This is a genomic window from Agromyces sp. ISL-38, from assembly GCF_018613935.1.
GTDB lineage: Bacteria > Actinomycetota > Actinomycetes > Actinomycetales > Microbacteriaceae > Agromyces.
Genome location: NZ_JAGGPF010000015.1, coordinates 1 through 53,655, shown reverse-complemented (window position 1 = coordinate 53,655; position 53,655 = coordinate 1). Strand labels below are relative to the sequence as shown.

Genomic DNA, 53,655 nt, shown 5'->3' with positions numbered 1-53,655 from the left:
GGCGAACGCCTGCGACACCTCCTGCAGGACGGGTGCCTCGGCCCGGCACGGCGCGCAGCCCGCGTACCAGAAGTTCACGACCTGCACGTCGCCCTCGGCGTCGGCGGAGTCGTAGCGATCGCCCTCGACCGTCTCGCCCGAGAACTCGATGCGCTCACCGCGCTGCGCCTCGTCGAATTCCGAGACGGTGCCGTCGCCCGCGATGTAGTTCTTGCCGCTGCCCTCGCGGTACTGCTCGGCGAGCGGATCGCTCGTGCAGCCGGTCAGCAGGAGAGCGGATGCCACGGCGAGCGCCGCACAACGAGGCGCGAGGTACCGCCGGCCGAGACGGCCGTCGGCGCTGGCGTCGCGGCGAAGGCCAGAAATGGCCTTCGCTCCAAGCTCCAGCGCGCGCATCACACCGCCCCCACGTCGGTCGCCTGCGCCGCAAGACCCGCCGCCGGATCGCGGTAGCCGACCTCGACGAACCCGTCGTCGCGACGCTCGAACGTCGTGATGCTCGAGAGGGCGCAGCGACGCCGGCGCGGGTCGTGCGAGAGCGACCTGCCTGAGACGCGGCGGTGCACCATCCAGATCGGCAGCTGGTGGCTCACGATCACGACATCGCCGTGATCGACCGAGTTCCAGGCGTCGTCCATCGCGCGCAGCATGCGGGTCACGATCTGGCGGAACGGCTCACCCCAGCTCGGCTGCAGCGGATTCACGAGGAAGGCCCATGTGCGCACATCGCGGAGGGCGCCGTCGGGGCCGCTCATGCGCTTGCCCTCGAACCGGTTCTCGGGCTCGATGACACGGTCGTCGAGCGAGGCCTCGAGGGAGAACACCCGAGCGATGGGCTCCGCGGACTGCTGGGTGCGCTGCAACGGGGAGGAGATGAGGGCGCTCACCGGCCGGGAGCGGCCGACGAGGTCGTCGGCGGCGGCTTGCGCCATCTCGTGGCCGAGGGTGGAGAGTCCGTAGCCCGGCAGACGACCGTAGAGCACGCCCTGGGGGTTGAAGACCTCGCCATGGCGCACGAGATGGATCTGCTCGGCCGGCACGATCTCCAGTCTACGGAGCGGTTCCCTATGAAATCGCCGAGCGCCCGGTGGTCGAGCAGCGCCGGGCGGGCGTGGAAATCGCCGCAGGTAGGATGGTCGATCGTGAACACCCGCACCCTCGTCAAGAACCTCGCCGCGCTCCCCGACGGCCCCGTCACCGTGTCCGGATGGGTCGAGACGGTGCGTGATCAGAAGAAGGTGCAGTTCGTCATCCTCCGCGACGAGTCGGGTGCAGTGCAGCTCGTGAACCCCGCGACGCGTGAGCTCGAAGAGGGGGCGGATGCCGCGGCATCCGCTCGGCTCGCGACGACCGAGTCGATCTCGGCGCTCGCGCACGGCACCTTCCTCACCGTGTCGGGCGAGCTGAAGCACGACGAGCGCGTCAAGCTCGGCGGCCTCGAGGTGAAGATCGGCTCACTCGAGGTGGTCGCCGAGGCGAACCCCGAGACGCCGATTGCGGCCGACTCAAGCCTCGACAAGCGCATGGACTGGCGCTTCCTTGACCTGCGCCACCCGAAGCAGCACCTCATCTTCCGCATCCAGACGACGTTCGAGCACGCGCTGCGGCAGTACTGGGTCGACAACGACTTCATCGAGATCCACACCCCGAAGCTCATGGCGAGCGCGAGCGAGTCGCGCGCCGAGCTCTTCGAGGTCGACTACTTCGAGGGCAAGGCCTACCTCGCACAGAGCCCGCAGTTCTTCAAGCAGATGGCGCAGCCGGCCGGCTTCGGCAAGGTGTTCGAGATCGGCCCGGCATTCCGTGCCGACCCGTCGTTCACGTCTCGGCACGCGACCGAGTTCACGTCGATCGACGCCGAGATGAGCTGGGTCGACTCCCACGAAGACGTCATGCGCATGCACGAGGAGCTTCTCGTCGCCGCGTTCACGGCGGTGAAGGAGAAGCACGGCGCTGAGATCCTCGAGCTCTTCGGCATCGAGCTCGAGGTGCCGACGACGCCGTTCCCGCGCATCCCGCTCGCCGAGGCGAAGCAGATCGTCGCCGACCGCGGCTACATCATCCCGCGCGACGACGCGGACATCGACCCCGAGGGCGAGCGCCAGATCTCCGCCTACGTGCGCGAGGCCTACGGTCACGACTTCGTGTTCCTCACGGACTGGGACATCAGCCTGCGGCCGTTCTACCACATGCGCCACCCCGAGCGCCCGACCCTCACGAACTCGTACGACCTCATCTACAACGGCGTCGAGATCTCGACCGGAGCGCAGCGCGAGCACCGCATCGACGTGCTCGTCGGGCAGGCGAAGGAGAAGGGGCTCGACCCCGAAGAGCTCGAGTTCTACCTCGACTTCTTCCGCTACGGCGTGCCCCCGCACGGCGGGTTCGGAATGGGCCTCGCCCGCGTGCTGATGCTCATGCTCGAGGAACACTCGATCCGCGAGACGACCTACCTGTTCCGGGGCCCCACGCGCCTGCTGCCGTAGCCGGCTCGGTCGTACCACTACGGTCGGCGATCGAGCCGCCACGCCCGCGTCGCTCGCACTCCACGCCGATCGGCGCCGGGGCATGGCGGGCAGTCCTCCCCATGTCGAAGCGCCAGGGACACGGCTAGTCTCGACAAGTCAGCCATGATTTTGGGGGAGCCAATGGGACTCGACGTGATGCTCGACAGGGAGCGACTCCGCACGGCGAAAGCTGGGCTGAAGGCGTCGATCGATGAGTTCTCGGATGCCGCGGACATCAACGACGACCTCGAAGACGCGATCGGCCGCCCAGACGAGCGGGGCGAGCTCCGCGACAAGGTCGGCGACTTCGAGTCCGCCTGGGACGGCAAACGCGAGAAGCTCACCGAGAACCTGCAGAACATCCTCGACCAGTTGACGTCGATCATCGACGGCTGGGACAAGTGGGACACCGAGACCGCGGCCCAGCTGGAAGACAGCTCCGCGAGTACGAACACTGCCACGACGACCACGACGGGGCCGCGCTGATGCGATCCCCCGATGGAAATCACGAGCTCCGTCGCCTCGAGGGCAATCCCGACGACATCGACGACCGAGGCCGGGCGTGGGTCGCCCTCGGCACGCAGATGGAGAAGACCGCCGACGAGCTCACGGCGATCGGCGATTCATCGGTGCACAAGAGCAAGGGCACCGACAAGCTGGCCGAACTGGCCACCGAGACGGCCGGTGACCTCAAAGCGGCATCAGTGCGCTACTCCGACACCGGCGAGGTGCTGAAGAGCTATGCGATCGCACTCCAGACCGCGCAGAACTGGATCCACCCTCGGATCGATGACATCGAGAGCGCCGAGAACACCTACCAGAACGCTCTGGACGCGAAGGCGGAGGCGCAGTCCGGCGTCGACGACCTGGACCGCACCTGGGTCTGGGAAGAGGAGCCGACCGATGCGCAACGGAGCTCGGCAGGAGAAGCCCTCTCCGACGCGTCGACGGCGCTGAACAGCGCCGAGGGCACGCGCGACGACCTGTGGGAGAGATTCGACACGGTCTTCGAGACATGGTCGGACGCGTATGACGACGCGGTCAACGGAATCCAGAAGGCGATGGACACCGCCGGCAACAACGACGGCTTCTGGGAGTTCGTCGATGACGTGCTCGCCGTCGTGGGGTACGTCCTGCTCGTGCTCAGTATCATCGCCCTCATCATCGGGGCCCCGCTCACGGGCCTGCTCGGCCTCATCATCCTGGGGCTCACCGTGCTGGCACTCGGCCTGACACTCCTCAAATTCGCGTACGGCAAGGCGACGTTGAGCGATGTCGCCTGGGCGGCGGTGGGCCTGCTGCCGTTCGGCATCGGCAAGCTCCTCTCCCGCGGTGCACCCGTGCTCGCGGCCGTGATCCGCAGCGGCCGCGGCATCGCCACGACGGCGATCCGGGCCGGGCTCCCGCGGGTCAGCCTGCTGCGCCCGACAACCTGGGTCACGCCCGTGCGATCCCTCTTCGCTCCGCTTACCGCGCGGCTCGCGCTGCCGAACCCGGGCATGTTCGTGAACCCCCTCAAGTCCATCACCATGGGCGGCACCGAGGCCGTTCAGGTCCAGAACTTCCTCACGACCATGCGAACGTCGCCCTGGGCGTCGAATCCCGCCGTGCAGCAGTTCATCTCAACGACGACCGGTGCCCTGCCCGGAGCCGGCCAACGCCTGCTCAACACGGGCTTGTGGGGCGGTTTCACGGGAGGCGACGTGGCGGGCGTGTTGGGCGTGCAGCCACCGATCCCAGGACTTCGCGACATACAGTTGAGTCCGTGAGTCATCAAGGAGCAGCGCGTGACCCACGTCGGCGAGGCCCCCACGTTCTGATCCTGCGGACCTTCGCGGGGGCCCAGCTGATCCCGACGGTCATCTTCATCGCGTTCCTCATCGGATCGTTGTTGCTCTCCGGCTCGCAGGCACTGCCCGACGACCGCCCCCGATACGACGTGATCGTACCGTTCCCGATCTTCGTCGTACCCGAATGGGTCTCCGTCTTCCTCGGCGTGGTCGCCGCCGCCCTCGTGGTGCCCCTGCTGGTGACGACGAAGATCGTGCAGGCGCCGCAGCTGAACGCGGCGTTCGCGTACTCGATCGGCGCGACCGTCGCGAATCTCTACTTCGCGTTCACGTTTCCCGCGTCATCCGGCATGATCGCGAAGCCGTCCGATCCGATGGTCTACCTGGGCGCGCACTGGATCGGAGCTGCGCTCGCCGCCGCCTGCGTCGTCGTCGTGGCGGCCCGCGCCATCCCATTCAGCGTGAGGTATGACCGGCTCCGCAGGGCGGGCCTCATCTCAGACATGTTCGTCCCGTTGCGCGACGACGAACCCGGCCGATTCGAGATCCAGGTTCCCGCAGGATGGACCAGGAGCGATGTGGCAGGCCGACCGGACACCTGGCGGTATCGCCCGTCCGCCTCCGACCCGCGCGTCCCCGCGATGGACATCACCCTCACATCGCACCGGACGCATCGTGGTGATGCCTCCACGCGGGAGCGCAGGACCGAGCGCGCGGAAGATCAGTCCCGCACCCTCACGTACGGCATCGCTGCACCCGGCGACCCTCGTCATGGTCTCGTCTTCACGACCGTCATCGCCGGCGGCGACCGAGCGTCCGTCGAGGCATGCGTCAGCCTCTCCGACAGGATCATGGAGTCATTCAGATGGATCTGACCCAACGTGCGACCGGGGCCCCAACGGGCTTCCACATCATGATGCCGCCGGGGTGGACTCGCTTCATCGTCGACGACGAGGGCAAGCGGCAGCTCGTCGCCCGGATGTCCGCACGCCTGAAGAACGCCGGCCGCCCCGACCTGGACGCGCAGGCGCGCACGCTCATCGAGGTGCAGTGGCGGCGCCTGCTCTCGATCAGGGCGTCAGCCGTGTACCTTCCCGGCGAGCGCGACGACGAGGTCCTGACGCCCATGTCCATCGCCATGAAGCAATTCGTCAGCCCACCCGACGTGACGTTCGAGTCGGCGATGCGCTCCCTCGCAGGCCGGCGGGTCGATGTGGTGACGGCGCCGTGGGGGCCGATCTTCCGCTGGCAGTCCACCGAACGGGGAACGGGCGAGCTCGCCGAGGTGCAGTCGAGGCAGATCGGCTACGGCTTCCCCCTGCCCGGCGAGCACCCCCGCCGTGGGCTCCTGTTCTTCACCAGCATCCCGGCGCTCGCCGACACGGATGCCACGATGCTCGGCGCGCTCGCGGAACTGTCCGACTCGATCATGGAGACCTTCCGGTGGCGTTGACACTCGAATACACGATCGACCTCGACCACCGCGTCTGGATCCCGATCCCGCTCTCCTTCCCCTGGAACGGCTACCAGAACGACGAGCACTGGGCCGCCGACCTCGCCGGCTCCCTGCTCGACGGCTTCGACGCGGGCGCTGAGGTCGAGCAGCAATTGCAACGCACCGCATTGGCACTCGCACGCGTCACCGGGCCGCTCCCCGGCGCGATCGAGCGGTTCTGGCACTTTCCCGAATTTGGCGGACTCGAGCGCCTCGTGCACCTCTACATCTCAGAGGTACCCGAGGCACGCGAGAAAGCCGATCTGGGCAACCTTGCCCGCGCAGGCATCGGCGGCTTCGTTCAAGTGCTTGCGCCGCTCGACGGGACGTCGTTCGCCCGGGCTGCGCGGGCCGTGGTGATCACCGCAACGGGAGAAGACGAGCCTCTGTACGTCGAGCGGTACATCGGCCTCGCCGGAGGACTCGTCTTCATCCTCGAGCTCATCGAATCGAACGCCTTCGCCGTCGAAGAGCTCGAAGCTCCGCTGGAGTCGCTCTTCCGGTCGATCCGGCTGCAGGAGCGGGCCTGAGCCCAGCGGCGCGCCGTGAGCTCGAATCGTGCGACGTCGCCTGGCCGGGTCAGACGTCGCCGTCAGGCCGCTCGGTCGCTGCCAGATCACGGAGCGCCGGCCCTTCGATGAGGCGACCGGATGCCTCGAAGCGCGAGCCGTGCAACGGGCAGTCCCACGTCGCCTCGGCGTCGTTCCAGCACAGCACACCGCCGAGGTGGGTGCACACCGCCCGCACAGCGCGCGTGGTGCCGTCGACGGTCGAGACGCCGACTCGTACGACCTCATCTACAACGGCGTCGAGATCTCGACCGGAGCGCAGCGCGAGCACCGCATCGACGTGCTCGTCGGGCAGGCGAAGGAGAAGGGGCTCGACCCCGAAGAGCTCGAGTTCTACCTCGACTTCTTCCGCTACGGCGTGCCCCCGCACGGCGGGTTCGGAATGGGCCTCGCCCGCGTGCTGATGCTCATGCTCGAGGAACACTCGATCCGCGAGACGACCTACCTGTTCCGGGGCCCCACGCGCCTGCTGCCGTAGCCGGTCGTTCGACAGCGGGTCGCGGCTCGGGCAGACTGCGAACGTGGAAGCCCTGCTCCTCTCGTTCGCGCTCGTCCTCCTTGCCGCGATCCTCATCTCGGGGTTCGCGCATCGCACGGTGCTCTCGACGACCGTGCTCTTCCTCATCGCCGGGTTCGTGCTCGGCAGCGGCGTGCTCGATGTCGTGGTGCTCTCCCCGACCGACCCGACGGTCACGACCGTCTCGTCGCTCGCCCTCTTCATCGTGCTCTTCACCGACGGACAGGAGGTGGGCCTCCGAGACCTGCGCGCAGCGTGGCGGCTTCCGGGGCGCGCCCTGCTCCTCGGGATGCCGATCACGTTCATCATCAGCGCGGTGCTCGGCGTCTGGCTGCTGGGATTCTCCTGGCCCGAGGCCTTCCTCGTCGCGGCCGTGCTCGCTCCGACGGACCCGGTATTCGCATCGGCGATCGTGGGGCGAGGCGAGATCCCCCATCGCGTGCGGCACCTCCTCGGGGTCGAGTCCGGGCTGAACGACGGGCTCGCGCTGCCCGTGGTGCTCTTCCTCATCGCCGCGGTCGGCGGCCCCGACGCCGAACCGATGGAACTCGCCAAAGAGCTCGGACTCGGCATCCTCGTCGGCGTCGCCGTGCCGATCGTCATCTCCTGGCTCGTGCGGTGGAAGGTCTTCTCCCGCACGCCGCTGTACGCCTCGCTCACCCCGATCGCCGTCGCGCTCATCGTGCTCGGCATCTGCCTCGCCACGCACGCGAACCTCTATCTCGCGGCGTACGCGGCGGGCATCACGATCGCCACGGTCGCCCCCGAGATGCGGGACGCCTTCAAGGAATTCGGCGGCCAGATCTCCGAGCTCGTGAAACTGCTCGCCGTCCTGATGTTCGGCGCGCTCATCTCGCCGGAGATTCTCGCCGACGTACCGTGGACCGGCTACGTCTTCGCCGTGCTCCTTCTCGTCTTCGCCCGGCCCGCCTCGGTGCAACTCTCGCTCCTCGGCAGTGGGCTTCCGTGGGAGGAGCGGCTCACGGCGGCATGGTTCGGCCCGAAGGGCTTCGCCTCCGTGTTGTACGGCCTGCTCGTGCTCGCGAGCGGTGTGCCCGGTGCGGAACTCATGTTCCACGTGATCGTCGTGGCGATCGTGCTGTCGATCGTCGCCCACTCGTCGACCGACGTGCCGATCGCGGCTTGGTTCGCTCGTCGCGAGGCCGAGGATCTGGAGCGGGAGCGGCAACGGGAGGTGTGAGACACACGGGTTTCGAGACGCCGCTCCGCGGCTCCTCAACCCGCGGTCGGCAGACGTAGGCTCGAAGGATGACCGAGATCACGCGCACGGTCCGCATCCACGGCGGCGCGTTCCGCATGGGGTCGAGCGAGTTCTACCCCGACGAGACGCCCGTGCACGAGCGCGCCGTCGAGCCGTTCGAGATCGACGTGCACCCTGTCACGAACGAGCAGTTTGCGGCGTTCATCGACGCGACCGCATACGTCACGGTGGCCGAGCAACCGCTCGATCCCGCCGACTTCCCGGGCGCCGACCCGGCAGCCCTCGTGCCCGGCGGGCTCGTGTTCACGCCGACCGACGGTCCCGTCGATCTCCGCGACTGGCGGCAGTGGTGGCGCTGGGGCGCCGGCGCGAGCTGGCGGCATCCGTTCGGGCCCGGGTCATCCGTCGACGAGAAGCCGACCCACCCCGTCGTGCAGGTGAGCTTCGCGGATGCCTCGGCCTACGCGGCGTGGGCCGGCAAGCGACTGCCGACCGAGGCGGAGTTCGAGTTCGCCGCGCGCGGAGGCCTCGACGGGGCGCGATTCGCGTGGGGCGACGAGGAGCGCCCTGGCGGACGGCTGATGGTGAACCAGTGGCAGGGCACGTTCCCCTACCGCAACACGGGCGCCGAGGGCTGGGTCGGCACCTCGCCCGTGATGACGTTCCCGGCCAACGGATACGGTCTCTTCGATGTCGTCGGCAACGTGTGGGAGTGGACGACCGACTTCTACGCGCCACGGCACGAGGTGGCCGGCCAGGTGGCGGTCGACCCCGAGGCCCGCGAGAACCTGCTCACCGCGGCATCCGCCGAACCGGGGTCGCGAATCCCCCGGCGGGTGCTCAAGGGCGGGTCGCACCTCTGCTCGCCCGAGTACTGCCTGCGCTACCGCCCGGCTGCGCGCTCGCCACAAGCCGACGACACGGCGACGACGCACATCGGGTTCCGCTGCGTGCGCGACGTCGCCTGAAGTGTCAGACCTCGCCGTCGGGTCGCTCGGTCGCGGTCAGGTCACGCCTCGCCGGCCCTTCGATGAGGCGACCGGATGCCTCGAAGCGCGAGCCGTGCAACGGGCAGTCCCACGTGCCCTCGGCGTCGTTCCAGCACACGACGCCGCCGAGATGGGTGCACACCGCACGCACGGCACGCGTCGTGCCGTCGACGGTCGAGACACCGATCGGAACGCCCCCGCGGGAAGCCACGACACCCTGACCCTCCGCGGGCCTCGGCACGGGCGCCCGGTGCAACTCGGCGCGCACCCACCCGGCGACGAGCTCGCGACCGACGGTGGCGTTCTCGGCGATGCCGCGGCCGACGTCGGACGGCCGGGTCACGCGGGTGCCGAGCGTCCTGATCCACGGACGCTGCTCGGGCCAGGGCTGGCCGAGGATCTCCGCCGAGATGCGCAGCGCCGCCGCCGCGCCGTTCGTGAGTCCCCACTTCGCGTACCCGGTTGCGACCCAGACACGGCCGCGGCCCCGCGGCATCCGTCCCGCGAAGGGCACGAGGTTGGCCGACTCGTAGTCCTGCGCCGACCATCGGTAGGTGAGCTCGGCTCCGGGGAAGTATCGCTTCGTCCACTCGAGGAGGTCCTCGACGCGGGCGGCGGCGGAGTCCACCCGGCCCACGGGGTGCTCGTTGCCGCCGACGAGCAGCTGCCGCGGGGCATCCGGCGACTCGGGATCGGCCGCCGTGCGCAACGAACGCGTGCGCCCGTCGACGGAGATGAACAGGCCGGGCGTGGGCGGGTCGTCGACCCGGAACGACGCGAGGTACGAGCGGGAGTGCCGCGTCTTCGCAAAGTACAACCCGCGGTAGAGCACCGGAGCTGCGGTCGTGATGACCACGGCGTCGGTCAGCAGGGCGCCGTTCTCGGTCTCGACGATGGCGGGATCCGATGCCCGCACTCCGGTGACGCGAACGCCCGTAGTGAGCGCGCCGCCGTTCCGCACGAACTCTCGCGCCATCGCGAGGGCGAGCCGGTACGGGTCGAGGGCGAGCTGGCCGGGGAGCGCGACGGCGCCCGCGAACGGGAACGGCACCGGCATCCGCTCGACTCGCTCGACGGGCAGACCGGCCTCGAGCGCCGCCCGGTACACCTCGTCGACCGTGCGCAGCCCCCGCTGCTCCTGCGCAAAGCTGTAGTCCGTCTCGAATTCGAACGGCACGTGCTGCTCGCGGCTGAACTGCTCGATCCAGCGCTGGCCGTCGAGGTTCGCCTCGACGTAGGCCCGCGTCACGCGAGCCGAGTGCGAGCGCCGGATCCGGCTCAGCCGCGTGCCCTGCAGCACGCTTGCCTTGCCCGTGTTGCCACCGGTCGCGAGTGCGGCGACGTCGCGCGCCTCGACGATTGCCACGGAGCGCCCGGCGCGCTGGAGCTCGAGCGCCGTGGTGAGGCCGGTGATGCCCGCGCCGACCACGACGACGTCATACCGATCGCCGGGCGCCGCCCCGCGATCGGGCAGCACGAGCGGCCGACCCTCGAATTCGCCGGTCGCGGTCGCTTTCCAGATCGACGTCATGGCCCCAGTCAACGGGCATGGCGCAGAACCGGCAACGGCTTGACGGAGCGTGCGGCGCCGGGCTACGAGGTCGATCAGCCGCCGAGCAGGGCCGCCCGCAGTCGCGTCGCGTCGACGCGCCAGAAGTCGTGCACCTCGCCGTCGATGAGCAGCACCGGGATCTCCTCGGCGTAGCGCGCGTGCAGTTTCGCGTCGTCGAGGATCGAGCGCTCGTCGAGCACGATGCGCGGCGCGGCATCCGTCGCCGTCGCCGTCTCGATCTCGGCGATCACGCCCTGCACCACCGCTCGCGCGTCGTCGCAGAGGTGGCATCCGGGCTTGCCGATGAGGGTCAGGCGGATGTCTCGTGCGGTCACCCTGCAAGCCTACGCATGCCGCCCGGGTACAGCGAAAAGCGCCAGGCCTGATGCCTGGCGCTCAGCTGAAGGACTACTTCTTGTTGCGGCGCTGGTGGCGCGTCTTGCGGAGCAGCTTGCGGTGCTTCTTCTTTGCCATGCGCTTGCGACGCTTCTTGATGACAGAACCCATCAAAACCTCACAGAAAGATCGAGACGGCCGCGCGTGCCGCAGCCGAAGGCATGAAAGCCTCGCGATAGTCTAGCGGATTCGGGCCGCCGCCCTTTGCCGATGCGTTAGCGTCGAAGGATGCCCCAGCACGACGTCGTCATCCGCACCACCGAGGCCGACGACTGGCAGGCCGTTCGAGCCCTCCGCCTCGAGATGCTGCGCGACTATCCGCTCGCCTACGGCGAGACCCTCGAACACGCACTTCTCGTCGACGAAGCCACGTGGCGACTTCGCAGCGCGCGCGGCACGACCCGCGGCCAGACCGCGATCGTCGCGATCATCGGCGAGCGCTGGGTGGGCTACATGGGCGGGTACATCCCCGATGCCAAGACCGGACCCTCACTCGTCGGCGTCTATGTCGCGCCCGACCACCGCGGCGACGCGGCTGGGGTCTCGCGCCTGCTCCTCGACGCCGTGGAGCAATGGGCCCGCAACTGGGGCGACACGCTGCGGCTCGAGGTGCATGAAGACAACGTTCGCGCCCGGCGGTTCTACGAGAAGCTGGGCTTCACCCTCACCGGCCGCAGCCGTGCGTACGAGCTCGCCCCCGGCGGGCTCGAGCTGGAGATGATCAAGCCGCTGCGCTGAGCGTGGCCGGGCGCTGGGTGCTGGGTCGCTGGCCGCTGGCACTGGGCGAAACGCACCGGGCAGGCCGCGTGGCGACCCCCCGATGCCGCCCCCCGCCGACAGACTGGCGTCATGCACACGTTCGCAGACATCCTGCTCGTCGCCGCCGTCGTGGGCACCGGCGTGGTGGCCGGCGTCTTCTTCGCCTTCTCCGGCTTCGTCATGCAGGGGTTCGACCGTCTCTCCCCCGCCCACGCTGCGCGGGCGATGCGCGAGATCAACATCACCGCGGTACGAGCACCCCTCATGCTCGCGATCTTCGCAACGGCGCTGCTCGTCGCAATCCTGTTGGTGTTCGCGCTCCTCGGCGAGCCCCACGGCGGCACCCAGTGGGCGATCATCGGGGCCGCGCTCTACCTCGTCGGCGTCATCGGCGTGACGGGCGGAGCGAACGTGCCGCGCAACAACCGGCTCGCGGCCGTGGCGGAGACGGATGACGCTGCCCTCGCCGCAGCTTGGCTCGCGTTCCGGCCGGGCTGGGCCGCCTGGAACCACGTGCGCACGCTCAGCTCGACGGCGTCAAGCCTCTGCCTGATCTTCGCGTTCATCACGAGCCACGGAGGGTTCCGCTGAACCGACCTGCGCCCGGCGTCGAATCGGCGGCACTCAGCCGCTGATCAGCGCCGCTTCTTCGGCACGACGACCGCCGTCACCTGGTGCGCGGTGTCGGCGAATGCCTTGCCGATCGCCGATGCGAACGCCCGCTGGTCGTCGTTCAGGGCGATCCCGCCATTGGACTCGACGCCCGCGAGTGCTGCGGCATCCGCTGCGGCATCCAACGACAGGAACGGGATGAGCCAGTCTTCAAGGGTCTCGAGCGGCCCGCGGTCGAGCTTGTAATACCGATGCTGGCCCTCTTCGCGCACCGCCACGAGCCCCGACTCGCGCAGCACCTTCAGGTGCTTCGAAACCGTGGGCTGGCTGGCGCCGAGCGCGGTCACGATGTCGGAGACGCTGATCTCGCCGCCCGACTGCGGCACCCCGCGTTCACGCTCGAGGAGGACCGCGAGGATGTCGCGTCGCGTCGAGTCCGCCACCACGTCGAAGATGTCCGCCATGCCCCAAGGCTAGTCACTCCCGGCGGGGAGTACCATGACTCACGCGATCGGTGACGGCACGTGAGGGGGCTCGATGGGCGCACAGCCGGTGGCCCGCCTGGGTCGAGTCGACCGGCGATCGTGGCCCGGTCGGGCGCGCGACGCGATCGACGCGCTCGTCAAGAGCTCGCCGTCGCGCTTCGCGATCCTCATCTTCGCGTCGCTCATCCTCGTCACCACGCTCCTGCTGACACTGCCGATCGCCCGAGCCGGCGAGGGCAGCGGCACCCCACTGGCCGACGCCCTGTTCACCGCGGTCTCGACGATCTGCGTCACGGGCCTGACCACCGTCGACATGGCCACCTACTGGTCGCCTTTCGGCAATGCCGTCGTGATCATCGGCATGAATGTCGGTGGAATCGGTGTGCTGACCCTCGCGTCGATCCTCGGCCTCGTCATCTCCCGTCGACTCGGACTCCGCGCGAAGCTCATCGCCGCGAGCGACACGAACCCCTCGCGAATCCACGCCGGACCGGTCTCCGAGAGCCAGGCGGTGCGACTCGGCGAGGTCGGTGGACTGCTCCTCACCGTCGCCGCAAGCCTGCTCGTCATCGAGGCCGTCATCGCGATCGGGATGGTGCCGAGCATGCTCGCCGCAGGATACGACTTCGGAACGAGTATCTGGTACTCCAGTTACTACTCCGTGAGCGCCTTCACCAACACCGGGTTCAGTCCAAACCCAGCGGGCCCCGTGGAGTTCATGAACGACTACTGGTTCCAGTCGCTCGTGATGCTCGACGTGTTCCTCGGAAGCCTCGGGTTTCCGGTGATCTTCACGCTGCTCCGCACCTGGCGGAGGCCACGACGGTGGAGCGTGCACGTGAAGCTCACGATCACGACCACGGTCATCCTCTTCATCGCCGGTGCGGTGATGTTCCTTCTCCTCGAGTACGACAACCCGCGCACCTATGGTCAGCTCGGCGCGAGTGAGACGGTCTTCCAGTCGTTCTTCATGTCGGCGATGACCCGCTCGGGCGGATTCTCGACGATCGACATGCACGACCTCAACGGCTCCAGCCTCCTCGTCTCAGACATGCTCATGTTCGTCGGCGGTGGCTCTGCGTCGACGGCTGGTGGCATCAAGGTCACGACCCTCGCCGTGCTGTTCCTTGCCGCGTTCGCGGAGGCGCGCGGTGCGCCCGCGATGGAGGCCTTCGGCCGGCGCATCCCCCGCGACATCCTGAGGCTCGCCGTCAGCGTCGTGCTCTGGGGCGCGACGATCGTCGCCGTGTCGACGATCATCCTGTCCCAGATCACCAAGGCCCCGCTCGACTTCGTGCTCTTCGACGTGATCTCGGGATTCGCGACCTGCGGCCTGTCGACGGGCTTCACCGCCGAGCTTCCCCCAGAGGGCAAGTACGTCATGGCCATCACCATGTTCATGGGGCGGGTTGGTACAGTGACACTCGCCGCAGCACTGGCTGCAAGCCAGCGCCGGCAGTTGTACCGGCGTCCGGAAGAGAGGCCCATCGTTGGTTGATCGCATCAAGCACGACGCCCCGGTGCTCGTGATCGGACTCGGCCGCTTCGGTGCAGCAACGGCAGGGCAGCTCGATCGCCTCGGTCGCGAGGTGCTCGCCGTCGACGACGATGAGGGCCTCGTGCAGAAGTGGTCCGAGCGGGTGACCCACGCCGTCGTCGCCGACGCGCGGAACATCGACGCGCTGCGCCAGATCGGCGCGCAGGACTTCTCGATCGCCGTGTGCGCCGTCGGCTCCTCGATCGAGGCATCCGTGCTCATCACGGCGAACCTCGTCGACCTGCAGGTCCCGCAGATCTGGGCGAAGGCGATCTCGGCGTCGCACGGCAAGATCCTGCAGCGCATCGGCGCGAACCACGTCATCTTCCCCGAGCGCGAGGCGGGTGAGCGCACGGCGCACCTCGTGAGCGGGCGCATGCTCGACTTCATCGAGTTCGACGACGACTTCGCCCTCGTGAAGATGTACCCGCCGAAGCCGATCCGCGGCAAGAACCTCAAGGAGGCGGGCGTTCGGTCGAAGCACCGCGTCACGGTCGTCGGCGTGAAGAGCCCCGGCAAGCCGTTCACCTATGCGACCGAGCAGACGGTCGTGTCGAACCACGACCTCATCATCGTGTCGGGCACCGAGGGCGACATCGAGAAGTTCGCGGCGCTCGAGTAGTCGGCATTCACGCGCGTGGCCTGCGGGCGTAGCATCACGCTCATGACCACCGTGATCCGCACTCGGGGCCTCCAGAAGCACTTCGGGCGCACGGTCGCCCTCGACGGGCTCGACCTCGCCGTCGAGCCGGGAGAGATCCACGGATTCCTGGGCCCGAACGGCGCCGGAAAGACCACGACCCTCCGCATCCTCCTCGGCCTCGCACGGGCATCAGCCGGCGAGGCCGTGCTCTTCGGAAGCGACCCGTGGACGGATGCCGCCGACTTGCACCGCCGCCTCGCGTACGTGCCGGGCGACGTCTCCCTCTGGCCGAACTTCACCGGGGGCGAGGCCATCGATCTTCTCAGCCGGTTGCGCGGCGGGACATCCGACACGGCCGTCTACCGGCGACGCAGAGAGCGGCTCGTCGACGTCTTCCAGTTGGACCCGCGAAAGAAGGGGCGCTCCTACTCGAAGGGCAACCGGCAGAAGGTGGCCCTCGTCGCGGCGTTCGCCACGCCGGCCGAGCTGTACCTGCTCGACGAGCCGACGAGCGGCCTCGACCCGCTCATGGAGCAGGTCTTCAATAGCGAGATCGCCCGTGTCGTCGCCGAGGGATCGACCGTGCTGCTGTCGAGCCACATCCTCTCCGAGGTCGAGGCGCTCTGCGACCGGGTGAGCATCATCCGCGCGGGCCGCACGGTCGAGAGCGGTACGCTCGCGCAGCTCCGCCACCTCACACGCACAGAGGTCGGGTTCGTGCACGAGCCCGGCCGCGAGGCCGCGATCGAGGCGCTCGACGGCACCCACGACCTCGTGATGGACAACGGGCGCGTGCGGTTCACCGTCGACAGCGACCGCGTCGCCGGGATACTGCCCGAACTCGCGCGACTCGAGGTGCGGGGACTGACGATCGCTCCGCCGTCGCTCGAAGAACTCTTCCTCCGCCATTACGGCGACGAGCTCACCCCGGTTGAGGAGGAGGCGCCCGCATGACCCGGCTCGCGGTGCTCCTGTGGCAGCGCATCCGCCGTGACCGCCTGCAGCTCGCCCTCTGGCTCGCGGGCACCGGCCTGCTCGCGTGGGCGGCCGTGACGGCGGTGTTCGACACGTTCGGCGAGGAGCGCGACCGCAAGGAGATCCTCGCGGTCGCGGTCGCAACGCGGACGATCCTCGTCTTCCGCGGCACCCCGAACGGCGTGGATGACGGCGCCTTCACGTTCTTCCTCCTCTTCGCCTGGCTCGCACTCATGGGTGGACTCATGAGCGCGTTCCTCGCCGTGCGGCACACGCGGATGGACGAGGAGCAGGGTCGCGCCGAGCTCGTTGCGGCAACGCCCGCCGGCCGGATCCTGCCGACCACGGCCACCGTCATGCATGGCGTCCTCGCGAACCTCGGCCTCGGCCTCGTCATCGCGCTCGCGTGGATGGGTGCCGGTCTCGACCCCGCGGGCTCACTCGTGGCCGGCGCCGCGATCGCGGTCACGGGAGCAGCGTTCCTCGCCTTCGGACTGTTCGCGGCGCAGATGTTCCGCACGTCGCGCGGCGCAAACGGCATCTCGGTCGCATTCGTGCTGGCGGCGTACCTGCTGCGCGGCATCGGCGATGCCGCGGGGACCCCGTCGGAGGACCTGCTGCACGTCACTCCCGCGTGGCCGAGCTGGCTCTCCCCGATCGGCTACGGCCAGTTCACCGGCGCGTTCGTCGAGAACGACCTGACGCCGCTGCTCGTGCCGCTCGGGTTCGCCTTCGCGGTGATCGCGGTCGTGTTCGGGCTGCAGTCCGTGCGAGACCAGGGCGCGAGCCTGCTGCCCGGCGGATCCGGGCGGGCGACCGCCGGGCCCGTGCTGTCGAGCTCGTTCGGACTCGCCTGGCGGCTCAACACGTCGATACTGCTGTCGTGGACCGCCGGCGCCGTGGCGGCCGGGCTGCTCGCGACGTCGCTGTCCTCCATCCTCGGCCAGGTCGCCGACAGCGCGCCCGCGTTGCTCGAGACCCTGCGCCGGTTCATCGGCGACGATGCCTCGATCGAGCAGGCGTTCGTCGCGATGTTCTACGGCTTCGTCGGCGTGATCGCCGCGTGCTGCGCGGTGCAGGTCGGCATCCGCGCCCGGCAGGAGGAAGCCCACGGCACCGCCGAGATCGTGCTCGCGACGCCCGCGCCCCGCGTGCGCTGGCTGCTGGAGTACTGGATCGTCGGCGTGATCGTGATCGTCGTCGTGCTCGGCGCGGCCGGTCTCGCCGGCGTGCTCGGCGCCACCGTCGCCGCATCGCCCGACACGCTGATCCCGAACGTGGTGCAGGCGGCCGCCGCGCAGCTGCCGGCATGCCTCGTGTTCCTCGGGCTGACACTCCTCGTGTTCGCCATGCTGCCGCGCGCCACCATCCCCCTCGGGTGGACACTCATCGGCGTCGCCGCGATCCTCGGCATCTTCGGGCCGATCCTGCAGCTGCCGGAATGGATGACGAACCTCTCCCCGTTCACGCACACACCGGTACCCTCGGGCGACGACACCGACTGGAGCGGTGCGGCATGGATGCTCGGCGTCGGCGTCGTGGCGGGCATCGCCGCGACCGCCGCCATGAATCGACGGGAGCTCGCGAGCGGCGGGTGAGGATGGCCGGGCCCGACACCTGCGGCTGAGCGCCGCGCGGAGGTGGTCAGGCGGCGAGCATGAGGATGAAGCCGATGGCGCCGGCGATCGCGGCGATCGCCAGCAGCACGAGGCCGACGCCGCGGATGATGCGCCGCCCGACAGGCGGCTCGTGCAGCCGCAACCGGTCGGGCTCGCGTTCCTTGTAGTAGGCGGGCTCCTCCTCGGGCCGCATCACGTGCGCGCGTTCCTCCGTGCTGAGACGCCGCTGGTGGAAAGCTCCCTCCGCGAACCAGCGCACCGTGCTGCCGTGCTCCTGGTCGACCACGACGGCATCGGTGCGGAGCCAGCGGCCGTCGGCAAGGCGGATGAGGAGGGCGACGAGGAGGCATCCGAGTGAGCAGGCAAGGGCGATCCAGCCGATCACCTCGGCGACGACCGAGATGACCTCCGACGCTTCCACATGCTCACGGTAGCGGACCGCCGTGCGCCGTGGGATCTGCGGGTAGAGGAGCGGCGCAGCCTCGCCCACTCTGCGGGTTGAGGAGCGGCGCAGCCGCGTCTCGAAACCCTCTGACTCGTCCTCCCGATGCCGCCTTCTACGAGAAAGGTCGGACCCTCCAACGACTCGGTGTCGGCGGCGCGGTCCCCGGCAAGATCGTCGATGCATGCCATTCATGTACATCCTCGAGTGCGCCGACGGGAGCTATTACGTCGGCAGCAGGAGGAACCTGGAACATCGGCTCGAGCAGCACTCCATCGCGGCAGTGCATTCGTACACGAGCTCCCGTTTGCCCGTGAAGCTGGTCTACGCAGAGGAGTTCGCGTACATCCACGACGCCTATTCGCGCGAGAAGCAAGTTCAAGGGTGGAGTAGAGCCAAGCGGCGTGCTCTCATCAATGGGCGGATCGGTGAGCTGCCGAAGCTCAGTCGGCGCGGCGCGAGCTCACCGGATGAATCCGGCTGAATGGCATCGACTCGGCTTCGAGACGGGCTGCGCCCTCCTCAACCCGCAGAGACCGCGCCCGGTTTCGAGACGGGCTGCGCCCTCCTCAACCCACAGAGACCGCGCCCGGTTTCGAGACGGGCTGCGCCCTCCTCAACCCGCAGAGACCGCGCCCGGTTTCGAGACGGGCTGCGCCCTCCTCAACCCACATGGACCTATTCGAGGAGGTCCGCCGTCAGCGCGGCGAGCTCGGCCACGCGCTCGGCCTTGTCCCTGGGCTTGCCCGCGACACCGGGGCGCTGCTGCCACGGATGCGGACCCGCGAGCGGCCGGTAGCCGACGCCGATCGCGTGGTAGATGGCGAGCTGCTCGGGCAGCCGGGCGGCGAAATCGTCCCAGTCCTTCCCCCGCGCGCTCCACGCCACCTCGGCGAACGCCGCGAGCCGCGGGAAGACCACGTAGTCGAGGCGCGCGGCGGTGTCGAGATGCTCGGTCCAGGCGTTGGCCTGCACGCCGAGCAGGTGCCGGCGCATCGCATCATCGGCTCCGGCGGGCAGCGGCTCGAAGTCGTAGACGTCTCGGAGGGCGAGCACGGTGCCGACCGGGATCGGCTCCTCTGAGGCATCCGACTGCCGATAGTCGAGGTAGGCGAAATCGTCGGGGCAGAGCACCACGTCGTGGCCGCGGGCGACGGCCACTCGGGCCCCGCGAAGCCCGCGCCACGACGCGATCGCGGCACCCGGCGCAAGCGGCCCCTCGAGCACCTCGTCCCAGCCGTACAGTCGACGACCCGCGGCAGTCAGGTGGTCGTCGAGCTGACGGATGAACCAGGCCTGCAGCTCGTTCGGCTTCTCGATGCCGCGCTCCCGCATGAGCTCCTGCGTGCGCGCGTCGAGCGCCCACTGCGTCTTGCGGGCCTCGTCGCCGCCGACGGCGATGAACTCCGATGGGAAGACCTCCATGACCTCGTCGAGCACGTTGCGGAAGAACTCGACTGTCGACTCCTCGGCGTTCAGCACGTCGTCGTTGATGCCGTAGCCGTTCCACACCTCGTACGGTCCGCCGGTCACGCCGAGCTCGGGGTACGCCGCGAGGGCGGCACGCACGTGCCCGGGCGTCTCGATCTCGGGCACGACGGTGATCGCCCGGTCGGCGGCGTACGCCACGATCTCGCGCAGGTCGTCTTGCGTGTCGTGGCCGCCGTGGGGCCTCCCGTCGAGCGTCGCCGCCGGGCCGTGCCCGAGTTGCGACTCGGGGCGCCACGCGCCGATCTCGGTGAGCCGCGGGTAGCGCCGGATCTCCATGCGCCAGCCCTGGTCGTCGGTGAGGTGCAGCTGCAGCACGTTCACGCGGTGCAGCGCGAGCAGGTCGATCAGCCGCAGCACCTCGTGCTTCGGCCGGAAACTGCGGGCCACGTCGAGCATGAATCCGCGCCACGCGAAGCGGGGGGCGTCGTCGATGACGGATGCCGCAGCCGTCCATTCGCGGCCGGGCAGCGGCGCCCGGCGGAATGCGTCGGGCCCGAGCAACTGCCGGAATGCCTGGCCGCCGTAGAACGCGCCGGCGGCGCTCCCGCCGGTGATCCGCACCCCGTCGGGTGCAACCTCGAGCCGATATGCCTCTCGTGGCATGAGCTCGTCGATGAGGAGTTCGATGTCGGCGTCGCCTGGGTTTCGAGACGGGCGCTGCGCGCCCTCCTCAACCCGCAGAGGGAGAGACGGGGCCTGCGCGCCCTCCTCAACCCGCAGCGCGAGCGGGAGCTCGAACCCGGTGGCCGCAGCAAGGTCGCGCTGCAGGCGCACCGCCGCCGTATGTGCGGCGGGAGTCGCCACGATTCGCGCCTGCGCGCCCAGCGTGAATCGGCCGTCGCCGGCCCGCTGGTCGCGCGGACGCGGGATCACGCCCCGGCCGCCTGCTCGCGGGCGCGAGCGAGCGCGGCATCCGTCGCCCGGTCGAAGGTCTGCTTGAGCGCGGCCTCTTCGAAGACCGCGATGGCGCGTTCGGTCGTGCCCTTGGGGCTCGTGACGCGGCGGCGCAGCTCCATCGGCGAGTCGTCGGATGCCGCGAGCAGCTCACTCGCGCCCCGAAACGTGCCCTGCACCATCACGGCAGCCTGCTCGGGGGTGAACCCCTTGTCGACCGCCGTCGCCGTGAACTGCTCGATGAGGTAGAAGACGTAGGCGGGGCCCGAGCCCGAGATCGACGACAGCGCGTCGAGCTGCGACTCGGGCACCACGAGCACCTCGCCGACCGCCTCGAAGAGCGTCACGGCGAGCGCGAGGTCGTCGTCGCTCGATCGCGTGCCCGCCGAGACACCGGTGACCGCTCGGCCGACGACCGCGGGGGTGTTCGGGATCGAACGGATGACCGAGACCGATTCGGGCAGCAGCGACTCGAAGGTCGCCACGGTCACGCCCCCGGCGACCGAGATCACGACCGTGCCGGGATCCAGTGCGTCGGCGATCTCGCGCAGCAGGTCGGGCACCATCGCGGGCTTGACGGCGACGACCACGATCTTCGCGCCGGCGACGGCCGTTCGGTTCGCCGCGGCATCCGTCTCGGTGGCGAATGAGGTGACGCCAGGCAGGTCGTGCAGCTCCGCCGCCCGTGCCGCGCTGCGGTTGGTGGCACGGATGCCGCCGTCGACGACGACTCCGGGCTGCAGCAGGCCGGAGAGGATGGCGCGAGCCATCGACCCGGCTCCGAGGAAGGCGATCGAGGGCAGGGTGACGGGTGCTTCAGGGCTCATGCGACCCATCCTAGGATTGGCGTATGAGCGCATCAGGCGGCACCAGGGCCATCATCGCGGCATTCCTCGCCAACACCGGCATCGCGATCACGAAGTTCATCGCGTGGGGATTCTCGGGCTCGGCGTCGATGCTCGCCGAGGCGGTGCACTCCGTCGCCGATGCCGGCAACCAGCTGCTGCTCATCTTCGGCGGTCGCCAGTCGAAGAGGTCGGCCGACAAGGAGCACCCGTTCGGATACGGACGAGAGCGCTACGTGTACGCCTTCGTGGTGTCGATCATCCTCTTCTCCGTCGGCGGCGTGTTCTCGATCTCCGAGGGTGTCGACAAGCTGCAGCATCCGCATGAGCTCGATCACTGGTGGCTGCCGATGCTCGTGCTCACGATCGCGATCGTGCTCGAGTCGTTCTCGCTCCGCACCGCGGTCAAGGAGTCGAACCACGTGCGCGGCAAGCAGGGCTGGGTGCAGTTCGTGCGTCACGCGAAGGCGCCCGAGCTCCCAGTCGTACTCCTCGAAGACGTCGCCGCCCTCCTCGGCCTCGTCTTCGCGTTCATCGGCGTGGGCCTCACCGTGCTGACCGGCAATCCCCTCTTCGACGCGATCGGCACGCTGTTCATCGGAACGCTGCTCATCGTCGTCGCGATCGTGCTCGGCATCGAGACCAAGAGCCTCCTCGTGGGTGAGGGTGCGACCGACGCCGACCACGAGAAGATCGAGCAGGCGATCCTCGCCGGGTCCGAGGTGGAGCGCATCATCCACATGAAGACCCTCTACCTCGGCCCCGACGAGTTGCTCGTCGCCGCGAAGGTGGGCTTCCACTCCGACCAGCGGCTGCTCGAGGTGGCCACGGCGACGAACGTCATCGAGCAGCGCATCCGGCATGCCGTGCCTGCGGCGCGCGTCATCTACGTCGAACCCGACGTCTACGTCGACCCGAACCTCGCGGCCCCGCCGACCGACACGATCGTGATCAAGGGCCTCGAGTAGGCCGAGGCATCCGTTCGGCGAGGGCTCAGGCCCAGCGCGGCGGCGGGCGGCGCAGCGGATCGTCGAAGAACTCGACGAGCAGCCGCGCCGCCGCATCCGCTTCGACGCCCGGAATCACCTCGACGCGATGGTTGAGCCTGCGGTCGCGCAGCACGTCGTAGAGCGAGCCGGCGGCGCCGGCCTTCTCGTCCCACGCGCCGAACACGACGGTCGGGATGCGAGCCGCGAGGATCGCCCCCGCGCACATGATGCATGGTTCGAGGGTGACGACGAGCGTGCAGTCCGTGAGGCGCCAGTCGCCGTAGGCCTCGGCGGCGGTGCGGAGTGCGAGGAGCTCGGCGTGCGCGGTCGGGTCGCCGAGGAGCTCGCGCTCATTGCGCCGTGAGGCGATCACGACGCCGTCGCCGTTCACGACCACGGCGCCGACCGGCACGTCACGAGTCGCCGGTGCGGCCTCGGCCTCGGCGAGGGCGAGCCGCATCCACTCGCGGTGGATCTCGAGCTCACGCATCGTCGCCGGCCGGCTCGAGATACGGCAGCGCCACGGCGACCGCCCGCGGCACGGCGTCGGCGGGCAGAGAGTCGCGGCCGTCGAAGAGGGCGAGGAACGCCTGGTGGAAGGCGAAGCCCACGAGCACCGAGGTCGCCGATTCGAGGTCGGCGTCGACTCGGATGCGGCCGCCCTGCTGTTCGCGCGCGAGTTGCGCGGTGGCCAGGGTGATGGCGCCCTCGGGGCCGTAGCCGCGCGCGCGAACCGACTCGCGATGCTCGGCGAGGAGCGCAGGCGAGCCGAAGATCGACGCCGCCATCGGGAACGAGGCCACGAAGAACTCGAACATGCGCTGCACGAGATCGGCGAGCACGTCGGCGAGCGGGGCCGACGTGCCGGCGCCGGCGCCCTCCGCGCTACCCGTTCCGCCAGGGCCGCCTGGGCCGCCTGGGCCGCCCGCACCGCTCGGACCCCCTGCGATCGGCATCCGCTCCATGAGCACGGCGAGGAAGATCTGCTGCTTGTCCTCGAAGTACTTGTAGAGCAGCGCCTCGGAGCACCCGGCCGCACGGGCGATCGCCCGGGTCGTGGACGCGGCGATGCCGCGCTCGGACATGACCTCGGCCGCGGCATCGAGAATGCGGTCGCGCGTCGACATGGGCCTCCTGTACACCGGACTCCTCGTATCGTAGCATCGTGGTAAGTGAACGCTTACTAACCCGGCGAATGTGGCCGGCGCTGCGGGCGTGGCCGCGATCGCGAACATCGTCGTCGCCGTGTTCTGGCGCTAGCCTGCCGGAACCCGCTCAGTAGACTCGAGCCCATGCGAGTCCACGTTGCCGACCACCCGCTCATCACTCACAAGCTGACGGTGCTCCGCGACGTGAAGACCCCGTCTCCGCAGTTCCGTTCGCTCGTCGAAGAGCTCATGACGCTGCTCGCCTATGAGGGCACGCGCGGCGTGCGCGTCGAGCCCGTCGACATCGTGACCCCCGTCGCGGCGACGACCGGCGTCCGCATCGCCGATCCGAAGCCGCTCATCGTTCCGATCCTGCGGGCGGGCCTCGGCATGCTCGAGGGCATGGTGAAGCTCCTGCCGACGGCCGAGGTCGGCTTCCTCGGCATGGCCAGGAACGAAGAGACGCTCGAGCCGACCACCTACGCCGAGCGCCTGCCCGAAGACCTCTCCGACCGGCAGTGCTTCGTGCTCGACCCCATGCTCGCCACGGGCGGTTCGCTCACTGCCGCCATCGAGTACCTCTTCGACCGCGGGGCCACGGATGTCACGGCCATCTGCATCCTCGCCGCCCCCGAGGGCCTCGCCGCGGTCGAGCAGGCCCTCCACGGCCGCGAGGTCACGATCGTGCTCGGCGCGGTCGACGAGCGCCTGAACGAGCTGGGATACATCGTGCCGGGCCTCGGCGACGCCGGCGATCGCCTCTACGGCACGGTCTGAGTTCTGCTATGGCATCCGTCGCTCCGAAGGATCTTCGACGGGCGCCACGCCGGTTGGCAATGCTACTGGGGAAGATTTTCTGTATCCGCGATTCCTCGCAGAATCTTGCGCGCGTGACATCCGCTCACCCGGTTCCTCCGAATGACCGGCGCTGACGCGCACCGCGTGCGATGTCACACCCCGTCATCTCGGCGTCATGAATTGACACATGCGAGAACTTCGGTTTGACTGACGCCCATGACTGACACCGCACGCAACCTGACCGCCCCCGGCGCTCTCAGGATTCACGGCATGATGATGCCGATGCGCGCGCCAATGTGTTGTCGAATGTGCCGCTGACCGCGACCCCACCGCCGAGTCTCGCAGCCGATCCGCATCCCGATCGGCCACGACTCCACTGAACCCGTCGAATCTCGAGGGTTCGCCCGGCCGCACGGCCTTTCGCCCCGACCCCGCTCCGTGGGTCTGCTGTTGCACCCTTCACACAAGGATTTCGTCATGTCTCTCGCATTCGCTCCCGCTCGCACCGCTCCCGTTCGCACCGCCCCGGCGCAGCCCGGTGCTCCGCTCCGCTCCGTCTCGATCTCGCCCCGTCCGGCCTCGACGCCCACGACGGATGCCGCGACCGAGGCCGCTCGTTCCGACGCGCCGCGCGTCCGCGCCGTGCCCGAGGGCACCGAGGCCCGCGGCTTCGTGCTCTACGTCGGCATCGACGAGACCAAGGCCGCCGAAGACGGCACGACGCTGCACCGCATCGTCGAGGCGCTGCGCGCCCTCACCGCCGAAGTCGCCCCGTCAGCCGAGACCTACGCGGCCGTCGCCCTCGCTCCCGAGGGTGCAGGCGGCCGCGACGTCGACGTCGTGCGCCTCGCCCTGCAGGACCCCGCCGCGCTCGCCAAGCAGCGCCGCGACAGCAACGACGACACCGACCGGCACCCCAACGGCGTCATCATCGACATCTCACGCAAGCGCGTGCTGCTCGACGGGGAGGCCGCGGGCCTGACCTACAAGGAATTCGAGCTGCTGCAGTTCCTCGTGCTGCGCGAGGGTCGCACGATCGACCGCCAGGAGCTCATCGAGAACCTGTGGGACGCCGACGACGAGGCCCCGAGCGAGCGCACGATCGACGTGCACGTGCGGCGCCTTCGTTCGAAGCTCGCGCACTACCAGGACATCGTTCGCACGGTGCGCGGCATCGGATACCGCTTCGACCGCCACGCGGATGTCTCGATCCGCCAGGCGTCGACCCCGTCGCCCGACCTCTACTGAGGCCGCGGCGGCCGCGCACCTTGTCGCCGACCACGCGAGAGTGACGCTCTTCGGCCGGAGGACGCGAACTCGGTGCCTCCGACGGAAGAGTGCGGCTCTGCCGTGAACTTGCACCACGTGTCAGCCCGCGAGCGGCGCGATCGCCATGAGCGCGGTCATGAGTCCCATCGCGGATGCCTCCACGGCGCCGACGAGCGGGGAACGGCGGCGGGTGGAGCGCGCCACGAGCCAGGCCGTGAAGACCAGGTAGCCGGCCGCTCCCGCGAGCGTCACGGCGAGGGGTGACCCGAGCGTCGGATGAGCCGGATGCCCGGAACCCGCGACTCCCTCGTGGGTTGCCGTCGAGACGACGAGGAGCGCGGCACCGAGCACCAGTCCGAGCGCCCGATGCAGCTGCATTTGCCTGCCGTGCCCGCCACCGCCTCCCGCACGGACCCTGAGCTGGGCCGCGGCCCCAATGCCGAGCACGACGAGCGCACCGGCCCAGACGAGCGGCGACACCGCCGGCCACCCGGTCGCCATGGCGATCATCGCGATCAGCATCGCTGCCGCCGGCACGACCGATCGGGCCCTGCTGCGGCGGTCGCCGACCGCACAGCAGAGCCCGACTGCGGCCGGGAACACCGCGGCGAGGTGGAGCACCTCGACCATGCGGGCCGCCTAGTGACCGGCGCGGTCGCGGCCGTGACCGGCGTGGTCATGACCCGAGTGCGCGTCGTGACCCGTGTGATCGTGACCCGCGTGACTGCCCGGAGCGCAGTGCGCCGCGGCATCCGGAGCCGGAATGTTGAGCGCCGGGTTCTTGCCGAAGAAGCCGTGCGGCTTCAGCGTGAACTTCGCGTAGTCGACGGGCATGACCGGCCAATCCTCCGGGCGCGGGAAGTGCGTCGGCCCGAACGTGTGCCACACGACGAGGTCTTCGCCGTCGACGGATGCATCGTCGGCGATGTACCTCGTGATTCCGTCACCGCCGGGGTTCTGGTGCACGAAGTCGCCCGCCGCGTACCGCTCGGTCGGATCGTACTTGGTGACGAAGAGGTGCTTCGTGGCGAACTCGGCGCGCTTCGCGATCGATGACGCGTCGTCGGCGAGCAGCACCGGCGCCTCCTGCGGGTACAGCACGTATGAGGTCGGCCGGCCCATGCGGTTCACCTTCTCGGTGTTCGAGATGAACCACGCACGTGAGACCGAGGCATCCGCCACCCGCCCTGACCCGGCCTCGCTCGTGAGGCGCGTGACCTGCTTGGTGAACGCGTTGCCGTGCTCGTTGCCCGCGCCCATCGGCACCCGCGCGACGTCGACCTCGTCGACGGCGTTCGAGATGCCGTCGACCATCATGTCGAGGCGCGCGCTGAAGAGATGCTGGTGGTACGGGCCGCCGAGTCCGGGCGCCACCTCGCTCGCATACGGGTAGTCGTTGCCGTCGGCGTCGAGTCCGGGGTAGGCCGAGGTGAAGAGGATGCCGGTCAGCTTCGCCTCGCACTCGATCGTGCCGTCGAGGTAGAGGTACCAGTAGAAGCCGTAGTCGTAGTTGCCGACCGTCGTGAAGAAGCTGATCACGAGCCGGCGCGAGCGGCGCACCTCGTTCGAGCCGGTGAACATGTCGGAGTGCTTCCAGAGGGTGCCGAAGTCCTCCTCGTGCATGCAGATGCCGTTCTCGATGGTGAACGGGTTGCCGAGTTCGTCGGCGAGCACGGCATCGAAGTAGTGGATCTCGCCGACGCAGTCGCATCCGAGTGCAAGGGAGTTCATGAAGCGCCCGAAGAGGTACTCCCCTGTGTCGAAGTAGTTCTGCCAGAAGCGCACGGGTGACGGGTCGGCGTAGGGCACGAGCATCTCGTTGATCGAGGCGCGGTAGATGATGGGGCGCTCCTCGCCGGCGTCGGTGAACGACAACTGGCGCAGCACGAGGCCCTCGCGGGTGTCGAAGCCCACCTGGAAGCGCCAGTTCGCCCAGCTCACCCATTCGCCGTCGACCGAGTAGCTCGGCCCCTCGGGCTGGGTGATCGAGATCGGCTTCAGCGTCGTGAGCGGTTCGCCCTGCACCGCCGGGTCGTCGAAGTTGCCGCTCTCGGCAGGGATCGGGATGAGTCCCGCATCGATGAGCCGGGTCACCTCGCGGTTGGCGACGTCGACGTAGGCGCTCAGCCCGTCGACCGGGTGCGCCCAGGGGTGATCAGCCGGGTGGTCCTGCCGGAACGCGAGCACCCGGAGAATGCGGCGGCCCTCCTCTTCGGGGTAGTCGTAGTACCCCGCCGAGAGCGGCACGCATACGACGTCGTCCGGGGTGCATCCGCGACGGGCGAGGGCCTCGACCCAGCGCGGGTCGTCGGCGACGATCGCTCCGATGGCCTCGAACTCCTCGAGGAGCACCGGCAACTGTCCGCGCGACCCATCGAGCACGGTCGTCGACACGAACTCACCGGTGGAGAGCGACACGATGTTGTCGGTGGAGCGGCCGGTCGCCATGTCGAGCAGCATCACGCGAACGCGACGCTCGGGCAGCGGCCCGTCGCCGTCCTGCCACGCGAGCACCTCGAGCTTGTGCGGCTCGTCGAGGCCCACATAGGCGAAGCGGGTGGTCGGGGTGAAGTCGGGCGCCGCGGCGACGAGGTCGCGGACCCGCACGAACTCCTCCGCGGAGAGGCTCGAGAGCGGGTGCGCGATACTCGTGACGGTGTCGGTCGGCGAGGCGACGGGATCGAGGATGGTCATGTCGTCGGTTCCTTCGTGGTGGTGTCGGTCTGCGGGTCGAAGCGGGGTGGTGCCGGCGGGTCATCCTCCGATCGCGTCGGTGATGCGCTCGTACGCCTTCGGGTCGCGCGCCCGCAGCACGAGGGCCTGCACGTAGCCGGCGACCGGCACGAGCACGATGAAGGCGAGGAGCGAGAGGCTCAGGACGCCGAACGCCGGGATGCCCTCGGCGTCGACGTCGCCCACGAGCATCGGGAAGTACGCGGTGATGATGATCGCCGAGGCGACGAGGCCGGCGAGACCGAGCGCCGGGGCGATGACCGTGTGCCAGACGCTGGCCGCGCCGCGGTTCTTCCTCGTGAAGTACACGATGATCGCCACGCTCGTGATCGCCATGAGGATCGCGATGGCGAGCGTCGCCACGCCGGAGAACCAGGTGAACACCGCGAGCACCGGGTCGAGCCCGAGGAACGCGAAGGCGGCGATGAACGCGACGGCCGTGGCGGTCTGCACGATCGACGAGGTGTGCGGCGAGAGGTGGCGGTGGTGCACGTCGCCGAGGCGGCGGGGCAGCACGCCGGCGGTCGACATCGAGTGCTGGTAGCGGGTGATGACGTTGTGGAACGAGAGCACGCACGCGAACATGCTCGTGATGAGCAACACGTTGATGACGACCTCGCCGATCGGGCCGAGGTAGTTCAGGGTGGTGATGATGACCATGGCGCCCGGGTCGGCGGCGGCCGCGTCCACGACGCCGCTCGGGCCCCACGCCATCACGAGGCCCCATGACGCAAGCGTGTAGAACACGCCGATGCCGATGACGGCGACGTACGTCGCGATCGGGATCGTGCGGCTCGGGTTCTTCGCCTCGTCGCGGAAGATCGCGGTCGCCTCGAACCCGATGAACGCCGCGATCGCGAACATAAGGCCCACACCCGGCGCGCCCGACACGATGTTCGCGGGCTCGAACGGTGCGAGCGAGAGGCCCTCGGGCCCGCCGGATGCCACGACCGCGACGACGAGCGCGAGCACGATGAGGATCTCGCCGACGAGCAGCACGCCGAGCACCTTCGAGCTCAACTCGATGTGGCGATAGCCGAGTACGCCGACGATGCCGATGACGGCGAGGGCGTAGAGGTACCACGGCAGGTCTGGCCCGCCGACACCCGCGATCGTCACCTCGAGGACGTAGCCCATGTAGCCGTACACCGCGACCTGGATGGTCGTGTAGGTGAGGAGCGCGAGGTAGGCGGTCGCGAGGCCCATCGGCCGGCCGAGTCCGTACCCGACGAAGGTGAAGAAGGCGCCGGGCTTCGGCACGTGCTTCGCCATGGTCGCGAGCCCGACGGAGAAGAGCAGCAGCACGACGGCGGAGATGGCGAACATCGCCGGGTAGCCGGCGCCGTTGCCGAGGAGGATGCCGAGCGGTGCTGCGCCGCCGACGACGGTGAGCGGCGAGGCGGCCGCGACGACCATGAAGACGATCGCCGTGACACCGAGGGATCCGCTGAGGGTGCGGCCGTGACTCGGCGCCTCGGCGTCCGTGCTGATGGTGCTGACTGGGGTGCCTGGGGATTGGTTGAGTGCGGTCATGGCGACTCCTCGGGGGAACGGGAACGGATGCCGCAAGCCTGCCGAGCACGTGTTGCCCCCGAATGCCCCGCCCGTGAAGAGTCGTGCACGCCCTCTGAGACACCGGGAACGGCGCCGTCTCATTCGCGGTCACACGAACGAAACGAAACGGATGCCCCGGCCGAAACGTGGCCGACTTACGATCGCGCTCTGCGACCGATCGGCCGGTCGACCGCGAGGCGCGACGGAGCCGAACGAGGAGCCGAACGAGAGGACCCCCGAATGGATGCGCTCGCCCGCGCCATCGCCCGCCCTGAGCGGATCGAGGGCCTTGCCGAGCGCTCACCGCTCTCGGGCCTTGCGCGACGCAGCGTGGGCTTCGCCGATGTGCTCGCGCAGTCGGTGTCGGCCGTCGCGCCGGCTGGCGCGGCCTTCACGACGCCGCTCCTCGTGTCGGCGGTCGCGGGCGCGACGAGCCTGCCGGCCCTCGCGGCGGCACTTGTCATCGCGCTGCTCACCGCGAGCACCATCAACGAGTTCACGCGACGGATGGCCGCGACCGGTTCGCTCTACACCTTCGTCGCTCGAGGCCTCGGCACCGGGCCGGCGTTCATCGCCGGTGTCGGCCTCCTCATCGGCTACGGCTTCATCGCGATGTTCTCACTCGCAGGCGCCGGGTACTACTTCGCGCTGCTCGTCACGCGGATCGCCCCGATCGGGCTCGATCCCGTGACGCTCGGCACTGGCGCGATCGTCGTGCTGGGACTCGTGTGCCTGCTCGTGCTCGCCCGCGGCATCCGGCTGTCGACCCGGGTCACCCTGCTCGTCGAGGCGACTTCCGTTGCCCTGATCCTCGCGCTCATCGTCGCGCTCATCGCGTCGAACGCCGACGGTCTGGTCGCGCTCGTTCCCGACTCCCGAGCCTTCGACCTCGAGGGATTCGCCGTCGCCGCGACGCTCGCGATCACGGCCTTCGTCGGCTTCGAGAGTTCGGCCTCGCTCGGCGTCGAGGCGAAGCGCCCGTTCGCGAGCATCCCACGCGCGATCAGCTGGACCGTGCTGCTCTCGGGCCTGCTCTACCTCGGTTCTGCCGCCGCGCAGTCCGTCGGGTTCGAGGTGACGGGGCTCGACGCGGCGTCGAGCACATCGCCCGCGAACGATCTCGCGGCGGCGTTCGGCGTTCCATGGGCGGGGTTCGCGCTCGACGTTAGCATCGCCGCCTCGCTCTTCGCGTGCGCGGTCGCGTCGTCGACGGCGCTCGTGCGGGTGTTGTTCTCGATGGGACGCGAAGGGCTGCTGCCCCAGTCCTTCGGAACCGCGCACTCGCGGTTCCGCACGCCGTTCGTGGCGAGCGCGATCGCGCTGCCGATCGTCACGGCCATGCCGGTCGCCCTTGTGCTGGTGATCGGCGACATCTTCGCGGCGATGACCGTGCTCATCATCTTCGCCGCGGCCGGGTACATCCTCGCGTACGTGCTCGCATGCATCGCTGCGCCGGTGTTCCTGCACCGCATCGGCGAGCCGAGCGTGTGGGCGACGGCGAAGGCCGCGATCGCGGCGAGCGCGCTCACCGGCGTCGTGGTGGTCTATCTCATCGAGGAGACCCGCGGTGATCGGGCGATCGGCGTCTGGGGTTTCATCGTGCTACTCGCGGCGGGAATCGCCGTCTACTGGTTGCGGATGCTTCGGCGCCCATGGCTGCGGCATGCGATCGGGGTCTACGACCACGCCGTTGCGGGCGACGTGCTCGGCGGCATCCCCGACGCGGAGTGGGTCGACGACTCGGGCGCGGGTGGACGACGTGGTGGATGAGCTCGCGGCTCACGGCGTGCACGCCCGCCAGCCGAAGGCGATCCACAGCGCATTCACCGTGTTGGAGGAAGTGGCGCGGTGCGGCGCCGGTGTCACGGCGCGCGAGGTGTCGGCGAACCTCGGCATGCCGCGCGCGACCGCGTATCGTCTGCTCAACCTGCTCGTGCAGGAGGAGTACCTCGTGCGTCTCGGCGACCTCTCGGGATTCGCGCTGGGGCGCAAGGTGGCCGAGCTCGCGCACCTCGTCACGCCGGCGCGTCCGCCGCAAGCCGTGCGGAGTCTCGTCGCCGGGCTGCGCACGCATGTGCGCGGGGGCGTGCACCTCGCGGGATACGCGGGAACGACGCTCCGCATCCTCGATGAGGATCCTGACTACCGGCTGTCGGATGCCTCGCGGCTGACGCGCGACCTCGGCGTCTCGGCCATGGGCCGGCTCCTGCTCGCCGACCTCGAGCGGCAGGGCGTGCGGTCGGACCTCCTGAGCTCCGGAATCATCGCCGAGACGCTCCATCGGGGCTTCGCGGTGCAGACCGGCGCGTTCGACCCGGCCCTCGGATGCCTCGCCCTGCCGATCCGCGACCTCGAGGGCCGCCTCGTGGCGGCGCTGAGCCTGTCGACCACGACGGACCGTATCGAACGCCCCGGGCGCCTCCTCGACGAGTTGCGGGACGGCGCGCGCCGGCTCGGGCCGCTGCTGTCCTAGCGAGCGGCCGGCTCAGCGATCGCGCTGGCGGTCGGCGATCTCCGACGCCGCGGGGGCCGGCTCCGTCAGGCGACGCGAACGGCGATTCCCGGGTAGTCGAGCACGAGGCCCGACTCGTCGAAGACCAGCACGCACTCGAAGTCGAACGCCGGCGATCGGTACTCGTAACGCTGGCCGGCGCGCGTGGGCCGTGGCTCGTGCGATCCGGCGACGGCGTCGGAATCGGCAGCGACGACGGCATCGGCGATCCGGCGGTATCCCTGTTCCAGCCGCTCGACGCCGAGATCGAACATGCGCACATAGGCGGCCGGAGCATCGGCGCGGTCGCCGACCCCGAGCCGCATCCGGTGCACGGGCAGGGTGTTGGTCATGGCCGACGACTCGAGGTCGACGTCGAGGCATCCGTCGAGCCAAGGGGCCGGCTCGCCGTCGACTCGCCAGCGTGCGTGGCCGTCGGATTCGAGGAGACGTTGCCGGGCGCCGAACTCCGATTGCAGCGCCACCTTCGCGCGCCTCGTCGCCCAGTCGGCGTCGACGATGAGGTCATAGCTCACCACGGCGGTCGCCCCCTCCTCGACCGCCGTCGTGCAGCCCATGAGCCGAGCACCGGCTCCATCGGCCGGGAAGTAGGCCACCTCGAACCCGTCGCGAGCGATGTCATGCCGCCACGCCGCGGTCGTCGGGAGCGGTGCGAAGACCATGGGCAGCAGTCTCGCAGGAACGACGATCTGGGGGTCGAAGTCGTCCGATTCATGTGGGATTCGGCCAACCGATCGCGGTTCGGGTAACCGATTTCCGCCAATTTCGAAAAATCACAGAACGATAACTAGCGCCCGTTACCGATCCGTTATATATTCGGAAGTGCACCGACTGTTTGCTGTGGCGGTCGGTGTGGAATGTGATTGCAGGACACTCTTGGTGCAAGGGAGAGGGCCGGTCGTCAGCCTCTACGACCGGCCCTCAACCGATTTCTCCTGCGGTTCCCTATTCTTGGATCAGTCCAATCGATAAGGGGGCCCGAATGCCGGATCGTGCGATCACCGTTGCAGCTTGGGAGTCGCTGTTCCGCGCCCAAGTCACCGTCATGCGCGCCCTCGCGGCCGAGTTCCCGAGCGAGGTCCTTTCGCTCAACGAGTACGACGTGCTCTTCAACATCTCGAGGGCGCCCGGCCGTCAGCTGCGGCTGAAGGAACTGAACCGGAGCGTGCTCATCACGCAGCCGAGCGTGAGCCGGCTCGTCGACCGCCTCACCGCGCGCGGCCTTATCGCGAAGTCGCACGATCCCGAAGACGGCCGCGGCACCATCGTCTCCCTCACGAGCGAGGGCTTCGACCTGTTCCGCAGAGTCGCGATCACGCACATGCAGACCATCAACCGGCACGTCGGCCACGCGCTCGACGACGAAGAGCTCCGCAACCTCATGCAGCTGTGCGACCGGCTCCGCCTCAGCGTCGCGCCGGCAGCAGCCCGCGAGTGACTCACTGCGATTGACGGCGGGGCGGGAACCCTACCTCCCGCCCCACCGCGGCCTCCGTGGAGGCCATTCTCGGCGGGCGACCCGAACTGAGCCCGACGAGACTGCCCCCGAGCGAATGACCGGAAATCGTTCGCAGGTTCGTCGGCGCACAACGATCACGCCTGACGACAGTCGGGTTCGGGCCCGACTCGGGTTTGGTCGAAGCGTAGTCCTCGAGTGCGGCATGCGCACTGCCCAGATCGAGGGTCAGAGCAAACCGGGGCCCATCGAGGCGCATACCGCTCGCTGCTCAGCGACCGATCACGGCCAGCTGACGGATGCCTCGTACTCGGTGTGCCGCTTCAGATACGCGCCGATGAACGGGCACTGCGGCACGATCGTCAGGTCGTGGGCGACGGCGTCATCGAGCACGTGCTTCGCGAGCCGGCTGCCGAGTCCCTCGCCCTCGTGCTCCGGGTACACGACCGTATGCGTGAAGACGATTCGCCCGGGCGTGGCGCGGTATTCCGCGTAGCCCGCACGTTCTCCGTCGAGCGTCAGTTCGTAGCGGCTTCTGTCGTCGTTGCGGGTGATCTGGACCCGGTCGGTCTCAGTGGGCATGCTTCCTCCATGGCGGCAGCTCGAACCTCGATGGCTCATAAGGGTTAACGCCGTGGACGGCCGGGGATTCCGTGGTCCGGAGGGTCGTCTGAACTCACGCCGCCACGCCACATCGCGCGCTGCTCGTGGGAGAGGGGGCCGGTGCGCCGCGATCGCCGGCGCACGCGCCCCTTCATCACGCCGGTCGAGCTTCGAAGACGGCGCGGAGCGCGCCGGGCGGGGGCGAGGGCCACCGGCCCGCTCGCTGCCGTGGTGGCCCGCCGGGGAAACGACCCGAGCGCGAGGTGCCGGCGGGTCGCGGCATCCGTGCGAGCCTCTGCCGAATGCGGATGCATGGCCGTGGTCGCGACGAGCGCGATGAGCCAGGCGAACACGAGCGTGAACGCAATGATCTCGAACACCGTGAGGCTGAAGAATCCGAGGCGGTCGTAGGCGATCATCGCCACCACCTCGAGGCCGAATGCCGCATACGAGAACCGGACGAGCATTCGCGGCATCCGTCGCGCCCAGACGTGCGCACCAAGGCACAGCAGGGCGAACGCTCCCGCAGCGGCCGCAGCGAAGGTGTTGTGCAGCAGGGTGGCACCGTCGATCGGCACGAGCCCGATGCCCATCAGGCACACGCCGATGATGATGATCAGCGCCCTCATCGTGCGAACTCCGCCCCGGCGCGTGCCGAACCGGCCCTCCTCGAGGGCGCGGGTGAGGCTGCGGGCGAGCCCTGCCATGCCGGCCCCCGATACGACGATCGCCACGTTGAAGCACGCCGCGGCGACGTCGTCGGAGGTTCCGAGGGTGCTGAAGTTGCGCGTCCACCACTCCCCCGTGGGCGTCATGCTCATGCTCGCGAGGATGCCGGTGGCGAGCAGCATCGCGACGAGGTTGAAGGTGCGGTAGGCGTCGTGCTCGATCGCGTGCCGATGCAGGCGGTACGTGCCGAAGCCGAGCGATCCGCCGAGGAGCGCGCCGACGAGGCTGTGGCCGCCCGGCAGCACGTCGAACGCGGTCGCCGTGAAGTGCACGCCGAGCTGCGCGATGGCCGCCCAGGTGAGCCCGTTCGAGAGGGCACGGGCGCCGGCCCCCAGGCCGGGCAGGCCGAGACGAGCCATGCCCTCGAGTCCGGCACGCGAAGCGGATGCCACGACGATGGCGGCACCGATCGATGCTCCGCCCGCTGCGGCGGGCAGCAGCCACAGCACATCCGCCGTCAGCGGAGCGCCGTCGCGAGGCATCCCGCGCTGCGGTGCGAAGATCCGGAAGAGCACGATCGACACGGCGATGGCGATGAGCAGGGCGTAGACCCGCCGAACGAACGAGCGGAACCGCTGCTCGAGCACGACCTCTGGCCGACCGTGTCCCCCACAGTCGGCTATGCCGGGAGCGGCTATTCGCTGCCGCACGGAGCCCGCCCGTTTCGACGTGGCCGGAACGAGTCCGGCGCGGTCACCCCTCATATCCGAACTCTCGATCACGGGACTCAGATTGTTGGCGAGCCTAGCCACAGGCGGCGATGCGGCTCACCGGGCGATGGAGCTGGGCACGCGGATACTCGGTGGATTCACAGCAAAACGTGGGCTGAAGCGTGGTATTTGTGCCCCGCTTGGGGGTCTAGCGCGCTCGGGCGACTCCGGCCAGTGGAACTCCGGCGATGTCGAGGATGTACCCCGCCCTGAGCAGGTCAGGGAGGGCCGGGACGCTCGCCAGCCGCCGCCTTCTTCACGATCTCGGCAATGCGGCGCTCCCGGGTTTCGGCCCGCCGGGCGAGGGCGATCTGACCGAGTGCAGAACGTCGCACTGAGGGCGGGAAGCCGTTCCAGTTTTCACGCGCGACGGAGTCGGCGTCGAGGAGCGCCGTGAGCTCGGGCGGCTCGATGAGCCGGTCAGCGTCGTCGAACACGCTCCACATGCCGTTGGCCTTCGCGGCCTCGATCGCCGCCCGCCCGGCCGGCTGCATGCATCCCTCGGCCTCGACGCGTTCGACCCGCTCCTTGTTGGGCGCCGACCACGGGCTGCGCGACGTGCGCTTGGAGAACCATTGGGAGTGGCGTTCGTCATCGAGCGTCTTCGCTTGGCCGTCGATCCAGCCGACGGCGAGCGCCTCCATCACGGCCTCTTCGTACGGCACGCGCGAGCGACCCGTCGCCGTGCGCCACGAGACGAGCCAGACCCCATCGTCGCGCTCGTGGTGCTCGGCGAGCCAGGCGCGCCACTCGTCGCGCCTCTCGGCATGGAAGAACTCGGCGTCGTCGCTGCGTGCCATGCGGCCAGCGTAACGACGACCACCGACGCCGGCAGTGGCATCCCGCCGCCTGGCTCACAGCGCCCGGAAAACGAGAACGGCCCGCCGAAGCGAGCCGCTCTCCTACTGTCTCAACCAGTGTGCGCCCGGAGGGATTCGAACCCCCAACCTTCTGATCCGTAGTCAGATGCTCTATCCGTTGAGCTACGGGCGCATGGGTTGTCGCCCGCGCGAAACTCGCTGATCAGGCAACCACGCCACTCTATCCCAGACGTCTCGATCTCGCCAATCGGTGCGGCATCCTCGACTGCGGCCTCTCCGCACGCATGCGCGTCGGTCAGAACGACTCGACGCACGCCGCGTGGCTGCCGAAGAAGCTCGGATGCTGCAAGCGCGAGGTGCTCGGGATGCGCGTGACCCTGTCAAGCCCTTGCTGGGTCAGAGGCCCCCCGAGAGCATCGTCTCAACGGGAACTCTCGACGCGGGAGGCATCATGACGAACGCCAATACGGCTCACAAGGCCGACGCGGCCGCCAGTGTCGGCCGTTGGCTCTACGAACATTCACTCTTCGTCGTCTGCATGGCCATCTTCGTGCTCTGCCTCGCCGGAATGGCGATCAGCGGCCTGCAGGTCTACAACGACGAGCAGCTCCAGCACGGGGCGGCGGTCATACCGTTCGCCGAGTACCTCAGATCGGGGCACTTCTTCGAGGCGACGTTCGAGAACTGGGAGTCCGAGTTCCTGCAGATGGGCGCGTACGTCGTGCTCACGATCTTCCTCTTCCAGAAGGGCTCGTCGGAATCCAAGCCGATCGGCGAGAGCACCGAGCAGGACCAGGATCCGCGGAAGGTGAAGGTCAACGCCGCCACCCCGTGGCCCGTGCGCAAGGGCGGGTTCGTGCTCGTGCTGTACGAGAACTCGCTCGCGATCTTCTTCTTCGTGCTCTTCGCCCTCTCGTTCTGGTTCCATGCCGTCTCGGGTGCGGTGACCTACTCCGAGGAGCAGGCCGAGCACGGCCTGCCAGGGGTGGGTGCGATCGAGTTCCTCGGGACCTCCCAGTTCTGGTTCGAGTCGATGCAGAACTGGCAGAGCGAGTTCCTCGCGGTCGCCGCGATCGTCGGGGCATCCGTGTACCTCAGGCAGCGCGGTTCGCCGGAGTCGAAGCCCGTCGCGACCCCGCACCACGAGACCGGTGCCTGAGTCGCGACGGGGTCGGTCGGCACGGGCGCGGGCGCTCGCCCCACTCCTGGCCCTCACCGTCGTGCTGTCGGGATGTTCGAGCCCGGCGTCGACGTTCGACCAAGCCATCGGGCAGGGCATCGCCGCCGTCGAGACCGCGCGCATCGCGGTCGAGCAGCAGCTCGACGACCGCATCTTCCCGACCACGACCATCACGGCGCTCGGCGATGCGCGGCGCGAGCTCGTCGACGCGTCGACGTCGGTGTCCGAGACCGATACGTCCACCGAGTCGGATGCCGCGCTCCGCACCGACCTGCTCGAGGCGCTCGCGCTCGGCGTGGCGGGCGTCAACGAGGCGCGCGACGCGATGGGCGGCACCGGTTCGCTCGAGGACGCGGTGCCTGCGCTGGACCGCGCGGCGGGTGCCCTCGAGGCGCTCGAGGAACGCCCGCCGTCGGCGGAGGAGGGTGGTGGACGATGAAGCGCATCTTCGCTGTCGCCCTCGGCATCCTCACCGCCATCGGCGGATTCGTGGACATCGGAGACCTGGTCACGAATGCGGTCGTCGGATCGCGGTTCGGGCTCGGACTCGCCTGGGTCGTGCTCGTCGGCGTGGTCGGGATCTGCGTGTACGCGCAGATGTCGGGCCGCGTGGCGGCGGTGAGCGGGCGGGCGACCTTCGAGATCATCCGTGAGCGGTTGGGGCCGCGTGCCGGGCTCGCCAACCTCGGGGCATCCTTCCTCATCAACCTGCTCACCGTCACGGCGGAGATCGGCGGCGTGGCACTCTCGCTCCAGCTCGCGACGAGCGTGGACCCGCTGCTGTGGGTCCCCGTCGCCGCGTTCGGGGTGTGGATCGTGATCTGGCGCGCCCGGTTCCAGTTGCTGGAGAACGTGACCGGACTCCTCGGCCTCACGCTCATCGTGTTCGCGGTCGCCCTCTTCATGCTCTCGCCGGACTGGGGCTCCCTCGCGAACCAGGCGCTGCAGCCCGGCCCGCCCGCCGACGAGCAGATGTCGACCTATTGGTTCTACGCGATCGCCCTCTTCGGCGCGGCGATGACGCCCTACGAGGTGTTCTTCTTCTCCTCCGGCGCGATCGAGGAGAAGTGGACGGAGAAGGATCTCGCAACGTCGCGGGCGAACGTGCTCGTCGGCTTCCCCCTCGGCGGGGTGCTTTCGATCGCGATCGCCGGATGCGCCGCGGTGGTGCTGCTGCCCGCCTCGATCGATGTGACGAGCCTCAGCCAGGTCGTGCTGCCGGTCGCCGAGGCTGGCGGCAAGATCGCACTGTCGTTCGCCATCGTCGGCATCCTCGCCGCGACGTTCGGCGCGGCGCTCGAGACGACCCTCTCCAGCGGGTACACGCTCGCGCAGTACTTCGGGTGGTCCTGGGGCAAGTTCCGCCGCCCGACGAAGGCGGCGCGGTTCCACCTCGCGATGATCATCTGCATCCTCGTCGCGGTGGCGATCCTGGCGACCGGCGTCGACCCCATCCTCGTCACCGAGTACTCCGTGGTCTTCTCCGCCGTCGCGCTGCCGCTCACGTACCTGCCCATCCTCATCATCGCGAACGACCGCGAGTACATGGGCGACAAGGTCAACGGCCGCGGCATGAACCTCATCGGCTCCGTGTACTTGGTCGTGATCCTCGTCGCGGCGATCGCCGCGATCCCCTTGCTCATCGTCACGGGAGTAGGCGCATGAACGACCTTCACCGACCCGCAGGGCGCGTGCTCGACGCACACCTGCACATCCTCGACCGTCAGGTGCTCGATCGCGACGGCGTGCCGGTGACGACCGCCGACGACCTCGAGCTCGACGGCATCGAGCCCGGTGCGCCGATCGAACCCGGTGCTCCGCCGCCGACCGTCGCCGCCATCCTCACCGGACCGGATCTCGCGACCCGGATCTTCGGCGGGAGGCCGCCGGAGTCCCGACACATCCGCATCCCATGGAAGCTGGTGTCCGAGGTCGGCACCACGATCCGCCTCGGCATCACCGGCTACATCCTCGACGCCACCTGGACCGAGCGCTGGGTCAGCGAGCACATCATCGCCCGCATCCCGGGAGGTCGCCATGATCCTGAGTGAGATGCTCGGCTCAGAGGTCGTCGACTCCGCCGGACAGCACCTCGGCGCGCTCGTCGACGTGCGGCTCGAGATCTCGGGCGCGCCGCATCAGCTGCTCGCCGAGACGGTGGTGGTCGGCATCCTGGTGAGCCCGCACAGTCGCACGTCGACATGGGGGTTCGAGCGCCGCGGCGCGAACGCGCCGGCGATCATCGCCCGACCGCAGCACTGGCTGCACCGCGGCATGTTCCTCATCGCGTGGGCCGACGTCGCCCAGATCGACGAGGGCCGAGTGAGGCTGCGCGACGGCTACGAGCGGCTCGACCCGGTGCTGGCCTCGACGGCACATCCCCATTGACGGACGGCGCACGTCTGGAATAGCCCCGGGCAGCACGAAGGTCAATCCCCTACCGGCATCACGCTCGGCTTCCTAGCGTGGAGATAGCGGATGGCCCGAAGCATCCGTGCACCGGAAGGGAGCAACATCATGGGTGAGCCGCTCAGCCGGATCCCCGGAAACCTGACAGAGGAACGAGACAACAGCGAAGAACCAGAGGAGCCCCCGGCCCGAAACGACCGACGGCGGGATCACGACGAACGGGGCGGTGCATTCGGGGACACCTCGCTCACCGACCCCGACCGCCCGAGGACTGTCGATCCCCTCGACCCGCGAAAGCCGGGCCGGGAGACGGGCGATCCGCTCGACCCTGATGGGCACGTGATCTGATCGCGCACAGCACGCGGCGGGCCTGAAGGAGTGTCTGCTAGCCCTTCAGGCCGGTCGACGCGACCCCGTCGATGATCTGGCGCTGTGCGAGGAAGACGACGATGATCATCGGGATCCCCACAATGGCGGACGTCAGATCACGGCTTCAACACGACCTTGATGCAGCCCTGCTCCTTTGCCTTGAAGAGCTCGTACATGTCGGGCGCACGGTCGAGCGGCACCCGGTGGGTGGCGAGGTCCTCAAGGCCGAGGGGGTCGGACTCCTGCTCGGCGAGGGGAAGCAGCTCGCTGATCCAGCGATGCACGTTGGACTGGCCGAACCGCAAGGTGAGCTGCTTGTCGAAGATGCGCAGCAACGGCATCGGATCGAGCGTGCCGCCGTACACGCCGCTCACCGAGACCGTGCCGCCACGACGCACGAGGTCGATCGCGAGATGCAGGGCGGCGAGTCGGTCGACGCCGGCCTTGGTCATCACCTGCTTCGCGATCCCGCTCGGCAGCACGCCGACGGCGTTCTGCGCGAACTCCGTCCCCGGGTTGCCGTGCGCCTCGAGGCCCACCGCGTCGACGACGGCGTCGGGTCCGCGCCCGTCGGTCGCATCGCGAATGGCGTCGGTCGCGTCATCCGTGAGATCGAAGACCTCGGCGCCGTATCGCTCGGCCATCAGTCGCCGCTCGACGACGGGTTCGATCGCGAACACCCGCACGCCCTCATGCTTCGCGATGCGCGCCACGAGCTGGCCAACGGGGCCGAGGCCGAGCACCCCGAGCGAATCGCCGGGCGCCACGCCGGCGTAGCGCACCCCCTGCCACGCGGTGGGGAGGATGTCACTGAGGTAGAGGTATCGCTCGTCGGGGAGGTCGTGACCCACCACTTGCGCGTTGGCGTCGGCGAGTCGCACGCGCAGGAACTCCGCCTGCCCGCCCGGCACCGAGCCGTAGAGCTCGGTGTAGCCGTAGAGCATCGCGCCCGTGCCGCGGTCGACGTTCTGGGTGGTCTCGCATTGCGTCGTGAGCCCCCGCGCGCACATGAAGCAATGACCGCACGCGATGACGAAGGGCACGACGACCCGGTCGCCGATGGCGACGCGACGTACCGCGTCACCCACGTCTTCGACGACCCCCATCGCCTCATGGCCGAGGATGTCGCCCCGGTGCATGAACGCCCCGAACACGTCGTAGAGGTGCAGGTCGGATCCGCAGATCGCGGCGGACGTCACCCGGATCACGGCGTCTGTCGGCTCGAGCACCGACGGTCGGGGAACCTCCTCCACGCGCACGTCGCGTGCGGAGTGCCAGGTGACGGCTTTCATGATCCGTTCCTACCCGCCCGTCGGTCCCCGTGGCAGGGGCTTGACAGTGACGAGCTGCCGAACTGCTCACCCATTGCACATCGTCGCGGGCTAGATTCGTGGCATGGGCAAGTTCATCTACAACTCCTCACCACGTGAGATCGAGATCGACGATCGCACGCTCGCCCATTTGCGCGTGGCCATCCTGAACAAACTCCGCCGATCGGAGAGCTTCGCAATGACGTGGGAGCACGGCGTGGAGAACGGCAGCGGTCGCACGACCATCTGGCTACACGAATCCATCCCCCTGCAGTTCGTCTTCAGCGGCAACCGCCCCCCGAAGCTGAACCGCCTCTGGATCGAGCAGATGCTCCTCTCGGCGAACAGCACGGCCGGCCTGCAGTTCGTGCCCGAGCCCGATGAGTCAGCCACCTTCGAAGGCGAGTAACCCGCTCAGTCCCGACTGACGCCCTCAGTCCACCGGCTCGATCTGGGTGCGGATGAAGGCCTTATCGCTCTCACCGAGGCGATCGCCTGCCTCTTCGCCGGTGATCTTCGAGATCTCATCGCGGACGACGTCATCGAGCTCGCCGTCGAGGTCCTCGAGGAGGTGATGCTTGGCCGTGATCGACAGTTGCGGCCACCAGCGCTCGGCATGGATTCCCTGCTCGTGTTCGCTCATCGTTCCCTCCAGGTTCCGGGCGCCGTACTCGGGCTCTTCACCCGCCGACGCACCATGGCGTGCTGTCCCCTTAACTCCGTGTTAGCAGCCGCGTATGCGACTGGCAACCCCCTCGTGGACCGCGCCACAGCGTGCCTAACGTGGGCTCCGAGCGCGGTACGCGCGCTCGGAACGAGAGGATGATCATGACCACGACAGTGACCGCAGACATCGAGGTCGACGTGCCCGTGCGGGTCGCCTACGACCAGTGGACACAGTTCGAATCGTTCCCCGAGTTCCTCGGCGGTGTCGACTCCGTCAGGCAGATCGATGACGTGATGACGCAATGGACCGTCTCCATCGGCGGGGTCAAGCGGGAGTTCGATGCCGAGATCGGCGACCAGGTTCCCGACGACCACGTCACCTGGCGGAGCGTCGGCGAGGTCGTGCACAACGGACGGGTGGACTTCCGCGCCCTCGGCGCCGAGCGCACCCGAATCGACCTCACCATCGAATGGGAGCCCGAGGGCTTCGTCGAAGAGGCCGGGGCTGCCTTGCAGCTCGACGACCTGCAGGTGAGAAGCGACCTCAAGCGATTCAAGGACTACATCGAAGAGCGCCGCACTCCCACCGGCGCCTGGCGCGGCGAGATCCACGGCGGCGAGCCCACGGTTCCCGACCAGAACGTCAGCGGCAGCGCGACGCCGCGGGACCCCTTCGCCCAGCCCGGCGAGGGCCTTCGAGGGAGTGACGCCGACCTGCTCTAGACGGTCTGCTTCTCCGGGCTCTGCTTCTCCGCGCCCCGTTTCGAGGGCTCGCTCTCGATCGGCTGCACATCGACGCCCACCTGCACCGGCTGGGCGTCGAGCGTGCTGATGGGCTCTTTGTCGAGCTGTTCCGGCACGAGCTGGATGCCGCCAGTGCTGTTCGCCGAGCGCATGAGGTCTTCGACCCAGCTGCGGCTCAGTTCAGGCGCTTCGGGCTCGTCGAAGACGAAGCGAAGCGGGATCGACGGATGCAGCCACAGCGTGCTTCGACCGCGCGGCTGGTCGTCGGCGTGCTGCCAGGAAAGAGTGAAGCTCTCGCCGCGGCGGAGCTTCGTGGTGACGGCGATCTTCAGGTGCGCGAGGGCGCGGTCCTCGATGCCGATCGGGGTGCCGGAGTCGCCGTAATAGAGAGTGCCCACATCATCGAGGTTACGCCGAGTGCGCCCCCGGCGATACGGGCAAACGCCGCGGAGCGTCGCACCAGAAGGAGGGCGGCCCGCAGGCCGCCCTCCTCCTGATGACCGGGCCTCAAGGCCCGATCACGCAACGCTTCGAGCTAAACGGTTCGGTTCCCGCCGAGGTACCGCACGAGGAACACGATGACCGCGATGATCGCCAGTGCGAGTCCGACCCAGAGCAGGAAGTTCAGGGACTGCACGACCCCGCCTGTGATCAGCAGCACGACGGCGACGATGGCGATGATGGCGACGAGAATGTTCATGATCTCTCCTTCTCGGGTGCCGTCCCGTCGTGTTGGACGAGCCCGGCTGGTCCCCGTCGAACTGGACGAGGGCTTTGGGGCGCGGTGACGCCCGGTGATTCGACGATAGGGAGTCGCGACCCCGCCAACTAGGGGTTGACCGCCGTTTCGGCGGCGTGCTAACTGCTCGTCATCGCTCGCTGGGAGAGCGCTTTTCTCGCACGCTCGGGACTGTCAACCCCCTGTAGGCATCGAACCCGCGCGCGTAGCTTTGGGCCCTTGGTATGAAGGAGGCTCTGCGATGACCGATGACCAGCTCGTCGACCCCACGACCAAGCATGCCCACGGGCCGTTTCCACGGCAGGAACAGCCGTCGCCGGGCCTGACCGACCGGATGACGCCACTCCCCGACCACGGCGAGCAGAGCTACCGCGGCAGCCGACGGCTCGTCGACCGACGGGCGCTCATCACCGGCGGAGACTCCGGCATCGGCCGCGCCACGGCGATCGCCTTCGCGCGCGAGGGCGCTGATGTCGCCATCTCCTACCTTCCGAGCGAGGAGGCCGACGCCGAGGAGACAGCTCGCTGGATCGAGGACGCCGGCCGGATGCCGCTCCTGCTCGCGGGCGACCTGCAGGATGAGGCCTACTGCGAGGACATCGTGCACCGCACCGCAGATGCCTTCGGCGGGCTCGATCTGCTCGTGCTGAACGCCGCGCACCAGCGCAATCGCGGCGGCATCGAAGAGCTGCCCACGGACGACTTCGAGCGCGTGATGCGGGTGAACATCTTCGCCCCGGTGTTCCTCGCACGCGCTGCGGTTCCCCTGATGCGCGCCGGATCGAGCATCATCACGACCACGTCGATCCAGGGCTTCGATCCATCGGCGGCGCTCGTCGACTACGCCATGACGAAGGCCGCGCTCGTCGCCTTCACGAAGGCGCTCGCCGAGGAGCTCGGGCCACGCGGCATCCGCGTGAACGCCGTCGCGCCGGGCCCCATCTGGACCCCGCTCATCCCGGCGACCGGATGGCCCGACAAGGTGCCCGACTTCGGCGGCAACACCCCGCTCGGCCGAGCCGGCCAGCCTGCCGAGCTCGCCGGCGCCTACGTCTACCTGGCCTCGGACGACGCATCGTACGTCTCGGGCGCGATCCTGCCGGTCACCGGCGGGCGCGGCCTCTGAGCGTCGAGAAGAAGGGAGCACACCATGCCCGGCCGCAGGAATGCATCGCTGAAGGACCCGAAGCTCTACGAAGAGCTTCGCGACGACGGCGCCTCGAAGGAGAAGGCCGCGCGCATCTCGAACGCGGCAGCCAAACAAGGCCGCAGCAAGGTCGGCCGCAAGGGCGGCAAGGCCGGCGACTACGACGACTGGACGGTCGACGCGCTGCGCAAGCGCGCCAAGGAGCTCGGCCTCAAGGGCTACAGCGGCAAGCGCAAGTCGGAGCTCATCACTGCACTGCGCAACCACTGAGCGGTCCGCGGATGCCGCGTCTGCGGCGCGTCGAACCGTATGTCTCACCCGGATTCACCCGGGTGAGACGTGGTCGTGGGTTCGGGTACGTGCACACTGACGGCGGCATCGCCGGGCGCGCCGAGCGGCAGCGCATCGCCGACCTCGCGGTGCCGCCCGCCTGGGAGGACGTCTGGATCGCGGATACTCCGAACGCACACATCCTCGCCGTCGGCGTCGACGCTGCCGGTCGGCGCCAGTACCTCTACCACCCGGTGTGGCGCGAGCGGCAGGACGCCGAGAAGTTCCTGAGGATGACGGCACTCGCCGAGGTGCTTCCCGGCGCTCGCAGGGGCGTCGTGCGCGATCTCGGCCTCGAGGAGCTGCCGCGCGAACGCGTGCTCGCTGCGGCCTTCCGCACGCTCGACCTCGGCGCAATCCGCATCGGCTCGGATGAAGCGCTCTCGACCGCCCGCAGCCGCGGCCTCACGACGCTGCTCGTGCGCAACGCCTCGCTGCTCGACGACAAGGCGGTGCGATTCCGGTTCCGCGCGAAGGGCGGCAAGACGCAGGACATCCGGATCGTGGATGCCTCGCTCGCGGCGTTCGTGGCCCGCACGACGCAGCGCTCGGCTGCCGCTCGCCTCTACGCGTGGAGCAACGGACGGGGGATGCGCGCCGTCAGTGCCGCCGACGTCAACGAGGACATCCGGTCGCGCACGGGAGGAGCGTTCACCGCGAAGGACTTCCGCACCCTGCGCGGCACGATCGCCGCGGCCGACCGGCTCGCCGAGCTCGGCCCGGCCGGTACGGCGCGTGCTCGGCGGGCGGCTGTGCGCGAGGCGATCGAACTCGCGAGCTCCCTGCTCGGCAACACCCCGACGATCGCGCGCGGCAGCTACATCGATCCGCGGGTCATCGCGGAATACGAGCGCGGACGGGTCATCGCCCCAGGCGGGGTTCGCGAGAGGGCGCTGCTCGAGTTGCTCGTCGAGCAGCCCGGCTGAAGCTCAGGCCTCGACTTGCTGCGTGGCGCGTCCGGCCACCGGGTCGGTGTCGAGATGCTCCTCGACGAGCAGGACGCCCCCCGTGCTGTTCGCCGACCGCATGAGATCTTCGATCCATTCCCTGCTGAGTTCGGGCGGCTCCGCCTCGTCGAACACGAAGCGCAGCGGGATCGAGTGGTGCAGCCACAGCGTGCTGCGCCCGCGGGGCTGGTCATCACCGTGCCGCCACGACACGGTGAAGCTCTCACCTCGCCGCAGCTTGGTCACGATCGCGACCTTCAGGTGCGCGAGCGCACGGTCGTCGATGCCGATCGGCGTGCCGGAGTCGCCGTAGTAGAGGGTGCCCACGAGTGAAGGCTACCCGACCCGGGTGCACCACTGTTTCGTCGCACGCTCGACCGTGTTACGGCGCCGAACCGCCCGGTTCACCCTCCCGCACGACGTCGCGAGGCGCCTTGTCGGGCCGCAGTCCGCGCCATGACGGATGCCGCGCCACGCCCGATCTCGTCCACTCGCCGAACTCGATCTCGCCGACGAGCTCGGGCTTCACCCACACGGCGTCGGAGGCGTCCACCCGGGGCACCTCGATGAACGGGGACTCGGGCTGCTCGAGCGGCCGCAGCGCCGCGATGAGGCGGTCGAGGTCGATCTCGCGGAAGCCCGAGCCGACCCGCCCCGCGTACTCGAGGCCGTCATCGCCGGGAACTCCGACGAGCAACGATCGGATGCGGCCGGTGCGGCTCCCGATGCCGGGGCGGTAACCGCCGATGACCACCTCTTGCGTTCGCGTGACCTTCAGCTTCAGCCACTCGTCGGAACGCACCCCCGGCCGATACGGGGAGTCCCGGCGCTTCGCGACGATGCCCTCGAGACCGAGCCGGCGGCTCTCCTCGAGCGCTTCGGCGGGCGTGCCGCCGGCCTGCTCCGGCAGTTCGAGCGGCACGTCGTCCCGCTCCCGCACGAGCCGCTCGAGCCGCGCGCGCCGGGTGTCGTAGGGCTCGCCCATCACCTCGTACCCCGCGATCTCGAGCACGTCGAAGAGGCGGAGCCGCACCGGAACGGATGCCGCGACTCGCTCGATCTCGCGAGGCTTCGACAGGTTCATCCGCTGCTGCAGCAGCCCGAAGCTGGGCCGCCCCTCCTCGTCGAGGGCGACGATCTCGCCGTCGACGAGCGCGTCGCCGCGAAGCGCGGAGGCGATGTTCGCGAGCTCCGGGTACTTCGCGGTCACGTCGTTGCCGTTCCGGGTGAGCAGGCGCACCCCGCCGTCGTCGGTGCGGGCGAGCACCCGGATGCCGTCCCACTTCCACTCGAGCGCCCAGCCCGCGGCGTCGAGCGACGCGACGACGGCGGGGTTCGTCGCGGTGGCGAGCATCGGCCGTTGCAGGATCGGGCCGACGCGCCCTGCGGGTTTCGCCTCCGCCTCCGGTGGTCGAGTAGCGCCCGCCGCGGGCGAACGCGTATCGAGACCGGGCCCCGGAGAAGGATCAGTCTCGTCTTCGGGTGCCTCGCTCGCGTGCCGCCCCTTCGACGTCGGACTCCAGTGTCCGGGACGCTGGTCCTTCATGCGGTGCATGAGCCACGTGCTCTTCTCGCCCTCGCCGTCGGTGCGGATGAGCGCGAGCCGCACTCGGCCGAGCGGCCCGCCGGGGCGGCCCTCGACGTCGACGATGACCTCGTCGTCGTGCCACTTCTCGGTCTCGTACGTGCCCGCGTCCCAGATCGTCATGGAGCCCGCGCCGTACTCCCCGGCCGGGATCGTTCCCTCGAACGAGCTGTACTCCATCGGGTGGTCTTCGGTCTGCACGGCGAGATGGTTCGTGCCCGGGTCATCCGGAACCCCCTTCGGCACCGCCCAGCTCTTCAGCACGCCGTCGCGCTCGAGGCGGAAGTCGAAGTGCAGGCGGCGGGCGTGATGCTCCTGGATGACGAATGTCGGCTCTCCCGCGGCAGCGGTGCCCCAGCTCGACTCGGGCATCGGCTCGGGGGTCGCACCGGCGTCGCGCATGGAGAGGTAGGTGCCGAGCGGACCGGCCGAGCCGGCGCCCGAGACGGCGAGCGGCGCGGTGGGATCGAGGCCGTCGGCGATCCGCTCGAGCACCTCGTGCGCATCGAGGTGTCGCAGGTCGGGACGCTCGAGCTCCTCCCACGTGCGGGGCGCCGCCACCGTGGGACGGAACTGCCCGCGCAGCGAGTACGGCGCGATCGTCGTCTTGTTCTGGTTGTTCTGGCTCCAGTCGATGAGCACGCGCCGTTCGCGGAGCATCTTGCGCATGCTCGAGACGATCAGCTCGGGGTGGTCGGCTTCAAGCGCCTTGGCGAGCTCATGAGCGATCTTCGACGCCTGCTGTGACGTCTGCGATCCGTCGAGAGGGGCGTACAGGTGGATGCCCTTGCTGCCGCTCGTCACCGGGAATGCCTCGAGGCCCATGCCTTCGAGGATGCCCCGCACGAGGAGTGCGACCTCGGCGCACTCCGCGAGACCCATGCCCTCGCCGGGATCCAGGTCGAACACCATGCGGTCGGGGTTTCCACGCGACCCGTCGGGCCGGAACCGCCACTGCGGCACGTGCACCTCGAGCGAGGCCTGCTGCGCGAGCCACACGAGCGTGGCCCGGTTGTCGGCGATCGGGTAGGTCTTCGGACCGTCGGAATGCTCGATGACCCCGCGCCGCACCCAGTCGGGCGCGTGCTCTGCGAGTGCCTTCTCGAAGAAGACCTGGCCCGGGGCATCCGGAGTTCCGACGCCCTGCACCCAGCGCTTGCGCGTGACCGGCCGGCCGGCGACGAGCGGCACCATCACCTTGGCGACCTCCGCGTAGTAGGAGATCACCTCGCCCTTCGTCATGCCCGTCTCGGGATACATGACCTTGTCGAGATTCGTCAGCCGGAGTCTCCGGCCGTCGACGTCGACGAGCTGACGCGTGCCCTCGGCCATGCACCCATCATGGCCCCTGGGGGTTGCGATTCCCCATCACGGCCGGCCCACCCCGCAACCGCCGGGTCTTCCCTCGCGAAGGTCGGGGGTGTCTACTTGAGGAATGCGAGCCGTCTGGAAGGGCGCGGTCACATTCGGCCTGGTCAATGTGCCCGTCAAGCTGTACAGCGCCACCGAAGATCACGACGTGTCACTGCACCAGGTGCACGACGAAGACGGTGGGCGCATCCGATACCAACGCAAGTGCGAAGTCTGCGGCAAGGTCGTGGCCTACAAGGACATCGACAAGGCGTATGACGACGGTGAGCAGACCGTCATCATCACCGACGACGACCTGAAGGCGCTTCCCGCCGAGCGCAGCCGCGAGATCGAGGTCATGGAGTTCGTGCCGAGCGACCAGATCGATCCGATCATGTTCGACCGGAGCTACTACCTCGAGCCCGACTCGGCATCGTCGAAGGCCTACGTGCTGCTCCGGCGCACCCTCGAGTCGACCGACCGCACGGCGGTCGTGCAGATGGCGTTGCGGCAGAAGACGCGGCTCGCCGCGCTGCGCGTGCACGGCGACGTGCTCATGGTGCAGACGCTCCTCTGGAGCGACGAGGTGCGCGAAGCCGCGTTCCCCGCGCTCGACGAGTCGGTGAAGATCTCGGCGAAGGAGCTCGATCTCTCGAAGCAGCTCGTCGAGAGCCTCGTCTCCGACTTCGATCCCGAGCAATACGTCGACGAGTACCAGCAGGAGCTGCGAACCCTCATCACGGCGAAGATCGAGCAGGGCGAGTCGCTCGACACCGCCGCGACCTTCGGCGAGGTCGAAGAGGAGGAGGGCGGTGAGGTCATCGACCTCATGGAGGCCCTCAAGCAATCGATCGCAGCGAAGCGCGGCGGAGGCGGCGGGGCGAAGTCGGACGGCGGGGAGAAGGCGTCGAAGTCCTCGGGCTCGAAGTCGTCGGTGTCGAGGTCGACGGCATCGAAGTCGCCGGCGTCGAAGTCGTCGGCGTCGGGCGACGGCGCGAAGAAGAAGGCACCCGCCGCGAAGAAGAAGGCCGCCTCATAGACGAGGGCGCGCGCTCATAGACGAGGGCGCGCGGCATCCGTCGATCGGATGCCGCGCGCCGCTCTCGTTCGGAAGGGGCTCAGCCCTCGGTGTCGCTGGTGCAGCCCGCGGTGACCTCGGCGGCCGCCTCGGAGATGCCCTCCTGCTGGGCAGCCACCGCGTCGGCGTCGACCTCGGCCTCGGGGTCGCTCGGCAGCGTCGCAGCGAACGCTGCCGCCTCGTCGAGCTTCTCACCGAGCGCCTCGAGCGCGTCGGACAGGCCTGCATCGTCGCCCGCCGTCTTGTCGATCGCGTCGACACGCTCGCGGTAGCCCTCCATCGCCGCTTGCACGTCGCTCGGGTCGCCGCCCGCGGCGAGGGCGTTCTGTGCGCCGTTGGAGATGTCGCGTGCCTCTGAGCGCACAGTCTCGCACGCGTCGGTCGCGGTCTCGCCGCCGCCACCGCCGCCACCCGTTGCGCAGCCGGTCAGCAGCAGTGCGCCCGCGAAGACGAGCGCCACGGACGTCTTGATTCGTTGCATGGTTGAATCCCCCTGGTCGTGGTGCTCATAAGCCTAGCGACGACCGCCCGACATGGCGCGCCCGACCGGACGGCCGAGTGCGCGCCCGCCTGCGCCGCCCGGTCGTTCGGCCCTCAATCTGTGCGCCGTGTGCTGTGAGCGGGTCGACTTGCGGGAGGCGTTCGGTGTCCTTGCCGCTGCACTACCTGCGTCTCTTTCGCTCAGGCTCTGTGCCGTGCGAGCAGGCTGTACGCATTCGGGACCTGGCCGTTCCAAGCGGCTGCGTCCATGCCGCCGGGCCGCCAGAACGGTTCGGGGTGCTCCTCGAGGTGCAGGATCTCGAAGCCTGAACCGGTGATCGTCATGATCGTCTCGGCGAATGTTCGCTGGTACTCGACAGCACCGCCTGCAGGAAATGAATCATTGACATGGCTTCGGGCGAAGTACCCACGGTCGCTCCGAACCTCGACCTTGTCGCGGTCCCAACTCCACAGCGGCGTCAGGGGGTGCGCTTCGTAGATGAAGAGGTGACCTCCTGGCCGCAGCAGACGGCGCATCTCGATCAGCCATGCCTCCAGATCGTCGACCCAGATCAGCGCACCCTTGCCGGTGTAGACGAGGTCGGCCGAGTTGTCCATGAGTCCACTCGCCGGCAGCGTCGCGGTCACATACCTGCAGTCGACGCCGAGTTCGTCTGCCCGGCGCTGCGCTGCGGACGCGGCGGTGGGGCTGTAGTCGACGCCGGTGACGCTACCGGCACCGAGGTGTATCAGCGCGACGTCGTCGATGCCGTGGCCGCTCATCGGGTGCACCACGTCGGAGTCGACGACGATGTCGCGGAGCACGGTTTCCTCGACGGGGAGCAGACGGGCGTACTTCGCCTCGTCGAGCAGCTCGTTGTACTCGCGGATGTGCTTCTGCGACGCTGATTCCCACGCCTGCTGCGTGTTGCTGTGAACGGTCATCAACCCACACTCTCAGAAGATCAGTGCTGACACCATCGCTCGGGTCAGGGCTCCGTCATCCCTGAAATCAACACTTCGAGTTGGCTGACAGCCCACGTCCCGTCCTGGTCGCAGCAGACAATTCATCTCTCGGAGTCAAGGGGCTGCGGATGCCGCGTGGTGCGGCTTATGCTCGCCGCATGAACGGAGCAGACGAGAACGTCGAGCGCGAGAATCCCGCGGCGGGACCACCTCGACCGAAGCCCCTCACCGATGACGAGCTGATCCGCAAAGACGTCAGCTACAGTCCCGGCAGCGAGGCCGAGACGGCGGCGAAGCAGGATGCGTCGCTGCCCGAAGACCTCGACGAGGACATCGACGAATCACGTGTCAAGACCGTGCCCGGAACGGGCGGCCCCGACGACACGGGCGACGTGGACGTCGACCCCGACGAGCTCAACATGCCGCACAACCCCAGCTGAGCCGGCGCCGCCAGCCTCGCGCGAGGGTAGCACTCCGATGGGTTGCCGCATAGCGGTTCACAAGAATGGGCGCTCGAGCCGGGCGCATTCACAGTCTCGCGCCCCCCGAATGAGGACTTTATCCTCCGTTTCCTAGGCGATGCTCGGCTCCGCGCATACGGTGAGCTTGGCTCACTTTGGGCTGTGTTCCTTCGCATCTCGGGGGATGATAGGGCGGTTCCCATGGGAACCCACATTTCCACTCGCACCCGTTCCACAGGTGTTTCATGGCGTTACAAGACCAGCGCGGGGGCGGTGGTCGCTATCGCTGGCATTGCGATGGTTGCGTTGACGGGGGCAATCCCGAGCGCCTATGCAATTGCCACGTCCGTCGGTCTGGGAACCGCGGACTCCTACGTCGTTCTCGGGGGCGAATCCGTGACGAACACGGGTCCGAGCGTCCTCAACGGGGACCTCGGCGTCTCTCCCGGCACCTCGATCACCGGCTTCCCGCCGGGCACGGTGGTCGGCGGCACGACTCACTCGACCGACGCGCACGCAGCGCAAGCCCAGATCGACCTGGTCACGGCATACGACAATGCTGCGGGGCAGGCTTCTGACGCGAGCAGCCCGCCGGACCTCGGCGGACAGACACTGGTCGCGGGCGTCTACACCTCTGCCTCCACAGCCGGGTTGACCGGAACACTCACGCTCGATGCGCAGGGCGATCCGGATGCCGTCTGGATCTTCCAGATCGGATCCGCGCTCACCACGGCATCGAGCAGTGTGGTCTCGCTGATCAACGGCGCCCAGGCGTGCAACGTCTTCTGGCAGGTGGGCAGCTCGGCCACGCTCGGCACCGGCTCGGTCTTCGTCGGGACCATCATGGCGATGGCCTCGGTGACGGTTACGACCGGCACCGACGTCGAGGGCCGCGCCCTCGCTCGCACGGGATCGGTGACGCTCGATGACAACGTCTTCACCGACCCTCGGTGTGGCGAAACCGGCCCTCCTGGTGAACCTGGTGAACCTGGCGCTCCTGGGGAACCCGGCGCTCCTGGCGAGCCCGGCGAACCTGGTGCTCCCGGTGAACCCGGCGCTCCTGGGGAACCCGGCGCTCCCGGTGAACCTGGTGAACCTGGTGAACCTGGTGAACCCGGCGCTCCTGGGGAACCCGGCGCTCCTGGCGAGCCCGGCGAACCCGGCGCTCCCGGCGAACCCGGCGCTCCCGGCGAACCCGGCGCTCCCGGCGAACCCGGCGAACCCGGCGCTCCC

Annotated in this window: 59 protein-coding genes, 1 tRNA gene and 4 pseudogenes (1 of these 64 only partly in view); 36 read left to right on the top strand and 28 right to left on the bottom strand. The window is 69.0% G+C overall.

Going from position 1 to position 53,655, the window contains the following annotated elements:
• On the bottom strand, positions 1–396 hold the 5' portion of the coding sequence (locus J7E25_RS16600; RefSeq protein ID WP_214871280.1) for a TlpA disulfide reductase family protein. 276 nt of this gene lie to the left of the window's left edge; the window shows 396 of its 672 coding nt (coding positions 1–396); its start codon is at positions 394–396; its stop codon lies beyond the left edge, outside the window.
• The gene (locus J7E25_RS16595; protein ID WP_214871279.1) at positions 396–1,040 is read right to left on the bottom strand and encodes a histidine phosphatase family protein; all 645 of its coding nucleotides are present in this window, start codon (positions 1,038–1,040) and stop codon (positions 396–398) included. The genes J7E25_RS16600 and J7E25_RS16595 overlap by 1 nt, the downstream gene beginning before the upstream one ends.
• A 102-nt stretch (positions 1,041–1,142) precedes the next feature.
• Between J7E25_RS16595 and aspS the strand changes: the two genes are divergently transcribed.
• The 6 genes from aspS to J7E25_RS16565 all read left to right on the top strand — a co-directional run bounded on the left by aspS (position 1,143) and on the right by J7E25_RS16565 (position 6,322).
• A complete protein-coding gene (gene aspS / locus J7E25_RS16590; RefSeq protein ID WP_308164624.1) occupies positions 1,143–2,486 on the top strand; it encodes an aspartate--tRNA(Asn) ligase in 1,344 nt (447 codons plus the stop codon).
• Between the two features lie 162 nt (positions 2,487–2,648).
• Positions 2,649–2,993: a hypothetical protein gene (locus tag J7E25_RS16585; protein ID WP_214871277.1), complete on the top strand. Its 345-nt coding sequence runs from the start codon at positions 2,649–2,651 to the stop codon at positions 2,991–2,993.
• The gene (locus tag J7E25_RS16580; protein ID WP_214871276.1) at positions 2,993–4,276 is read left to right on the top strand and encodes a hypothetical protein; all 1,284 of its coding nucleotides are present in this window, start codon (positions 2,993–2,995) and stop codon (positions 4,274–4,276) included. The genes J7E25_RS16585 and J7E25_RS16580 overlap by 1 nt, the downstream gene beginning before the upstream one ends.
• Positions 4,273–5,172, top strand: a complete 900-nt coding sequence (locus tag J7E25_RS16575) for a hypothetical protein (RefSeq protein WP_214871275.1) — start codon at positions 4,273–4,275, stop codon at positions 5,170–5,172. The genes J7E25_RS16580 and J7E25_RS16575 overlap by 4 nt, the downstream gene beginning before the upstream one ends.
• Positions 5,163–5,750 (top strand): hypothetical protein, encoded by a 588-nt coding sequence (locus J7E25_RS16570; RefSeq protein ID WP_214871274.1) that lies wholly within the window; start codon positions 5,163–5,165, stop codon positions 5,748–5,750. Before J7E25_RS16575 ends, J7E25_RS16570 begins: the two co-directional genes overlap by 10 nt.
• A complete protein-coding gene (locus tag J7E25_RS16565) occupies positions 5,741–6,322 on the top strand; it encodes a hypothetical protein (protein WP_214871273.1) in 582 nt (193 codons plus the stop codon). The genes J7E25_RS16570 and J7E25_RS16565 overlap by 10 nt, the downstream gene beginning before the upstream one ends.
• Before the next feature lie 49 nt (positions 6,323–6,371).
• Here J7E25_RS16565 and J7E25_RS16560 read toward each other — a convergent pair.
• A pseudogene (locus J7E25_RS16560) lies at positions 6,372–6,575 on the bottom strand (Rieske 2Fe-2S domain-containing protein); the annotation flags it as partial.
• On the opposite strand from J7E25_RS16560, the pseudogene J7E25_RS16555 reads away from it, so the two are divergent.
• The 3 genes and pseudogenes from J7E25_RS16555 to J7E25_RS16545 all read left to right on the top strand — a co-directional run.
• A pseudogene (locus tag J7E25_RS16555) lies at positions 6,573–6,839 on the top strand (amino acid--tRNA ligase-related protein); the annotation flags it as partial. The pseudogenes J7E25_RS16560 and J7E25_RS16555 overlap by 3 nt on opposite strands.
• Positions 6,840–6,882: 43 nt before the next feature.
• Positions 6,883–8,079 carry a sodium:proton antiporter gene (locus J7E25_RS16550; RefSeq protein WP_214871272.1) on the top strand — a complete coding sequence of 399 codons (1,197 nt, stop codon included), beginning with the start codon at positions 6,883–6,885 and terminating at the stop codon, positions 8,077–8,079.
• A gap of 68 nt (positions 8,080–8,147) precedes the next feature.
• The gene (locus tag J7E25_RS16545) at positions 8,148–9,068 is read left to right on the top strand and encodes a formylglycine-generating enzyme family protein (protein ID WP_214871271.1); all 921 of its coding nucleotides are present in this window, start codon (positions 8,148–8,150) and stop codon (positions 9,066–9,068) included.
• 4 nt (positions 9,069–9,072) lie between these two features.
• On the opposite strand, the gene J7E25_RS16540 is transcribed toward J7E25_RS16545, so the two are convergent.
• From J7E25_RS16540 to J7E25_RS16530, 3 genes are all read right to left on the bottom strand, one after another.
• Positions 9,073–10,620: an FAD-dependent oxidoreductase gene (locus J7E25_RS16540; protein WP_214871270.1), complete on the bottom strand. Its 1,548-nt coding sequence runs from the start codon at positions 10,618–10,620 to the stop codon at positions 9,073–9,075.
• A 74-nt stretch (positions 10,621–10,694) separates the two neighbouring features.
• The gene (locus tag J7E25_RS16535; protein ID WP_214871269.1) at positions 10,695–10,976 is read right to left on the bottom strand and encodes a glutaredoxin family protein; all 282 of its coding nucleotides are present in this window, start codon (positions 10,974–10,976) and stop codon (positions 10,695–10,697) included.
• Positions 10,977–11,049: 73 nt separating this feature from the next.
• Complete coding sequence (locus tag J7E25_RS16530) at positions 11,050–11,148, bottom strand: 30S ribosomal protein bS22 (protein WP_003792170.1); 99 nt, start codon at positions 11,146–11,148, stop codon at positions 11,050–11,052.
• Between the two features lie 117 nt (positions 11,149–11,265).
• On the opposite strand from J7E25_RS16530, the gene J7E25_RS16525 reads away from it, so the two are divergent.
• Entirely contained in the window at positions 11,266–11,775 is a 510-nt protein-coding gene (locus tag J7E25_RS16525) for an N-acetyltransferase (RefSeq protein ID WP_214871268.1), read from the top strand.
• A gap of 111 nt (positions 11,776–11,886) precedes the next feature.
• Entirely contained in the window at positions 11,887–12,387 is a 501-nt protein-coding gene (locus J7E25_RS16520) for a DUF1772 domain-containing protein (protein WP_214871267.1), read from the top strand.
• 44 nt (positions 12,388–12,431) lie between these two features.
• On the opposite strand, the gene J7E25_RS16515 is transcribed toward J7E25_RS16520, so the two are convergent.
• The gene (locus J7E25_RS16515) at positions 12,432–12,872 is read right to left on the bottom strand and encodes a helix-turn-helix transcriptional regulator (protein ID WP_214871266.1); all 441 of its coding nucleotides are present in this window, start codon (positions 12,870–12,872) and stop codon (positions 12,432–12,434) included.
• A gap of 73 nt (positions 12,873–12,945) precedes the next feature.
• Between J7E25_RS16515 and J7E25_RS16510 the strand changes: the two genes are divergently transcribed.
• From J7E25_RS16510 to J7E25_RS16495, 4 genes are read left to right on the top strand one after another with little or no spacing between them, the layout of a single operon-like run.
• A complete protein-coding gene (locus tag J7E25_RS16510; protein ID WP_214871265.1) occupies positions 12,946–14,391 on the top strand; it encodes a TrkH family potassium uptake protein in 1,446 nt (481 codons plus the stop codon).
• Positions 14,384–15,052, top strand: a complete 669-nt coding sequence (locus tag J7E25_RS16505) for a TrkA family potassium uptake protein (protein ID WP_214871264.1) — start codon at positions 14,384–14,386, stop codon at positions 15,050–15,052. The genes J7E25_RS16510 and J7E25_RS16505 overlap by 8 nt, the downstream gene beginning before the upstream one ends.
• A 42-nt stretch (positions 15,053–15,094) precedes the next feature.
• Positions 15,095–16,027, top strand: a complete 933-nt coding sequence (locus J7E25_RS16500) for an ABC transporter ATP-binding protein (protein WP_214871263.1) — start codon at positions 15,095–15,097, stop codon at positions 16,025–16,027.
• Positions 16,024–17,646, top strand: coding sequence for an ABC transporter permease (locus J7E25_RS16495; RefSeq protein ID WP_214871262.1), 1,623 nt, complete (start codon positions 16,024–16,026; stop codon positions 17,644–17,646). The genes J7E25_RS16500 and J7E25_RS16495 overlap by 4 nt, the downstream gene beginning before the upstream one ends.
• Before the next feature lie 46 nt (positions 17,647–17,692).
• Here the strand turns inward: J7E25_RS16495 and J7E25_RS16490 are convergent, their stop codons facing one another.
• Positions 17,693–18,088 (bottom strand): hypothetical protein, encoded by a 396-nt coding sequence (locus tag J7E25_RS16490; protein ID WP_214871261.1) that lies wholly within the window; start codon positions 18,086–18,088, stop codon positions 17,693–17,695.
• A gap of 205 nt (positions 18,089–18,293) precedes the next feature.
• Between J7E25_RS16490 and J7E25_RS16485 the strand changes: the two genes are divergently transcribed.
• On the top strand, positions 18,294–18,593 hold the full coding sequence (locus J7E25_RS16485; RefSeq protein ID WP_214871260.1) for a GIY-YIG nuclease family protein: 300 nt from the start codon (positions 18,294–18,296) through the stop codon (positions 18,591–18,593).
• 194 nt (positions 18,594–18,787) lie between these two features.
• On the opposite strand, the gene J7E25_RS16480 is transcribed toward J7E25_RS16485, so the two are convergent.
• Positions 18,788–20,473 (bottom strand): beta-N-acetylhexosaminidase, encoded by a 1,686-nt coding sequence (locus tag J7E25_RS16480; RefSeq protein ID WP_214871259.1) that lies wholly within the window; start codon positions 20,471–20,473, stop codon positions 18,788–18,790.
• Entirely contained in the window at positions 20,470–21,321 is an 852-nt protein-coding gene (gene proC / locus J7E25_RS16475) for a pyrroline-5-carboxylate reductase (protein ID WP_214871258.1), read from the bottom strand. The genes J7E25_RS16480 and proC overlap by 4 nt, the downstream gene beginning before the upstream one ends.
• Before the next feature lie 23 nt (positions 21,322–21,344).
• Here proC and J7E25_RS16470 point away from each other — a divergent pair, with 23 nt between their 5' ends.
• The gene (locus J7E25_RS16470; protein ID WP_214871257.1) at positions 21,345–22,307 is read left to right on the top strand and encodes a cation diffusion facilitator family transporter; all 963 of its coding nucleotides are present in this window, start codon (positions 21,345–21,347) and stop codon (positions 22,305–22,307) included.
• A gap of 25 nt (positions 22,308–22,332) precedes the next feature.
• Here J7E25_RS16470 and tadA read toward each other — a convergent pair whose 3' ends face one another.
• The gene (gene tadA, locus J7E25_RS16465) at positions 22,333–22,818 is read right to left on the bottom strand and encodes a tRNA adenosine(34) deaminase TadA (RefSeq protein WP_251006802.1); all 486 of its coding nucleotides are present in this window, start codon (positions 22,816–22,818) and stop codon (positions 22,333–22,335) included.
• Complete coding sequence (locus tag J7E25_RS16460; RefSeq protein WP_214871256.1) at positions 22,811–23,455, bottom strand: TetR/AcrR family transcriptional regulator; 645 nt, start codon at positions 23,453–23,455, stop codon at positions 22,811–22,813. The genes tadA and J7E25_RS16460 overlap by 8 nt, the downstream gene beginning before the upstream one ends.
• A 165-nt stretch (positions 23,456–23,620) precedes the next feature.
• Between J7E25_RS16460 and upp the strand changes: the two genes are divergently transcribed.
• Both upp and J7E25_RS16450 read left to right on the top strand, forming a co-directional pair.
• Positions 23,621–24,253 (top strand): uracil phosphoribosyltransferase, encoded by a 633-nt coding sequence (gene upp / locus J7E25_RS16455; RefSeq protein ID WP_214871255.1) that lies wholly within the window; start codon positions 23,621–23,623, stop codon positions 24,251–24,253.
• 498 nt (positions 24,254–24,751) lie between these two features.
• Positions 24,752–25,522, top strand: a complete 771-nt coding sequence (locus tag J7E25_RS16450) for a winged helix-turn-helix domain-containing protein (protein WP_214871254.1) — start codon at positions 24,752–24,754, stop codon at positions 25,520–25,522.
• Positions 25,523–25,642: 120 nt separating this feature from the next.
• Here J7E25_RS16450 and J7E25_RS16445 read toward each other — a convergent pair whose 3' ends face one another.
• From J7E25_RS16445 to J7E25_RS16435, 3 genes are read right to left on the bottom strand one after another with little or no spacing between them, the layout of a single operon-like run.
• The gene (locus J7E25_RS16445; protein ID WP_214871253.1) at positions 25,643–26,173 is read right to left on the bottom strand and encodes a hypothetical protein; all 531 of its coding nucleotides are present in this window, start codon (positions 26,171–26,173) and stop codon (positions 25,643–25,645) included.
• A gap of 9 nt (positions 26,174–26,182) precedes the next feature.
• On the bottom strand, positions 26,183–28,237 hold the full coding sequence (locus J7E25_RS16440; RefSeq protein WP_214871252.1) for a primary-amine oxidase: 2,055 nt from the start codon (positions 28,235–28,237) through the stop codon (positions 26,183–26,185).
• Between the two features lie 60 nt (positions 28,238–28,297).
• Positions 28,298–29,809 carry an APC family permease gene (locus J7E25_RS16435; RefSeq protein ID WP_214871251.1) on the bottom strand — a complete coding sequence of 504 codons (1,512 nt, stop codon included), beginning with the start codon at positions 29,807–29,809 and terminating at the stop codon, positions 28,298–28,300.
• 261 nt (positions 29,810–30,070) lie between these two features.
• Here J7E25_RS16435 and J7E25_RS16430 point away from each other — a divergent pair, with 261 nt between their 5' ends.
• Both J7E25_RS16430 and J7E25_RS16425 read left to right on the top strand, forming a co-directional pair.
• Entirely contained in the window at positions 30,071–31,600 is a 1,530-nt protein-coding gene (locus J7E25_RS16430) for an APC family permease (RefSeq protein WP_214871250.1), read from the top strand.
• Positions 31,581–32,303 carry a helix-turn-helix domain-containing protein gene (locus J7E25_RS16425; protein ID WP_308164621.1) on the top strand — a complete coding sequence of 241 codons (723 nt, stop codon included), beginning with the start codon at positions 31,581–31,583 and terminating at the stop codon, positions 32,301–32,303. Before J7E25_RS16430 ends, J7E25_RS16425 begins: the two co-directional genes overlap by 20 nt.
• 65 nt (positions 32,304–32,368) lie before the next feature.
• On the opposite strand, the gene J7E25_RS16420 is transcribed toward J7E25_RS16425, so the two are convergent.
• Positions 32,369–33,004 carry a putative glycolipid-binding domain-containing protein gene (locus J7E25_RS16420; protein WP_214871248.1) on the bottom strand — a complete coding sequence of 212 codons (636 nt, stop codon included), beginning with the start codon at positions 33,002–33,004 and terminating at the stop codon, positions 32,369–32,371.
• Positions 33,005–33,324: 320 nt separating this feature from the next.
• On the opposite strand from J7E25_RS16420, the gene J7E25_RS16415 reads away from it, so the two are divergent.
• Positions 33,325–33,780, top strand: coding sequence for a MarR family winged helix-turn-helix transcriptional regulator (locus tag J7E25_RS16415; RefSeq protein WP_214871247.1), 456 nt, complete (start codon positions 33,325–33,327; stop codon positions 33,778–33,780).
• 300 nt (positions 33,781–34,080) lie between these two features.
• Here the strand turns inward: J7E25_RS16415 and J7E25_RS16410 are convergent, their stop codons facing one another.
• The 4 genes from J7E25_RS16410 to J7E25_RS16395 form a co-directional block, all read right to left on the bottom strand.
• A complete protein-coding gene (locus tag J7E25_RS16410) occupies positions 34,081–34,380 on the bottom strand; it encodes a GNAT family N-acetyltransferase (RefSeq protein ID WP_214871246.1) in 300 nt (99 codons plus the stop codon).
• A 44-nt stretch (positions 34,381–34,424) separates the two neighbouring features.
• Positions 34,425–35,834: a DUF998 domain-containing protein gene (locus tag J7E25_RS16405; protein WP_214871245.1), complete on the bottom strand. Its 1,410-nt coding sequence runs from the start codon at positions 35,832–35,834 to the stop codon at positions 34,425–34,427.
• 224 nt (positions 35,835–36,058) lie between these two features.
• Positions 36,059–36,640 carry a YdeI family protein gene (locus J7E25_RS16400; RefSeq protein WP_214871244.1) on the bottom strand — a complete coding sequence of 194 codons (582 nt, stop codon included), beginning with the start codon at positions 36,638–36,640 and terminating at the stop codon, positions 36,059–36,061.
• 120 nt (positions 36,641–36,760) lie between these two features.
• A tRNA-Arg gene (locus tag J7E25_RS16395) sits at positions 36,761–36,833 on the bottom strand.
• A gap of 279 nt (positions 36,834–37,112) precedes the next feature.
• Between J7E25_RS16395 and J7E25_RS16390 the strand changes: the two genes are divergently transcribed.
• Genes J7E25_RS16390 through J7E25_RS16370 form a run of 5 tightly spaced genes read left to right on the top strand, consistent with a single transcriptional unit; the run spans position 37,113 to position 40,229 of the window.
• A complete protein-coding gene (locus tag J7E25_RS16390; protein ID WP_214871243.1) occupies positions 37,113–37,820 on the top strand; it encodes a DUF6766 family protein in 708 nt (235 codons plus the stop codon).
• On the top strand, positions 37,813–38,280 hold the full coding sequence (locus tag J7E25_RS16385; RefSeq protein WP_214871242.1) for a hypothetical protein: 468 nt from the start codon (positions 37,813–37,815) through the stop codon (positions 38,278–38,280). The genes J7E25_RS16390 and J7E25_RS16385 overlap by 8 nt, the downstream gene beginning before the upstream one ends.
• Complete coding sequence (locus tag J7E25_RS16380) at positions 38,277–39,506, top strand: Nramp family divalent metal transporter (RefSeq protein ID WP_214871241.1); 1,230 nt, start codon at positions 38,277–38,279, stop codon at positions 39,504–39,506. The genes J7E25_RS16385 and J7E25_RS16380 overlap by 4 nt, the downstream gene beginning before the upstream one ends.
• Complete coding sequence (locus J7E25_RS16375) at positions 39,503–39,892, top strand: hypothetical protein (protein WP_214871240.1); 390 nt, start codon at positions 39,503–39,505, stop codon at positions 39,890–39,892. Before J7E25_RS16380 ends, J7E25_RS16375 begins: the two co-directional genes overlap by 4 nt.
• The gene (locus J7E25_RS16370) at positions 39,879–40,229 is read left to right on the top strand and encodes a PRC-barrel domain containing protein (protein ID WP_214871239.1); all 351 of its coding nucleotides are present in this window, start codon (positions 39,879–39,881) and stop codon (positions 40,227–40,229) included. The genes J7E25_RS16375 and J7E25_RS16370 overlap by 14 nt, the downstream gene beginning before the upstream one ends.
• A 506-nt stretch (positions 40,230–40,735) precedes the next feature.
• Here the strand turns inward: J7E25_RS16370 and J7E25_RS16365 are convergent.
• Positions 40,736–41,911, bottom strand: a complete 1,176-nt coding sequence (locus tag J7E25_RS16365) for an alcohol dehydrogenase catalytic domain-containing protein (protein ID WP_214871238.1) — start codon at positions 41,909–41,911, stop codon at positions 40,736–40,738.
• Between the two features lie 103 nt (positions 41,912–42,014).
• Between J7E25_RS16365 and J7E25_RS16360 the strand changes: the two genes are divergently transcribed.
• Positions 42,015–42,338 (top strand): ATP-dependent DNA ligase, encoded by a 324-nt coding sequence (locus J7E25_RS16360; protein ID WP_214871237.1) that lies wholly within the window; start codon positions 42,015–42,017, stop codon positions 42,336–42,338.
• A 24-nt stretch (positions 42,339–42,362) separates the two neighbouring features.
• On the opposite strand, the gene J7E25_RS16355 is transcribed toward J7E25_RS16360, so the two are convergent.
• A complete protein-coding gene (locus J7E25_RS16355) occupies positions 42,363–42,572 on the bottom strand; it encodes a hypothetical protein (RefSeq protein WP_214871236.1) in 210 nt (69 codons plus the stop codon).
• A gap of 185 nt (positions 42,573–42,757) precedes the next feature.
• Here J7E25_RS16355 and J7E25_RS16350 point away from each other — a divergent pair, with 185 nt between their 5' ends.
• Positions 42,758–43,318, top strand: a complete 561-nt coding sequence (locus J7E25_RS16350) for an SRPBCC family protein (protein ID WP_214871235.1) — start codon at positions 42,758–42,760, stop codon at positions 43,316–43,318.
• 113 nt (positions 43,319–43,431) lie between these two features.
• Here the strand turns inward: J7E25_RS16350 and J7E25_RS16345 are convergent.
• A pseudogene (locus J7E25_RS16345) lies at positions 43,432–43,737 on the bottom strand (hypothetical protein); the annotation flags it as partial.
• Positions 43,738–43,874: 137 nt separating this feature from the next.
• Entirely contained in the window at positions 43,875–44,039 is a 165-nt protein-coding gene (locus J7E25_RS16340; RefSeq protein ID WP_214871234.1) for a hypothetical protein, read from the bottom strand.
• Positions 44,040–44,319: 280 nt separating this feature from the next.
• On the opposite strand from J7E25_RS16340, the gene J7E25_RS16335 reads away from it, so the two are divergent.
• The 3 genes from J7E25_RS16335 to J7E25_RS16325 all read left to right on the top strand — a co-directional run bounded on the left by J7E25_RS16335 (position 44,320) and on the right by J7E25_RS16325 (position 46,481).
• Positions 44,320–45,204: an SDR family oxidoreductase gene (locus J7E25_RS16335; protein ID WP_214871233.1), complete on the top strand. Its 885-nt coding sequence runs from the start codon at positions 44,320–44,322 to the stop codon at positions 45,202–45,204.
• A 24-nt stretch (positions 45,205–45,228) separates the two neighbouring features.
• Positions 45,229–45,495 carry a Rho termination factor N-terminal domain-containing protein gene (locus J7E25_RS16330; protein ID WP_214871232.1) on the top strand — a complete coding sequence of 89 codons (267 nt, stop codon included), beginning with the start codon at positions 45,229–45,231 and terminating at the stop codon, positions 45,493–45,495.
• Between the two features lie 89 nt (positions 45,496–45,584).
• Positions 45,585–46,481, top strand: a complete 897-nt coding sequence (locus tag J7E25_RS16325; protein WP_214871231.1) for a DNA topoisomerase IB — start codon at positions 45,585–45,587, stop codon at positions 46,479–46,481.
• A gap of 3 nt (positions 46,482–46,484) precedes the next feature.
• Here the strand turns inward: J7E25_RS16325 and J7E25_RS16320 are convergent, their stop codons facing one another.
• Positions 46,485–46,829, bottom strand: coding sequence for a hypothetical protein (locus J7E25_RS16320; protein ID WP_214871230.1), 345 nt, complete (start codon positions 46,827–46,829; stop codon positions 46,485–46,487).
• Positions 46,830–46,884: 55 nt separating this feature from the next.
• Positions 46,885–49,419, bottom strand: coding sequence for an ATP-dependent DNA ligase (locus J7E25_RS16315; RefSeq protein ID WP_214871229.1), 2,535 nt, complete (start codon positions 49,417–49,419; stop codon positions 46,885–46,887).
• Positions 49,420–49,522: 103 nt separating this feature from the next.
• Between J7E25_RS16315 and J7E25_RS16310 the strand changes: the two genes are divergently transcribed.
• Entirely contained in the window at positions 49,523–50,476 is a 954-nt protein-coding gene (locus J7E25_RS16310) for a Ku protein (protein WP_214871228.1), read from the top strand.
• 79 nt (positions 50,477–50,555) lie between these two features.
• Here J7E25_RS16310 and J7E25_RS16305 read toward each other — a convergent pair whose 3' ends face one another.
• Together J7E25_RS16305 and J7E25_RS16300 are read right to left on the bottom strand one after the other, a co-directional pair.
• A complete protein-coding gene (locus J7E25_RS16305) occupies positions 50,556–50,996 on the bottom strand; it encodes a hypothetical protein (protein WP_214871227.1) in 441 nt (146 codons plus the stop codon).
• 200 nt (positions 50,997–51,196) lie between these two features.
• Complete coding sequence (locus tag J7E25_RS16300) at positions 51,197–51,940, bottom strand: bifunctional 2-polyprenyl-6-hydroxyphenol methylase/3-demethylubiquinol 3-O-methyltransferase UbiG (protein ID WP_214871226.1); 744 nt, start codon at positions 51,938–51,940, stop codon at positions 51,197–51,199.
• A 179-nt stretch (positions 51,941–52,119) separates the two neighbouring features.
• Between J7E25_RS16300 and J7E25_RS16295 the strand changes: the two genes are divergently transcribed.
• The 3 genes and pseudogenes from J7E25_RS16295 to J7E25_RS18025 form a co-directional block, all read left to right on the top strand.
• Positions 52,120–52,401 (top strand): hypothetical protein, encoded by a 282-nt coding sequence (locus J7E25_RS16295; protein ID WP_214871225.1) that lies wholly within the window; start codon positions 52,120–52,122, stop codon positions 52,399–52,401.
• Positions 52,402–52,623: 222 nt separating this feature from the next.
• A pseudogene (locus tag J7E25_RS18030) lies at positions 52,624–53,301 on the top strand (ice-binding family protein); the annotation flags it as partial.
• Between the two features lie 46 nt (positions 53,302–53,347).
• A partial coding sequence (locus J7E25_RS18025) for a hypothetical protein (protein WP_251039210.1) occupies positions 53,348–53,655 on the top strand: 308 nt, incomplete at its 3' end.

Excerpts from the sequence above, each read along its gene's own strand:
- J7E25_RS16585 (WP_214871277.1), top strand. The coding sequence starts at position 2,649 with ATGGGACTCGACGTGATGCTCGACAGGGAGCGACTCCGCACGGCGAAA.
- J7E25_RS16580 (WP_214871276.1), top strand. The coding sequence starts at position 2,993 with ATGCGATCCCCCGATGGAAATCACGAGCTCCGTCGCCTCGAGGGCAAT.
- J7E25_RS16570 (WP_214871274.1), top strand. The coding sequence starts at position 5,163 with ATGGATCTGACCCAACGTGCGACCGGGGCCCCAACGGGCTTCCACATC.
- J7E25_RS16545 (WP_214871271.1), top strand. The coding sequence starts at position 8,148 with ATGACCGAGATCACGCGCACGGTCCGCATCCACGGCGGCGCGTTCCGC.
- J7E25_RS16540 (WP_214871270.1), bottom strand. The coding sequence starts at position 10,620 with ATGACGTCGATCTGGAAAGCGACCGCGACCGGCGAATTCGAGGGTCGG.
- J7E25_RS16530 (WP_003792170.1), bottom strand. The coding sequence starts at position 11,148 with ATGGGTTCTGTCATCAAGAAGCGTCGCAAGCGCATGGCAAAGAAGAAG.
- J7E25_RS16525 (WP_214871268.1), top strand. The coding sequence starts at position 11,266 with ATGCCCCAGCACGACGTCGTCATCCGCACCACCGAGGCCGACGACTGG.
- J7E25_RS16520 (WP_214871267.1), top strand. The coding sequence starts at position 11,887 with ATGCACACGTTCGCAGACATCCTGCTCGTCGCCGCCGTCGTGGGCACC.
- J7E25_RS16515 (WP_214871266.1), bottom strand. The coding sequence starts at position 12,872 with ATGGCGGACATCTTCGACGTGGTGGCGGACTCGACGCGACGCGACATC.
- J7E25_RS16510 (WP_214871265.1), top strand. The coding sequence starts at position 12,946 with ATGGGCGCACAGCCGGTGGCCCGCCTGGGTCGAGTCGACCGGCGATCG.
- J7E25_RS16500 (WP_214871263.1), top strand. The coding sequence starts at position 15,095 with ATGACCACCGTGATCCGCACTCGGGGCCTCCAGAAGCACTTCGGGCGC.
- J7E25_RS16495 (WP_214871262.1), top strand. The coding sequence starts at position 16,024 with ATGACCCGGCTCGCGGTGCTCCTGTGGCAGCGCATCCGCCGTGACCGC.
- J7E25_RS16485 (WP_214871260.1), top strand. The coding sequence starts at position 18,294 with ATGCCATTCATGTACATCCTCGAGTGCGCCGACGGGAGCTATTACGTC.
- proC (WP_214871258.1), bottom strand. The coding sequence starts at position 21,321 with ATGAGCCCTGAAGCACCCGTCACCCTGCCCTCGATCGCCTTCCTCGGA.
- J7E25_RS16470 (WP_214871257.1), top strand. The coding sequence starts at position 21,345 with ATGAGCGCATCAGGCGGCACCAGGGCCATCATCGCGGCATTCCTCGCC.
- tadA (WP_251006802.1), bottom strand. The coding sequence starts at position 22,818 with ATGCGTGAGCTCGAGATCCACCGCGAGTGGATGCGGCTCGCCCTCGCC.
- J7E25_RS16460 (WP_214871256.1), bottom strand. The coding sequence starts at position 23,455 with ATGTCGACGCGCGACCGCATTCTCGATGCCGCGGCCGAGGTCATGTCC.
- upp (WP_214871255.1), top strand. The coding sequence starts at position 23,621 with ATGCGAGTCCACGTTGCCGACCACCCGCTCATCACTCACAAGCTGACG.
- J7E25_RS16450 (WP_214871254.1), top strand. The coding sequence starts at position 24,752 with ATGTCTCTCGCATTCGCTCCCGCTCGCACCGCTCCCGTTCGCACCGCC.
- J7E25_RS16445 (WP_214871253.1), bottom strand. The coding sequence starts at position 26,173 with ATGGTCGAGGTGCTCCACCTCGCCGCGGTGTTCCCGGCCGCAGTCGGG.
- J7E25_RS16440 (WP_214871252.1), bottom strand. The coding sequence starts at position 28,237 with ATGACCATCCTCGATCCCGTCGCCTCGCCGACCGACACCGTCACGAGT.
- J7E25_RS16435 (WP_214871251.1), bottom strand. The coding sequence starts at position 29,809 with ATGACCGCACTCAACCAATCCCCAGGCACCCCAGTCAGCACCATCAGC.
- J7E25_RS16430 (WP_214871250.1), top strand. The coding sequence starts at position 30,071 with ATGGATGCGCTCGCCCGCGCCATCGCCCGCCCTGAGCGGATCGAGGGC.
- J7E25_RS16420 (WP_214871248.1), bottom strand. The coding sequence starts at position 33,004 with ATGGTCTTCGCACCGCTCCCGACGACCGCGGCGTGGCGGCATGACATC.
- J7E25_RS16415 (WP_214871247.1), top strand. The coding sequence starts at position 33,325 with ATGCCGGATCGTGCGATCACCGTTGCAGCTTGGGAGTCGCTGTTCCGC.
- J7E25_RS16410 (WP_214871246.1), bottom strand. The coding sequence starts at position 34,380 with ATGCCCACTGAGACCGACCGGGTCCAGATCACCCGCAACGACGACAGA.
- J7E25_RS16405 (WP_214871245.1), bottom strand. The coding sequence starts at position 35,834 with ATGAGGGGTGACCGCGCCGGACTCGTTCCGGCCACGTCGAAACGGGCG.
- J7E25_RS16400 (WP_214871244.1), bottom strand. The coding sequence starts at position 36,640 with ATGGCACGCAGCGACGACGCCGAGTTCTTCCATGCCGAGAGGCGCGAC.
- J7E25_RS16390 (WP_214871243.1), top strand. The coding sequence starts at position 37,113 with ATGACGAACGCCAATACGGCTCACAAGGCCGACGCGGCCGCCAGTGTC.
- J7E25_RS16380 (WP_214871241.1), top strand. The coding sequence starts at position 38,277 with ATGAAGCGCATCTTCGCTGTCGCCCTCGGCATCCTCACCGCCATCGGC.
- J7E25_RS16375 (WP_214871240.1), top strand. The coding sequence starts at position 39,503 with ATGAACGACCTTCACCGACCCGCAGGGCGCGTGCTCGACGCACACCTG.
- J7E25_RS16370 (WP_214871239.1), top strand. The coding sequence starts at position 39,879 with ATGATCCTGAGTGAGATGCTCGGCTCAGAGGTCGTCGACTCCGCCGGA.
- J7E25_RS16365 (WP_214871238.1), bottom strand. The coding sequence starts at position 41,911 with ATGAAAGCCGTCACCTGGCACTCCGCACGCGACGTGCGCGTGGAGGAG.
- J7E25_RS16360 (WP_214871237.1), top strand. The coding sequence starts at position 42,015 with ATGGGCAAGTTCATCTACAACTCCTCACCACGTGAGATCGAGATCGAC.
- J7E25_RS16355 (WP_214871236.1), bottom strand. The coding sequence starts at position 42,572 with ATGAGCGAACACGAGCAGGGAATCCATGCCGAGCGCTGGTGGCCGCAA.
- J7E25_RS16350 (WP_214871235.1), top strand. The coding sequence starts at position 42,758 with ATGACCACGACAGTGACCGCAGACATCGAGGTCGACGTGCCCGTGCGG.
- J7E25_RS16340 (WP_214871234.1), bottom strand. The coding sequence starts at position 44,039 with ATGAACATTCTCGTCGCCATCATCGCCATCGTCGCCGTCGTGCTGCTG.
- J7E25_RS16335 (WP_214871233.1), top strand. The coding sequence starts at position 44,320 with ATGACCGATGACCAGCTCGTCGACCCCACGACCAAGCATGCCCACGGG.
- J7E25_RS16330 (WP_214871232.1), top strand. The coding sequence starts at position 45,229 with ATGCCCGGCCGCAGGAATGCATCGCTGAAGGACCCGAAGCTCTACGAA.
- J7E25_RS16315 (WP_214871229.1), bottom strand. The coding sequence starts at position 49,419 with ATGGCCGAGGGCACGCGTCAGCTCGTCGACGTCGACGGCCGGAGACTC.
- J7E25_RS16310 (WP_214871228.1), top strand. The coding sequence starts at position 49,523 with ATGCGAGCCGTCTGGAAGGGCGCGGTCACATTCGGCCTGGTCAATGTG.
- J7E25_RS16305 (WP_214871227.1), bottom strand. The coding sequence starts at position 50,996 with ATGCAACGAATCAAGACGTCCGTGGCGCTCGTCTTCGCGGGCGCACTG.
- J7E25_RS16300 (WP_214871226.1), bottom strand. The coding sequence starts at position 51,940 with ATGACCGTTCACAGCAACACGCAGCAGGCGTGGGAATCAGCGTCGCAG.
- J7E25_RS16295 (WP_214871225.1), top strand. The coding sequence starts at position 52,120 with ATGAACGGAGCAGACGAGAACGTCGAGCGCGAGAATCCCGCGGCGGGA.